This is a genomic window from Methanothermobacter tenebrarum (genome assembly GCF_023167465.1).
Lineage (GTDB): Archaea > Methanobacteriota > Methanobacteria > Methanobacteriales > DSM-23052 > Methanothermobacter_A > Methanothermobacter_A tenebrarum.
Map to the genome: position 1 here is coordinate 1285127 of NZ_AP025698.1, position 56988 is coordinate 1342114.

Genomic DNA, 56988 nt, shown 5'->3' on the forward strand with positions numbered 1-56988 from the left:
AATTGTTTTCAGCAGCTTCATCAAAGGTGTACCGGTAATGGCCGTTTTTGCATGCGAAGAACATGTTATTTTCTTCGAATGCCAGTAGTTCCCTCAGGTTTTCCACGATCTCCTGGTTTCTTTTCTTTATTATCTCCTCAACCTTCTCTGATTCGAATTTCCACGTGTAAGTGTACCATTGAGTCTCAGGGTCCTTGCTCCTCTTGTAACTTGCTATACCTGCATCATAGAGTTTATATAATATCCTGCGGACCGTGTTCAATTTTAAGTGGGTTTTCTCGGCTATCTCCTCATCGGTTATACTCCCCCTCATCAAGCACTCAACTACTGGCACACCCTCCTCCTCATTGACTATTTCATGGATCAACTCTTGTATTAGTGTATTGTTAATCAATTAAACTCCCCCTGGCACTTGAAAACAACCTATTGAAAAACTTGCGCTGCTATTTTTCCCGTAATCTGACAGTACCACTTTTAGATTTTTGTATGTAATCTTATGAAACTAATATTATATAAATTTATATATAAAAGAGAAATGGAAGTTTTTAAATATTGGTACCCCCTCTCGAGGTTCAACATAAACCCACCCGTAAACCCCACCCATACCAGCTAATTAACCTACACAAGGAGTTTCCACTCCTATTCCCATATCCTATGATGGGGGTTAAAGTTCCCTGATTATAAGTGCGGGCACATGTTCAATTGATTCAAGACTCCTAATAGTTATATTATCCTTTTCTTCTTTAAAGATCTTCTCCATATCATAGACTGTTTCAATATGATCTCCACGACTCTTATGATAATCCTCTGCAATCTTCGCTATCCTAAGCATATCCTCCAAGTCAATCTTCTCTGAAGCTGCAAGTGGCGTTGGTAACACCGTATCTGAGAATCTTCCAAGAAGATAACCCCAAAATCCAGTATCAGATTTTATACCATCCACAGCACAGGGCAAGGGAGTGAAATAATATCCCCCCAACTTGTAAGTAGCATCAGTATCAATTATAATAACAGTAACATCCTTACCATACCTATCCTGTATACTCTTGGCAACATGCTCTGAAACACCTTCAGGATCCTCGGGTAAAAGAGCTACTAGAGTCCCTGGGAGATTACTCAAATCAACACCAGCCTCGGAACCTGGCTTCAAAGCATGCTTAATACCATAATATCTGAGCACAACCTCCTTATGGGCTCTGGCCTCCCTTGGGAGTCTTCTCAGATTCTTCACCGTCCTCTTTTTCACCCTGAACAAGGGCCCCAGTATATAACCCCAAATATACTTAGACCACACATCCGCAAGTAAAAAAGCTAAAAAAGAAGGTTCATACTCTGATTCATCAACTATACGCCCCTGTGATATGGCCACAGGCGTCTCAGAAATTACAAGATAATCCCCGTCCTCAACCATCGGACCGGCCCTATCTATAAGCTTATCCAAGCCCTCATTAGGTCTTATATAGCCTGTTTTCACTGGGATAATCCTATACTCGCCCATGGGAGATCATCTTCCCAATTTTATAGGTGGAGCCCACACTTTCAAATCAATCCCTTCTATAAGGGCCCTTTCACCCTCCAATTGCACTATCACTCCAGAGTGTACCTTCTGCATCATACAATGATGGGGTATGAAACGGACAGTCTCGCCCACGGAAGGTAACCTCCCCTCTATTATACCCTCAAATCCGCTGACAAGACATATTCCAATCTCCTTGAATTCAAAATCCTTATCAAGCCTGTGACATGGACCCACTATATGAACAGTGATAAGACCATGAACCTCATCTATTATCCTGGCAAAATGTGTTATGGGACAACCAAGGGGCCTGTAACGGATCACCTCCCCCACATCAAGTTCTTCATTCGTGAAGGGATAAAGTATTTCCCGGCAGGAACTCTCACCAGGGAGTGGTTTCAATAGAAAGTCAGCCTCGTAATTATCTAGGAGACCTACTATCACCTTCTCCTCGGGTATTATTTTCTCCTCCTTAAGTAGTCTTTGAAGTTCATCAAGGTTCTCTGCGAAAATCTCCTGGTATAGGAATCTGCAATCTTCGACTTTAGCATATCCCCTTATTAGAGCGCCTGCAAATTCATCACATCTTGCATAACCGCATATACCACAATTAAAACCTGGGAGGAGTGAAATAATCTCTTCCTTAACCGATCTTTTCTCCATCATAGAAACCTCTCACAAAAAAATATATTCTGAAAAGCTTGGAATTAGGAGCGACCCTACTCGCCCTGGTATGTTTGGAAACCATCTATTCTCCGGAGTATTCCCCTATGATATTTCTTGTTAACCCTTGTTTCACCCACACACAACGTACATACCGCAAGTGGGGCTGAGTGCCTGAGTTTTTCACTCCCAAGGGAAACCTCAGGGCTTTTAACCATCTCATCAGCCAATTCCAGGCAACCCTGGCCACTTAAACCATTAGCTTCTATTATCTTAGCATTAGGGTTTACTTCTAATATTCTCTCCCTGAATATTTCACGTTCAGCCTGTGATATCATATCACCCTTCGTTACCACCACAATATCCGCTGTTGAAAGGAACGGACCGACCTTCAATGGCGTGTTAGGCCCGCTTGTAGCGTCTATGACACATACACCCAGGCAGTTTTTTGTATAGGGCGCGCACCTATGACATAATCCAGCAGTTTCTATTATGAGAAAATCTGAATTGTTTTTTCGCGCCCAGTCTATCATATCCTCTATATTGTATATCGCGTAATGGTCTGGGCACATGTCCATTGACAAGCCCGTGAGGGTTGGTACGCCTATCTTCTTAAACTTTTTATCATCGTCAGTGTATAGGCAGTCAATTTTAACAACCGATGCCGTGAAACCATCCCTCATAAGACTCCTTAAAACGTGTACTAAGACCGCTGTCTTACCAGAGCCAGGAGTCCCCGCCACTATAACCATCCTCATCCTTATGCTAACCCCCACTAGCCAGTTAAACCTTTAAGTTGTATATCCTCTATGATCTCCCCATGTCTTACCTTGTCCCTTAAGTTGAGGAGTAAATCGTCTATTTTACTCAGCTCCTTTGAGAGTTCCTTTTCATGGGCTGTTGTTGTAACTATTTTTTGCATGCCACCGTTCTTCATAACGATCCTTTTATCAGTCATCAGGGCAAGGATCGGATCATGCGTAACCACCATAACGATCTTACCATGCCCTGAGAGAACCTCCAGGGCCTCATGCTTCCTTATACCAGCATTCTCTATCTCGTCGATTAACACTATTGGAGAATCGCTTATTATGGCCACGTCAGCTACCATGAGGGCCCTTGATTGTCCCCCGCTTAATATTGTCAGGTCATGGTTCTTTTTTATGGGTTCGCCTGTTAATGTGTTAGCCAATTTTATAACCTTGTTTACGCAGGATTTATGGGCGCCTCTACACTTAGCATGGAGTGTTAAAAATTCGCCCACAGTCATGTCAGCCAAAAAGTTCATGTTCTGTGACAATTGGGCCACCATCTTCTTACGGGGGTTGGTGCGGTCCTCGTATGTTGGTTCTCTATCATTTACGAGTATTTTTCTCCTAGAGAAAGTGTCCCTTTGGGCTAATTGTTCAATATCAGCTATTAGTGAACTTTTTCCACTACCTGTGGGGCCTACCACGCCAAATATTTCACCCCTGTTTATATCAACTCTTCTGACGGGTTCTTTTTCCCCGAACTTGTCATAGCCGCCTAATATTGTCACCCTTTTTATCATTAGAGCTTCACCTTTCCTAGAGTATCCCCTCTAAGCCCTCTTCGCATGCTTTCAAGGGAAATAACATCCTCTGGTGGTATGTTACCAAGGTTGACGTTAGGTCCTATTTTCAGTATGAAGTAGACTTGTTGATTTTTTTGTGGAGCTTCCCATATCAACTTTTCCACTGGCAAATGATCTATGAGATATTCAACTTCATCTTCTTTAACATCACCCTTTTCATCGTATACTCCAATGTTCTGGCCACCTTCTCTGGCTTCCATCAGGACCTTCTCTGCACCCGCCCTAAGATCGTCCTTCACAAGTTCCACTCTTTCACTGAGACCTATTATCCTATCCTTCCTAGGATCCTTTTTACCAACCTCTGAAATCACTTTAAATCCATGATCTATTGCATCCTCTATTATCCTAGTTTTCTCCTCCCTTGACAAGTCTATTGAACCATCCGATATTTCAAGGTATCTGAAGCCGAGTTTTTCCGCTTCACGGAGATACTCTTCAAACCTGCCCTGGATATATGCTATTTCAAAGAGTGTGCCACCAGGGTGCGCCTCAACCCCATAATCCCTGTAAATCCTGATCTTCTCTCTTATAATATCCCTATCACACAAGCCTATAATACCCCATCCAAATTTTACAAAATCTAAATGTTCACCAGCTATTCTAAGGAAATCCTCTACCATACTGGGGCCTAAACCTTTATCCAACATCATAGTAATACCTGTATTATATTGTTCTCTTATCCTAGCTGGTGTTAAAAAATTAAAGGCATACATTATAGTTCACCCTTTCATTCTCATGGCCAGGATGTTATCCTCCTGGCCTAGGTGGATTAAATAATATAACTTGTCTAATATAAAATTATGGTGATTCCTATGATAAAGAGTATATGCTATTTCGAGACCCCGGGCCCGGAAAACACTGACAAACTATTAAAACTCGTTAAAGAGAGATCAGATGAACTCGGCATCGATAATATAATTGTAGCATCCGTTTCTGGTAGAACAGCCCTCAAACTATCAGAAATATTAGGTGATGCTGATATTGTGTGCATCACCCACCATGCAGGTTTCAGAGAAAAAGGAAAATTAGAAATGGACCCTAAAATAAGGGACGAAGTAACAAAAAAGGGTATAAAAGTGTACGCAGGATCCCATGCATTAAGTGGTGTTGGCAGGGGCATCTCCAACCGATTTGGTGGCGTCACACCAGTTGAGATAATGGCAGAAACCCTCCGCATGGTCTCACAAGGATTCAAAGTTTGCGTCGAAATCACCATAATGGCCGCCGATGCAGGGCTCATACCCATGGATAGAGAGATCATAGCAATCGGAGGCACAGCACAGGGAGTTGACACAGCCCTAGTCATCTCACCAGCCCATATGAACAACGTCTTCGACCTTAGAATACATGAAATAATCGCAATACCCCGCCCCTAGACCATTCTCCAACCTCCAAGGGGGATAATATAAACTTTCACCCATGAAAACTCATAAAATAGAGTATAAGTGAGAATTACCGGATCAAATAGAAAAAATGGAATAACGTTAAAGTTATATATACCTACATTAAATAATAGACAATTATAATCAAAATCGGCATTAGTGGTGAACATTATAATATTCAATACAATTCAAGAACCTCCAAAATCGGGCCGAAACCATATCATACCTCTCATCCCGTCTTGGGTGAATGGGCATCCCATGATCAAGACCGGATCTCCAAAAAAACCTTATGTGGGGGTAGCAATTGAAATTTATTAACGAAGCCATAAAAGAAGATACCATAAAAAAGAGAAAGCCTGCACCTACACCATTAGACGAAGACCTCAAAGAGATAATAAAAGAAAGTAGGGCGAAAATATACGTCGTAGGCACCGGCGGGGCGGGGAATAACACTATAACCCGTCTAAACGAGATAGGAATAGAAGGGGCGGAGACCATAGCCATCAACACTGATGCACAAGACCTCTACTATACTCTCTCCTCCCGCAAACTCCTAATCGGGAGGAGCATATGCAATGGCCTCGGAGCCGGTGGCGTCCCAGAAATTGGAGAAGAATGTGCAGAGGAAAGCGAAGACGAGATAAGAAGAGAACTAGAAGGAGCGGACATGGTATTTGTGACCTGCGGCCTCGGTGGGGGTACAGGCACCGGTTCGGCGCCAATAATATGTAAACTATCAAAGAAGATAGGAGCCCTGACAATCGCCGTAGTAACACTACCATTCAGTGCAGAGGGGCTTAAAAGGAGGGAAAACGCGGAGATGGGCTTGGAAAAGTTGCAGAACGCTGCTGACACCGTTATTGTTATCCCCAATGATAAACTCCTAGAAGTCGCACCTAACCTGCCCATCAACAAGGCATTTATGGTGGCTGATGAAATCCTAGGCCGGGCAGTAAAGGGTATAACAGAACTAATCACAAAACCAGCACTTGTCAGCCTAGACCTCTCAGATGTTAAAAGTATAATGAAAGGTTCAGGGATGGCAATAATAGGAATGGGCGAATCAGAATCAGGAGACAGGGCACTGGAATCAGTCCATGAAGCCCTCAACAGTCCACTGCTCGACCTCGACATATCCAATGGTAAAGGCGCCCTTATAAACATAGCAGGGAGTTCAGACCTCACATTACAGGAAGCCGAGAACATAGTCCAAGTAGTCGCCGAAGAATTAGACCCAGACGCAAATATAATCTGGGGAGCCCAAATACAAGATGAACTCCAAAACATGATAAGAACAACCATAATAGTCGCGGGAGTAAAATCCCCATACATTTACGGTTCCCCAACCGATAAAGATATCGCAAGTGAAATGAAAAAAGAGAAGAAATCTGTGGATGATTCGGCACTAGAAGAATTTATAGACGGTGTATTCTAAGCCACTATTTTAGACCGATAACGAAGAATTTATAAGTCCCCGAAAATAATATATTATCCCATAGTATCATAGAATTTTCAATCACTCTTTTTTAACACTTCAGAGAGTAGGGATAATCATGGGCTATAAAGAATCTATTCTAGAGTTTATAGAAAAATCGAGGAGAGTCCTAAAGGTTTCAAAGAAACCCGACAGAGAAGAATACCTTACCGTGGCCAAGGTCACCGGCATAGGCATAATCATAATCGGAGTAATAGGCCTTATAATCACACTCCTGACACAAATCCTAGGTAAATAAAATATATTAGGTTGTGTATCCAATGGAAGATAAAAATGCCATCTACGCCCTAAAAACTTCAGTGGGCCAGGAAAAAAACGTGGCAAGGATGCTAGCAAGAAAAGTCAAAACAAGTGGGATGGAAATAAACGCTATCTTAGCACCAGAATCCCTGAAAGGATACATACTAGTGGAAGTATCAGGTAAAATAGACATTAGAAGCCCAGCCCTGAGAGTACCCCACCTGCGGGGTATAGTAGATGGTGAAAAACCCATAGACTTCGACGAGATAAGAAAATTCCTCAAACCAGAACCTATAATAGCATCCATCAAAAAGGGCAGTATAGTCGAACTCATATCAGGACCCTTCAAAGGAGAAAGAGCAAAGGTTATACGTATAGACGAATCAAGGGAAGAAGTAGTCCTAGAATTGATAGAAGCAGCAGTTCCAATACCCGTAACGGTTAAAGGTGACCAGATACGTATAATACAAAAGGAGGCTGATTAGTTGGCTAAAGAGACAATTGAGATCCTCATAGATGGTGGTAAAGCCACCCCAGGACCGCCATTAGGCCCGGCCCTCGGACCATACGGAGTCAACATGATGCAAATCGTCGACGAAATCAACAAAAAAACAGCAGACTTCGAGGGGATGAAAGTCCCCGTGAAAATCACCATAGACACAGAAACAAAAGAATTCGAAATCAAAGTAGGAACACCACCCACAACAGCCCTAATAATGGCAGAACTAGGCATCGAGAAAGGATCAGAGGACCCCGGCATGGACAAGGTCGCGGACCTGACCATGGAACAAGTCCTGAAAGTGGCTAAGATGAAATTCGACTCACTACTCGCAAAAGACTACAAGGGCGCAGTTAAAGAAATATTAGGGACCTGTGTGAGCATGGGTATAACAGTAGAGGGCAAAGACCCCAGAGAAGTCCAAAAAGAAATCGACAAGGGAGCCTACAATGACATACTAGAAGAAGCCAAACCATAAACATGATATATAATAAAAGATAAAACTTTAATTTTAACTCTATTTTCTCATGGGAGGATAATAAAAATGAAACAAGAGATACTAGAAGCGGTGAAGAAGGCTAAGGAACAATCCAAGCCGCGGAACTTCACACAGTCAATCGACATAGTCATAAACATCAAAGACCTAGATGTGAACAAACCAGAGAACAGATTCGAAGAAGAAGTCTCACTACCACACGGCCGCGGCAAAGAAGTTAAAATAGCAGTCATCGCAGATGGAGAATTAGCCCTACAAGCGAAAAAAGCCGGCGCAGACCTCGTGATAACGAGAGACGACCTAGAAGAGCTTGGAAAAAACCGTAAAAAGGCGAAAAGGCTAGCCAACGAATACGAATTCTTCATAGCACAAGCAGACCTAATGCCACTCGTAGGCCGATTCCTAGGACCAGTACTAGGACCCAGAAAAAAGATGCCTAAACCAATACCAGCAACAGCAAACCCAGCACCCCTCATAAAAAAGCTCAGAGACACCGTCAGAGTCAGAGTAAAAGACCAACCACTAATACACACAACCGTGGGGACAGAGAAAATGGACGAAGAAAAAATAACAGAGAACATTGAATCCATCCTCGACGTGCTTGACCGTAACCTCGAAAAAGGCAGAAAACAGGTAAAATCCATGTACATAAAGACAACCATGGGACCGGCAGTAAAGGTGATCTAAAATGGCTCATGTAGCTGAATGGAAAAAGGAAGAAGTTAAAGACCTTGCAGAGATGATAAAAGGTCATGAGGTTATAGGCATAGTCGACCTATCAGATATCCCAGCAAAACAGTTACAAAAAATGAGACAGAACCTCCGTGAAAAAGCAAAAATTAGGATGTCAAGGAAAACCCTAATCTCCCTAGCACTAGACAGAGCAGCCCAGGAAAAGAAAAACATAACAGAGTTGAACAATATCATGGAAGGCCAGCCAGCCCTCATAGTCAGCAACATGAACCCCTTCAAATTATTCAAAATACTCGAAAAAAGTAAAACCCCATCCCCTGCAAAACCAGGGGCTATAGCACCCCAAGATGTTATAATACCCAAAGGGGACACCGGCTTCGCCCCTGGGCCCATCCTCGGAGAATTACAACAACTAGGCATACCCGCGAGGATAGAGAAGGGCAAAATAGTTATAACAGAAGATCACACCATATTAAAAGCCGGGGATGAAATATCCCCAAAGGTTGCTGAAATCTTAAACCGCCTAGATATACAACCATTAGAGGTTGGTATAGACCTTAAAGGCGCATATGAAAACGAAACAATCTATACATCCGATATTTTAAGAATTGATGAAAACAAGACAATAGCTGATATCAAAAGGGCATTTTCACAAGCCTTCAACTTGTCAATTAACGCACTAATCTACACCAGGGAAACAATACCATACATCATACAAAACGCAGCTTCAAAAGCCTTCAACCTAGCCTATAACGCTGCAATACTCACACCAGAAACAGCAGAACCACTACTATCCAGAGCCTATGCACAGATGCTTTCATTAGCAGCGAAAATCGCCCAAAATAACAAAGAAGCCCTTGATGAAGAATTACTAGAAAAGATAACAACCAAAACCAAACCAAAAACCAAAAAAGAAGAAAAAGAAGAGAAAGAAGAGAAAGAAGAGGAAGAAGAAGAGGAAGAAGAAGAGGCAGCCGCTGGTCTAGGCGCACTCTTCGGCTAAAATTTACAATAAAAAAATAATTCTGAGGTGATCATATGGAATATATATACGCAGCAATGCTATTACACGCTACAGGCAAAGAAATAAACGAAGAGAACGTGAAAAAAGTGCTAGAGGCAGCTGGAGCAGAAGTCGATGACGCCAGGGTAAAAGCTTTGATAGCAGCACTAGAAGAAGTTGACATTGAAGAAGCAATGGAAACAGCAGCTGTAGCCCCAGCAGCAGGAGCACCAACAGCTGAAGCTGCAGAAGAAAAAGAAGAGGAAGAAGAAGAGGAAGAAGAGGAGGAAGAAGAGGAAGAGGAAGAGGAGGCAGCCGCTGGTCTAGGCGCACTCTTCGGCTAAAAAAAGGGATTCTTCTTCCCCCCCAAAACCTTTTTTTATACCATACTACTTTTTTTAAGGTGAAAAAGACACTAAAGATTACCATGTCCCACCAACTAAAAAAACTTGGATATGAAAAAAACAAATGCAAATCATGTGGAGAATATTTTTGGTCCATAGAAGAGCGTGAAACATGTGGAGACGCTCCATGCGACCCCTACACTTTCATCGGAGATCCTCCAACAAAGAAAAAATACGACCTTTACAAGATCCAGAATACCTTCATCGAATTCTTCAAAGAAAGAGGACACGAACCCATAAAAAGATACCCAGTACTCGCAAAACGCTGGAGAGACGACGTATTCCTCGTAGGAGCATCCATCTACAACTTCCAACCATGGGTAACATCAGGGATGGTTAAACCACCAGCAAACCCACTAGTAGTCGCCCAACCCTCAATAAGATTAAACGACATAGACAACGTAGGAAGAACAGGAAGACACCTAACCTGCTTCACCATGGGAGGCCACCACGCATTCAACTCCCCAGAAAACCAAATCTACTGGGAAGATGAAACAATAAAATACTGCCACGACTTCCTAGAACACATTGGCATAAACCCCAAAGAGGCAACATTCATAGAATCATGGTGGGAAGGCGGAGGAAACGCAGGACCCTGCTATGAAGTCTGCGTAAGGGGTGTTGAACTCGCAACCCTCGTATTCATACAATACGAGATCCTCCCAGACTCTACTAAAAAGGAAATCCCATTAAAGATTGTTGACACAGGCTACGGACTCGAAAGATTCGCATGGATATCACAGGGAACCCCAACAGCATATGACGCATCATTCGGCCCAGTAATCGAAAGACTAAAAGAACTAGCATCAATCGAAGTCGACGAAGACATACTAAAAGAAAACGCCCAAGTCGCGGGTATGATGGACATACAAACATACGCAGACCTTAAAACCCTCAGAAGAAGAGTAGCAGATAAACTAGGCATCCCAGTCAAGGAACTTGAAGCATCAGCAAAGCCAATGGAATCCATATATGCAATAGCAGACCATACAAGGTGCCTAGCATTCATGCTAGCAGATGGTATAATCCCATCAAATGTAAAGGAAGGATACCTCGCACGTTTAATAATAAGACGCACCATCAGACTACTAAAAGAATTACACCTAAAAGAATCATTAAAAGACATAATGCAAATCCAAATAGACTTCCTAGAACCCCAATACCCCGAAATAAGAGAACACCAACAACACATAATAGACATAATAAGATTAGAAGAGAAAAGATACAAAAAGACGATCCAAAAGGGTGAAAGAATAGTTAAAAAGACAATAGACCACTTCAAAAAAGAAGGAAAAAAGGAAATACCAGTCGAAACCCTCATAAGACTCTACGACTCCCACGGCATACCCCCAGAGCTAGTAAAAGAAATATCAAACACCCAAAGTTTCAAAATAAAAATCCCAGACAACTTCTACACACTCGTAGCCGAAAAACATGAAAAAGAAGAAGAGACAGAACCAACCCCAATAGAATTAGACTATCCCAAGACAAGATTATTATTCTACGAAAAACCCACCGAAAAAAAATTCAAAGCCAAAATACTAGGATTGCATGAAAACGGGATAATACTAGACCAAACACTATTCTATCCAGAAGGTGGCGGCCAACCATCAGACAAAGGAATACTAAAAATAGGAAAGACCAAATTAAAGGTCGAATATGCAGAAAAAATCGGGGACATAGTACTCCACAGAACAAACACAGATAAACTTCCAAGAGAACTTATAGGCAAAACCATAGAGGGAACCATCAACTGGGAAAGAAGAACAGCACTAACCAGAAACCATACCGGAACCCACCTTATAGTAGCCGCGGCACGCCAAGTCCTCGGAGACCACATCTGGCAGACAGGAGCCCAAAAGGGGATCAGACGATCAAGGATAGACCTATCACACTACAAGAGGATCAGCATTGATGAAATCGAAAAAATAGAAGAACTAGCCAACAAGTATGTGATGGAGAACATCCCAGTTAAAACCAAATGGATGGAAAGAAACCTAGCCGAGAAAAAATACGGTTTCATACTATACCAGGGTGGAGTAGTACCCGGAGACAGGATAAGAATAGTAAAAATAGGCGAAATTGATGTGCAAGCATGCGGAGGCACACACGTAACCAGCACAGGGAACATAGGACCCATAAAAATCAACCGCACAGAAAGAATACAAGACGGCGTTGAAAGGATCGAATTTTCAGTAGGAGAAGCCGCGATAAAAGAAATACAAAATATCAACCGCCTACTAATAGAAAGCTCAAAGATATTCAAAGTACCAGTGGAACAACTCCCCAGAGTCTCTGAAAGATTCTTCAAAGAATGGAAATCATTCAAAAACGAGATAAAACGCCTAAAAGAGGAGATAGCACTCCTAAAAATAGAAAATCTCACAGACAAAACCCAAAAAATTGACAACCTCCTATTCATAGGAGAAATCGTCGATGCAAAAATGGATGAAATGCAAGAAATGGCACTAAAACTCACAGAAGACAAAATAGACATCGCCATCCTATTAAACAATAACGGGAAAATCGTGGGAGCATCATCCCAAAAAGCCATCAAAAAAGGCATCAAAATAAACAAGATCATAAAAAAACTCGCAGAAATCCTCGGCGGAGGAGGAGGAGGAAGACCCAACCTCGCACAAGGAGCCGGCCCAAAAACCCACAGAATAAACGAAGTCCTAGAAGAAGCCCGAAGGCTAATAAAAGCCGCCCTTGAGGGTTGAACTTGGGAAAAACAATCAAAGGTATAAAAGAGAAAATAGAAAAAGGAGAAGCCCAAATATTCACAGTCCAACAAATAAAGGAAATGCTCCGCAACCAAGAAAGAATATCCATCGACGACGTGGACATCGTAACCACAGCCACCTGCGGGATAATGTCAGGCACCGCCGCCATCATGCACTTTAAAGTCGCAGAACCCGGAAAATTCAAAAAAGCAAAAAAAGTCTACCTAAACGGTGTCCCAGCAACCCCAGGACCATGCCCAAACGAAAACCTAGGCCTAGTCGACATCATATTATATGGGACATCAACAAGCATAGAAAACCCAGACTACGGAGGAGGATTCCTACTAAACGACATCTTAAAAAGAAAAGAAATAGAAGTCATCATAGAATCAACAGACTCAAAAACCATCAAAACCAGCTTAACCCTAGACAAGATCAAAACCGCTAGGATAATCGGCACAAGAATGGCATACAAAAATTATATGGCATTTATAAACCCAAGTGACGAGCCAATACCATCCATATTCAATCCAATACCAATGGAAGGACCATACAAAGGCCTCTCATTTTCAGGATGCGGTGAACTCAACCCCCTCCAAAACGACCCCACGATGGAAACAATAAAAATCGGCTCCCCAATACTATTAAACGGCGCCCCCGGGATGATCATAGGAGAAGGTACAAGGAGCACACCAGAAAAACCCAACCTCATGATAGCCGCCGACCTCCATCACATGAACCCCTACTACATCGGAGGTTTCAGAACAGCCGCCGGCCCGGAAATATTCAACACAATCGCCATCCCAATACCCATACTCAACAAGAAAATACTCGCAAATACCCTAATAACAAATGACAACATCCCACTACCAATAGCCGATATAAGGGACAGGAGAATAATAAACAAAACCAATTATAAGATTGCCTGGATGGGGGATGAAAGACCATCATACCATCCGCAAAGATGTGCTAATTGTGAAAAATGTCTCGTAGCTGAAAGATGCCCAACCCTAGCCTTCAAGAACACACTAGACCTTGAAAAATGCTTTGGATGTGGAATGTGCGCAAATTCTTGTCCAAATAATGTATTCGAGATGAGAACAGGGAAAGTCACACTCCAAACCAATAATAAAAGCATTAAAGTGCCTGTAGTATGCAGACAATCAGATATAAAACGTGCAAAGAAATTAGCTGAAGAATTAAAATACCGGATAGAATCTGGTGAATTCCCCATCAGATAAACCATGGGTGTAACAGATGGACTATGACCTCATACTTGGACGTTACGGGGAAATAGCCCTTAAAAGTCCGCGGGTTAGGAGAAAATTTGAATCACAACTCATCCATAACATAAAAAGCGCATTTAAAACAGAAGCCCACATAAGAGAGGGTAGAATATTCATCCACCCAGCAGATTTCAAAGAAGCCCTAGACAAACTAACCAAAATCTTCGGGATAATATCATTCTCCCCAGTAATCGCTATGAAAACAGACAAAAAAGTGATCTCAACCAAACTCAGAGAATACGTGGAAAAACTAAACTCAGAGGGCCTATTTGATGAAAAAAAATCCTTCGCAATAAGATGTAAAAGGACCGGAGCCCACAACTTCACAAGCCAAGAACTCGCAGCATACGCAGGTTCAATAGTCCAAGATAAGATAGGGGCCCCAGTAGACCTCACAAAACCAGACATAGAAATATTCCTAGAGGTCAGGGGCGGGAAAACATACCTCTTCCATGAAATCATACCAGGCCCCGGGGGTCTTCCAATCGGCACAAGTGGAAAAGTAGTATCACTACTCTCAGGTGGTATAGATTCTGCCGTTGCAACCTATCTCATAATGAAAAGAGGATGTAAGATACTAGCACTACACTTTGACACACACCCATACACAAGCAAAAAAACTAGGATAAAAATCAAAAAGCTAGCAGATAAACTAAAAGAATACTCCCCAGGTGTGGAATTTGAACTATTAACAATAGAATATGGTGAATACCTCGACTATTGCATATCAAAGGCTCCAAGAAACCTCACCTGCATACTATGCAAATTCGGAATGTATCATATCGCAGAGAAAATAGCCAATGAAAAAAAAGCCCTAGCTATTGTAGATGGTAACAGCATCGGACAAGTAGCATCCCAAACCCTCCATAATATCCTCGCAACACGCTACAGTGTAAAAATCCCCATTCTAAGCCCCCTAATAGGCTTCGACAAGATAGAAATAGAAAACCTTGCAAAAAGAATAGGAACCTACAAAATCTCCACATCCCCAAATGGGGCATGTACCGCAGCCCCACCACATCCAGCGACGAAAATAAGCCCACAAAAACTATTAAAGATAAAGCAGAGCCTAGACTTAGATCCAAAATTAGAAAAGATCATGGAAACAAAAACAAAATACTAATTATAATAGACCCCCATATTCTACTAGTGTTCATAATTGTATATTTTAGCCTGGAGGTGTACCCATAATGAAAACAACAATTAGTGTGATTAAAGCTGACGTCGGGAGCTTAGCAGGTCACGTGCTCGCTCACGAGGCCCTAAAAAAGAAATGCGATGATATACTCTCGGAGGCCAAGGATACAGGGATCCTAGAAGACTATTATATAACCAATTGTGGAGATGACATCGACCTTATAATGACACACCACAGAGGCGAAGAAGACGAAGAAGTGCACGAAACAGCATGGAACGCCTTTAAAGAAGCAACAAACCTTGCAAGGGAAATGAAACTATACGGTGCAGGCCAAGACCTGCTCTCAGACACGTTCTCAGGTAACATAAAGGGTATGGGTCCCGGTTGTGCTGAGATGGAGTTCAAAGAAAGACCAAGCGACCCAGTTATCATATTCTGCTGCGACAAGACAGAACCAGGAGCCTTCAACCTCCCACTCTTCAGAATATTCGCAGACCCATTCAACACAGCAGGACTCGTAATAGACCCCAGCCTACATAACGGCTACAAATTCGAAATCTTCGACGTCATAGAGCACAAGAAAGTCATAATGTCATGTCCAGAGGAAATGTATGACTTACTAGCCCTCCTAGGTGCTATCGGCCGCTATGTGATCAAAAAAATATATAGGAAAGACGATGACGAAATAGCCGCCTCTGTAAGCACAGAAAGACTAAATATCATGGCCGGGAAATATATCGGAAAGGACGACCCAGTAGCTATAGTAAGATCCCAATCAGGCTTCCCAGCAGCTGGGGAAGTGCTAGAACCGTTCTCACTCCCACACCTCGTAGGTGGGTGGATGAGAGGTTCGCACAACGGCCCACTAATGCCGGTACCCCAAAAGGATGCTACACCAGTCCGATTCGACGGTCCACCCAGGGTCATCGGCCTAGGCTTCCAAGTTGCTAACTGCAAATTAATCGGACCAATAGATCTCTTTGACGATCCATCCTTCGACCGTTCAAGGGTACTAGCATCTGAAATAGCAGAATACATGCGAAGGCACGGGCCATTCGAACCACACAGACTCCCAAGTGATGAAATGGAATACACAACATTACCAGAGATCCTTAAAAAATTAAAAGGGAGATTCGAGGACATAGAATAAAAACCCTATCCCCCTTTTTATTCTTTTTTAGCCTCCTCCTGGTCGCCGATTAAATATTTCCATATAAAGAATGGAATGTCAAACACCCTTTCGGCCCTATCTATAATGGCACTGTCACTTGTAGCAACAACAAAATCCTCAGATTCCCTTTTAATATTATAATCAACATTTGGGGACAATTCCACCTCACCAGGGATCCCATAATCCTTTAATAGTCTTCTTACAATGGATGCTAATTCCCCGCTAAAACTTACATTTTTATCAAAATAAAATTTCACAAAACCCACTTTCAAAACCTTTAATGCCTTAAAAACGAGCTCGAGGGCCTTAAGGGTTTCATCATTCAACTTGTATTTTCCGAAAACCCCCCTAGAATCCCTTAAAAACCCATCCTGGGCTATGAAAAAATTCCCTTGAAGGACGCTCTCAACTGTTATGAGAACGTTATAACCATCTAAGATTATCCCAGATCCTCTCAAGGATTCTGGACTTGCTATTTTCTTTTTTCTGTCTCTTATTGTGGACTCTGAAAAAACATACCTTGCAAGGTAATTTCTATCCCTTCTCTTCAACATATAATGGTTCGCGACAAAATCGAGCGCAACCCTCTTCTTATACCCCCTGTCTAGAAGATAGCGAAGATCCTCCACGGCCTTTTTGAGGGTCATCAACCCCTCCTCTTAGCAGCTATAATAAGCACACGATCTGACGCATCCTCGGCCCTGTCTGCTATATTCCCAAGGTGTACTGTAACCTCCTTCATCCCCAGGAGTTTAACCACGCCAATCTCCTCATCCCTATAGGACTTGTAAAGCTTAGTTAATATCCTTCTTTCAATTTCGTCCGCCTTCTCTTCAAGTTTCTCGATCTCATGAGCTTTCCGGATAGCCTCTGTAAGATCCTCTTCTAGGAAGTTTATACAATCATCTAGCGCTTTTACGATCTGTCCTATAACCTCCATGAATGCTTCAAAATCCTTTTGAAAATCGGCTGGGAATTCAACTTTACTCAAGGATATTGTGAACGCTGTTGATTCGATCGTGTCAGCCACCTTATCAACCTTTTCAGTTAACATTATCCTATCTTCCCTGTCAAATGGTAAAAATGCCCCCTCATAGAATCCCATCTCCATCTTCCGGCGTATTTCATCCGCCTCATGTTCTAGGGCGGATATTTTCCTTGTTAGAATATCCACCTTCTCATAATCCCCATTATAAAAGTGGGGCATCAGCTTCTCAAATTCCCTGTAACACTCATAAACTTTCTTCACATGCTCTTTAGCATACAATTCAACTTTGCTCTCTTTTAGGAAAAATTTTCTCATTATTTAACCCCTATCCCATGTAGAATACGTAAAGAGTCGATTAAACCATGTGCATAATTTATACAACCAAAAGATGTTATATAATCACCCTTCTCTAGATAATATATGGAGTCTTCTTTATAATTTTCAGCCCTCTGGATAATATCCTTCTCCTCCCTACTAAAATCTAGATGTAACATTTCCCTTATATTTTTCTCTAGAAGTTCAATATCCTTTTTGATCCTTTCAACTGCCAAGGCCAATCACCCACAAAACATCATCTTCCAAGAATAATAGATCCTCTGGACCACGGTAAAATATCCAAGGACAATAACCAGGATAACAGCAATCTCCATGATAAAACCTCCAAGAACCGAACCCAAAAACGCCCCCAACATTAATATTAATAGTCTTTCAGCCCTTTCAGCAACCCCAACACTACAAGGTACGCCTTCACCCTCTGCACGGGCCCTAACATAACTCACACTTAAAGAAGCATGAAGTGCCAACATCCCAGTTAACCAGCCTATAAAACCGCCATAGGTTATACCTACCAGTATAAACGCGTCCGAGAACCTGTCTAGAGTTGAATCCAAGAATCCTCCAAATTTCGTCGCCTTAGAATTTCCCCTTGCAATAGCCCCATCAATAATATCCATAAAACCACTCAAGGCTATTAACAACCCCCCGAGAAACAAGTTCTTCACCGCAAAAGTGTAAGCGGCCACCAAAGCGATTATAAAACCGGCTAGGGTAACATAATTTGGGTTTACCTTAATCCTTGATGCTATGGGGTCTGTTATCCTCCCAAGGTAGGGTCTGAGATTATTTAACATAGAATATTCTTATAAAATTCAATTTATATATATCCATGGGGGGCATAGAATCCGAAAGCAGATCCAAAATGAAGATCATAAAAACAGATAAAAATTTAAAGGACCATTTAAAGGCGGCTAGAACCATCCTAGAGGGTGGTGGCATCGTATTATATCCCACAGACACACTATACGGCCTTGGCGTCAACGCCTTTAATGAAGAGGCTGTAAAAAGACTCTACAGATTAAAGAGAAGACCTCTTAATAAACCAATATCTATATGCTTACATGACACAAAATGGATAAGAAAAGTCGCCCACATCAACCCCAAAATTGAAAGATTAATCACCAAACTTCTACCAGGACCATTCACAATCATACTCAAAAAAAAGAACACAGTCCCCCAGATTTTAACAGGAGGCACCGAAAAAATTGGTATAAGAATCCCAGATAATATCATCTCCAGGGAACTTTCAAAGGAATTCCCAATAACAAGTACAAGTGCAAATATATCCGGGATGAAAACCCATAATAACATCAGGGACATAATCCAACAAATAGGTGAAGTCGACCTAGCCATAGATGCAGGCCCCCTTAAAGGGGGAGCATCCACCGTAATAGATCTTACAACCGATCCTCCGAAAATTTTAAGAAAAGGAGCGGATATTGAAAAAATCAAAAAAATCATAGAAGGCGTAAGGGCATGAAACTCCTCTCAAACTTTAAAAAACCAGCCAAGATACCTACAGGTTGTTCCCTGGACAAAATACTTGGAGGGGGCGTGGAAAAAAGGAACCTCACACAGTTCTATGGACCCCCAGGATCTGGGAAGACGAACATAGCCATCAAACTAGCCGTTGAAACAGCGAAAAACCATGGAAAAGTAATATTCATAGACACAGAAGGTGGAATGTCAATCGAAAGGATAAGACAAGTGGCTGGTAAAGACTTCGACAAGATAGCTAAAAAGATAATATTATTTGAACCAGGAACATTCCATGAACAAGGCGAAACAATAAGAAAAATATGGTCACTCCTACAAAGACACCCACAAGAATTCGATCTCATAATCCTAGACTCGGCCGTGGCATTATACAGATTAAAGGATGGGAGCTCCCCAAGGATACACAGTGAACTAGGCAACCAAATGGCCCTACTTCTAAGGATGGCGAAAAAGTATGATCTTGCAGTTGTAATCACAAACCAAATATATTCTCTATTTGACGCAGAGGGTAGAAACGCCATTGAACCCGTAGGGGGCACCATACTCAAATATTGGAGTAAAATAATCATCGAACTACAAAAAGGAGATGTGGTCGGTGAACGCCGGGCAATTTTAAAAAGACACAAAAACAAACAGGAAGGACTTGAAACAACATTTAGGATAGTTGAAAACGGCCTTGAAGGATAATCCACATAAGCTCATACTAGGTAAAAACTTTTATTTATAATAATCTAAAAAAATCATGACAGATTTACTGTTGGTGAAAAGAACACCACAATCATAAACTGTAGTGATATGCATGATTTCCCCCAAAAAATATTACAAAACCGTTAAAATACCACCAAATGGTTTTAAAAGTGTTAATGAATTCTTTAATCATGTCTTCAAGGACAAAGAGATGATATGGATGGGCCAAAATACAAACCATCTTAATGATCATCATGAAATAAAAGAAGCAATGATAGAATTCATAAAAAGTAACGAATACTGTAAATACCCCCCACCAGAAGGATTCCCAGAACTCCAAGAATTAATACTAAAAGACCTGGGATTAAAAAACGGCTTCGAATCCCTCATAACCGCCGGGGGGACAGAATCCCTCTACCTATGCATGCACAGCTACATAGAACCAGGTGACAGGATCATAACATCAGACCCAGGATACCTAATAATCGAAAACTTCGCCAAGAGATTCGGGGCAAAAGTAACAAGCGTACACATATACAACAAAAAATGTTCATACAAACTCACCCCAAAACTCGCAAGAGATAACATAGACGAGAAAACAAAGATAATATCACTCATAGACCCCCTCAACCCCCTAGGATCATCCTATACAAAAGATGAAATAAAAGAATTCGCCGAAATATCCGAGGAAAAAGACCTATACCTACTACATGACATAACATACAGAGACTTCGCGAAAAAACACCACCTAGCAGCAAAATACGCCCCAGAAAGGACCTTAACAATCTACAGTTTCTCAAAAATCTGTGGAATGGCCGGTCTCAGAATAGGGGGTGTTATAACAGCACCAGAGATGATGGAACCCCTCAAAGCAGCTATCATAAACGACCTTGGGACAAACGCCCTATCACAAATCGGCGCCATAAAAGCCCTAAAAACCAAGAAAAAATGGATAAAAAGAGTGCGTGAACGCACATACAAAAACCAGAAGATCATAAAAAAAGCCGTTGATGAAGTTGAAGACGCATTCATACCAGTATACCCATCAAACGCTAACATGATGGCCATAGACATATACAAGACAGGAGTATCCCCAGATGATCTAACAGAATCCCTCTTAAAGAGAAAAATCTTTGTAAGACAGGGATCATACACCAGCAGATTCTATGGTAACAGATACATCCGCCTAAGCTTCTCAATCCCAAAAGAACAAGTTAAAATATTCGCAGAAAACTTCACAGACCTAATGGGATTCCTAAGAAACTAAAAAAAGGAAACTCATCCACCTTAAGGATCATCCAAACAATCATTTAAGCAGGAAGCCCCTCCCATCAGAGAAGGGTAGTTCAACGAACAGATAATAGGAGGTGATGATTCAATGGATAAACTGACAATCCTCCTTCTAATAGTTATAATAGCAGCTATAGGGGCTGCAGTTGGTTACCAATATTATGGAGGGGAAGGACTAAAATTACAAAACCAGACCCAATTGAAAATCCAAAACCAGACACAATACATGAACCAAACCCAAAATCAAACACGATACAGGAACCAAACCCAAAATTGTTCCGCATACGAACAGATGACTAAAAACATTAATCCACTCCAATATCAGGACCAGAACATGTTCCACGGAGAATTAATACAGCATCAAGAACAAAACAGAAACCGGATCCAGAACAAGCCATGAAAAATTATTCATTCCCCAGATACAGAAATGAATAGCATCATATATGAACATCCCCAAAAAAAAGTATTTATTTTTCCTGTACTACCTCGTATCCCACTTTTTTTTTTAACCATACAAGCAAACCTTCCATCCCCCAACGGGCCAAACTTGGTATTCCCTTCTCACAAACCTACTGTCCACTAAATTACAGCCAAAGCCTTGTAAGAGTATTTCAATCGCTTTTAATGTAATAATATTCTCCGATTTCTTTCTGCTTACGGTCAAGGAAACTATTGAGTTTGTTTACCCTGGGCCTTTTTGTCTCTTTATCTCTTCTGAATGTTATCCCCACCTGGGAGAGGAAACTGTTCATCGCCTTTCGAAGTTCTGTTGGACTTGTCGCATACCCTTCTATACTAGGTGTACCATGGAATACCATGGCTCTGTCTGATACATAATCGAGGAATATGATATCATGGTCTATTATAATCGCAGAAGAGTCTCTGCCCTCTATTATCTTCCTCATGGCTTTAGCCGCCATCAGCCTCTGTTCAACGTCTAGGAAGGCTGTGGGTTCATCGAAAACGTAAAGATCCGCCTCCATGGATAAGGTTGTGGCGATAGCTAATCTCTGGAGTTCTCCTCCACTTAGCTCTTCAACCCTTTTATCCTCTAACTCCTCAAGGGAGAAAGGCCTTGCAACTTCGCTTTTAAATAGTTTGGTACCGTATCCTTGCGCGTTTAATTGCAGAAATTCTCTAACAGTGCCCTTAAAATCTGATTTTAGGTATTGTGGCTTATAGGCCACCTTAAGTTTCTTTTTAATTTTACCTTTATCTGGTTTTTCAACCCCTGCTAGGATCTTGGCAAAGGTTGTTTTACCTATGCCATTGGGTCCGAAGGCTGTTACAATCTCTTTCAAGTATATTTTACCCTCTTCAACATTCAATTGGAAACTATTATATTTTTTGGTTAAATTTGAGTATTCGGTGAGTGTTTCACCTTCTTCTTCTGGTGTGGGTGGTTTGATTTTAAATTGGATTTCACTTTTCCTGAATCTAACGTTCTCTTCTCTTAGGAACCCCTTTATGTAGGCGTTTATACCAACCCTCACACCCCTCCTCTTTGATACAACACCATAGGCTCCAGGTTTCCCATAGAGTACATGAACATAATCTGAGAGGGCGTCAAGGGCTGCGAGATCATGTTCTATCACCATAACGGCTTTACCCTCTTCTTGGAGGGATCTTATCACCTTAACCGCGTTTAGCCTCTGTCTAACATCTAACCAGGATGTTGGCTCGTCAAAATAATAAAAGTCAGCATCTCTAAGGGCGGCTGCGGCTATAGCTATGGTCTGGAGTTCTCCTCCACTCAACTTTTTTATATCCCGTTTTAATATAGGTTCAAGTTCAAGAGTTTCAATAATAAAATCTAGTTTACCACGCTCATCAGCCCTTGTTAAGAGCTCATCCACTCTACCCTTCACATATTCTGGAATAAGGTCTATCAACTGTGGTTTATGAACAGTCCTTAACTTACCCGTGGAAAGTTTCTTAAAATATTCCTGCAATTGGGATCCCCTGAAGAAGCGTATTATCTCATCCCACCCTGAGGGGTTTTCATAATCCCCAAGGTTGGGTTTCAATTCACCTGAAAGTATACGGCTTATAGTTGACTTACCAATCCCATTAGGTCCTATAAGTCCAACCACATCCCCTTGGCTGATAACTGGCAATCCGAAAAGTTCGAACATGTTCTCCCCATAACGGTGAACAGGATCCTCAAGGGCCTCCGGCAAGTTTATTATACTTACAGCATTAAATGGGCACCTGTTAGTACATATACCGCAACCAGAACATAATTCCTCTGATATAATGGGCTTTTTAGTTTTTTCATTGATTATTATTGTGTCTTCACCCATCCTGACACCAGGACAGTAATCGATACACAGATAATTACACTTTTTCGGCTGGCACCGATCATGATCCAAAATGGCGATCCTAGTCACTCACATCACCATAGAAAAAAATACTCATTCACCCTATTATACTATAACCTAATAAGTAAAACAGTTATTATCAAAGTTTCCCCCTTGAATTTCCCCTAAAAATTTCATCTACTTTAAAAATAAAGGGAGAAATAAAATTAGAAAAACTAGTACAATTTTTTAAACGCCAAATCTATGTCCTCTGCCTTAACGGTTTTTCTACCAGCATGTTTTGCGAGTTTAACAGCTGCTGCCGCCACCTCTTCGCCTATTTCCTCCAGGGCCTTTGCTAGTGCCTCCCTCGCATCATCACTTATTCTCTGCGCACCGGCATTCTTTATAATTCTCCCAACTGGTGCTATTGGCAATTCACCCATAATATCACCTCAATTTTATCCTGAACTACCACACCCTATCGGGTGGAGTTTCCTGCTTCAACGATAAGACTCACCGGCATACTCCACCAGTAGAGGTCTCATCTCCACAGGCACAAAGGACCGTCCCAGCCCCGTATAGCCATAATCTATTTTCACATAGCTTATATATTTTTCGGCTTTCACCCCCCCATAGGGGGGCTTCCCCGCGGATAAAGTTAAATTTATCCTCCCTTCAGCCATCTTTGTGACTAACATCCCAGAAATTTGAAAAAAATTTACCCCTATAATCCCATGAAGATTTCACACAAAAAAATATCATACACACCATCATATAATATAACAAAAAAATTAGGGAGAGTGAAAATCTTAGATGAAACAAGTCATTATAATCCGCACAGACCTTAAAATGGGGAAAGGTAAAATCGCGGCTCAAGCCTGCCACGCATCCATAGAATCATACAAGAGAACAACCCCAGAAAAAGTGAAAAAATGGGAAAATGAAGGTTCAAAGAAGATAATCTTGAAAGTGGAAAACCTAGAAGAGCTCATGGAAATATACGAGGCGCTGAAAAAAACAAAAATCCCCCACTACCTCGTACGGGACGCAGGACACACACAACTACCCCCAGGTACAATAACAGCCCTTGGCATAGGCCCAGACGACGATGAAAAAATAGATAAGATAACAAAGCACCTAAAACTATTATAAGCCCACGAAAAAACAAGAGAATAACCACTAGACCCCTAATTTTTTCATCACAACATAAATACCATGGAGGACAGACAATGAAATGGATCGTGAAAATAGGGGGAAGCCTATTTCCCCACAATGCGAGAAAACTATTAAAAAATCTCCTAGGCGAAAACATCATCATCATAGCAGGGGGCGGGGAACTCGCAGATAAAATAAGAGAATACGATCATGAGCTCGGATTTTCAGACATCGCAAGCCATGAAGCCGCCATACTATCCATGGACATAATGGGCATACTCCTCGCAGACCTTGTAAAAGGAGCCAAGACAACCCACACCATAAAAGGGGCTAAAAAAATAATAAAAGATGGTAAAATACCAGTACTCCTACCATCAAGGATCCTACATTATCTAGATCCCCTCAAACATTCATGGAAAGTAACATCAGACTCCATCGCATTTTATATATCAAAGCTCATACATGCAAACCTATTAATAGCAACAAACGTAGATGGTATATATACAACACACCCCACTAAAAGTGAAGCTAAACTTATAAATGAAATAAGCGCTAAAAAGTTACTAACTTTTGGCGAAACCGCAGTGGATGAAGAACTACCAAAACTCCTACTAAAATACAAATCTGATTGTTACGTAGCAAATGGAAAACATCCCCAGAGGATCCTTTCCATCATAAAATCCACTGAAACAACATATACAAGGATAAGAGGTGACCAAACTTGGCAAAGATAAGATGCACATCTTGCAGACAAGAAATACCCCTAGTTGAAAGTTATGTGAAATTCGAATGCCCATTCTGCGAAGAAACCATATACAGATGCGAAAAATGCCGAACCTTCGGCCACCCATACAAATGTAAATGCGGATTCGAAGGCCCATAAAAATCCTCCTACTTTCTCCCCCTAATCCTTATAAGAGATTCTAAAATATTCCAGTACCCTAGGGTGACTCCTAGGTCACCCCCCAGGGGATCTAGCGCATGGAAAATCCAAGAAAAAAATCTACCCTCCCACATTCCAGGAGGGTGGCCCTGCAACCAACATATAAATAATAATAATGGATCAAATATTATTAAAATCGGAGGGAGATAATAATGGGAGAAGTTCTCGCTACCATAAAACTAATGCCAGAAAGTCCCGATGTGGACATGTCAAAACTAAAGGCTAAAATTCAATCATCAATACCAAAAGACGCTGAATTATATAAGATAGAAGAGGAACCCGTCGCATTCGGTCTCATAGCCCTCAATGTGATGGTTATCGTAGATGATGCGGCTGGGGGGACAGAGAAGGTTGAAAAAAAATTATCAGAAATTGAAGGTATAAGTAACATAGAAGTAACCGACCTGCGACGTTTAATTTAAACAAAGGGTGGTTGAGATTCTTGATCTCATCCTCACCTGTATTCTAGGGATACTATGCGGCACCATAACAGGTATCATACCAGGCATCCATGTTAACACTATAGGCGCCCTCACCTTCACCGCCACACCCATACTCCTCAAATTTTTTCCCCCAGAATCCTTAGCCGTTTTCCTCCTCTCAATGTCCATAACCCACGCACTCCTAGAATTCATACCATCCATGCTAGTGGGCGTCCCAGACGAAGCAACAGCATTATCCATACTACCAGGCCATAGGATGGTCCTGGAGGGATGGGGTAAAAAGGCTATAAGATTAACAACCATCGGCGGCCTTGGGGGTATAATATTTACAGTATTATCCATACCACTATTCCTAGTTCTCTTCCCCCCAGCAAATGAACTCCTAAAGCCATATATAGGACTATTACTCCTCATAATGTCAATCTATCTTATAATAAGTTTGAACAGGAACCTAGAGACCATCACATGGTCCCTGATAATATTCATCCTATCCGGGATTATGGGATGGATCATGCTAAACACTCCACTCTCACCCAACATTTCACTCTTGTGTACTTTCAGCGGCCTTTTTGGTGTCAGCACACTACTTCACAGTCTAGGTGAAAATTCAATCCTACCCAGTAAATGAAATAAAAATCAACACAAGACACCTGAGGGGAGTTTTCGGGGGTGGGATCGCCGGAGCCCTACTAGGGTTTCTCCCAGGTTTTGGACCGGCACAAGGCAGCATATTAGCCCAGGAGATCAGCGGCGGGGACGATGATCGGGTGGAGAATCTTTTAACATCCCTAAGCGCCTTGAACACATCAGATACTCTCTTTTCCCTCATGACCATTTACCTTATAGGAAATGCCCGCAGTGGAATAGCAGTATACATCTCAAAGATAATAGAAAATTTCAATTTAAACCATCTCATATTCTTCAGCTTCACAGGTATAGTATCAGCAACCATATCATTTATCCTATGCATAAAAATAGGGGATCACCTGATCGATCATCTCCAATACGTGGACTATAATAAGCTCACAAAATTCTTAATATACTTTATAAGCCTCCTCGTGATAACATTTTCACTGTTAGAAAATGCACCATTACATTTCATTTTACTAGCCTATGTAACTTCCATAGCCCTTGGCCTCATACCCCACCATGTAGGCGTTAGTAAATCCCATCTCATGGGGGTTTTCATAATACCGGCCCTAGCCATCTACCTCTAACGGATAAGAATTACCTCCCTGGCAAGTCTCCTAGAAGCTTCAACAAAAGGAGAAACATTAACACCCGGGAACGGATCAACAATACAAAGATCATATTCTTCATCAATGAGCCCTGGCAGATCCCTTATATCCTCATTATATACCTCGAAATCCTCCTGCTTACCCCCTTTAAGCCAGTTCACTTCCAAGTTTATAAGGGTCATTTCCAGGCCATCACTCCATATATCATTAAATATTACTTTACTGGCTCCTGCAAAGAGCGCGAACAATCCTAGGGTCCCCGGTCCACATGTCGCATCTATAACCTTAAATGAACCCTTAAATTTCTTCAGGATATTATAGAGGCTCATCAACTTCAAATACGAAGACCCTGGAGATTCTATGTGTATTCTACTCTGTCTCTTATAAATACACAAGGCTCCTATCCGGGTTTTTATAATATCACAGCGCATATCGCATCCAGCTAATCTCTCATATACGACAGGTTCATGTTCTGAATCGAGGATACCCACTGTCATCCTAGGATCCCCCTTTATAACCCCTTTAACTTCTGGTACCTCCCTGATTATGCGTTTAGCGGTTCTCTTATCCAACCTCTCTGATAATAATATTAGAGACTTGGGTAATAAGAATGGTGGTCTTGAAAGAGGATAACCTATGCTCATAAGTGGCGTGCCAACACTTCTCAAAGTTGATCCTTTATCTAATAGACCCTCCTCGACCATTATAACCAGTATATGCCCCATTGTAGTGTCAAGGTGCCTTTTACCACACCCACATTTACCCCAGTCCCTATCAACAGCCTCTAGGTCTACCTGATCCTCGAGGGGGATCCTCTTGTCCAAATGGAAGTCATAACAATCCTTACATCCATTATAAAAACCCTTGATCTTTTCTAACAAAGATCTCCTATCTAGTATGCACTCCCCCCCACATTCACACTTTAACCCCATATAAAATTTAAATATGATACTCATCATATTAAAAAGTGATTCTCATGAAAGATAAAAGGAAGGAGATCTTAAGAGAAATCCTGGGAGAATTCGCTGATGACAGCTTCGAAGCAGAAAATGGAAATGTTAAATCAGAAAAGGAGAGCACCCTCGACATCGATAAAATAATCCAGAGAAAACTTTCAAAACCTAAAAGAGCAGATGTTAAAGAAGTCGAAATCATAGAAGAAGAACTAATCCCCCTCTACAAGGTTTCCCTCCCAGAATTCTCCGAAAAAGAAAGGGAACTTATAAATGAAATAAGGGCAAAGGTCGTGGAAGCTGCTGTAACCGCCGGCGGCGAGTTCCAAATCGACAAAAAAACCCTCATGAAAGAGATTAAAGACTTCCTCAGGGTGAAGGGGATTCGAAACATTGACAGACTCGCCAAGCAAATCGTCCAAGAAATGCTAGGTTATGGCGAAATAGACCCCCTAATAAGAGACGATAACCTTGAAGAGATAATGATAATCGGCGTGAAAAAGCCCGTTTTCGTCTACCACAGAGACAAGGGCATGATGATAACAAACCTCATCTTCGATGATGCCGAGGATATTAAAGCCCTAATTGACCTAATCGCAAGACAAGTAGGCCGACGCATAGACCAACAAACACCAATCCTAGATGCAAGATTACCCGACGGTTCAAGAGTCAATGCAACCATACCCTCAGTATCACCAGATGGACCAACCCTAACCGTACGTAAATTCAGAAAAGACCCCTACACCATCATAGACCTCATCAACTTCAAAACATTATCATCATATCTCGCAGCATTCCTCTGGGTATGTACCGATGGCCTTGGAGTCAAACCATGCAATGCAATAATCGCAGGGGGAACAAGTTCAGGTAAAACAACAACCCTGAATACAATAGCGGCCTTCATACCACCCCGTGAGAGGGTCATCACTATCGAGGACACCCTAGAACTCCAACTCCCACACCCCCACATCCTAAGACTGGAAACAAGACCGCCAAACATAGAAGGAAAAGGCGAAATCGACATGGACACCCTCGTCAAAAACTCCCTCCGACAAAGACCAGACAGGATAATAGTAGGAGAAGTAAGGGGCCCCGAAGCCATAACATTATTCACAGCCTTAAACACCGGCCATTCAGGGTTCGGAACATTACACTCAAACACTGCGCAAGAAACCATCACCAGACTCGCAAACAGGCCCATGAACGTCCCAAGTATTATGATACCCGCATTGGACTTCATAATAATGCAGAATAGAATGTACAGTTCATCTGGTCGCTCAATAAGGCGCATAACCGAAGTGGCCGAGGTCGTGGGGATGGAAGAGGATAGAGTCCAATTAAACAGGATATTCGAATGGGATAACGTCACAGACAAGGTCGAATACGTGGGCATAGCAAGCCAAACCCTGAGAGAAATAGCAGAACTACGAGGCATGAGCATAACTGAAATAGAAGAAGAAATCGAAAGAAGAAGACTAGTCCTAGAATACATGGCTGAAGAGAATATAAGATCCATAGATGAAGTGGCCAAATATATACACGGATATTATAAGGATCCTGAAAAGATCCTAGAGAAAGTACTCTAAGGAGAAACCCCACACAATCGGGGGCGTCTAAAATGGTTTTAAAAAAAATTTTTGAAAAACTCGGCAGCATAACAATAGACACGAGCAAAAAAGTGGAAGAGGGAGTTAAGGCCCCAGCAGCGAAACTAGCCAGCATCAGACCACTATTCACAGGTAGACGCGATTTCAGGGAGACCATAAAACGTAGAAGCACCTCAATGATAATGGAACGGATGAGGATGACCCCCGAAGAAGTGGAAGTATTTAAAGAACTTATAGAAGCCGACAAACGCCGAGAAGAGGAGAAAAAAGAAAGCGAAAAAAAGTATACGGAAGCTTCACTCGAAGAATTATTAAAAGAAGAGGAAAAGAAGTTCGACCCCAAGATACTGCTAATGCTTGGAACCGTTTCAGGCCTCATATTACTACTGATAACAATCACACTAGGCCTCGGCCTAGATATCGGTCTAATACTAATGTTCGCAGTAACTTCCCTATCAGTAATTCTAACAGTCGCACCAAAATTGCAAAAGGGTAGAAAATCCAGTGAAGCATCACGCCAACTACCATTCGCTTTAAGGCAGATGGCAACAGAACTTAGAGCAGGACTAGGACTCCACGACACCATGCGCTCAGTGGCGCTTTCAGGGTATGGAGCGTTATCTGAAGAATTCGCAAGGACACTTGAAGAGATAAAGTATGGTGAAAGTACTGAGAATGCCCTACGGGAAATGTGTAACCGGGTGGACTCTGAAGGCCTGGATAGGGCTGTCTATCAGATTACAAGGACGCTTGAAAGTGGAGGTGACCTAGCCAAGACCCTTAATATTATAGCAGAGGATATAGCCTATGAGATGAGAATGAAACTCAGAGATTATTCCCAGAAGCTTAACTCATTCACCATGATATACATGTTCATCGCCATCCTCGGACCGGTAATATTCCTCGTAATGTTACTTGCAGCCGCCACAATCATGGAAGGGTCAGTTTTACCCCCAATCGCAATATTATTATTATACCTGTTATTATTCCCAATGATAGTAGGATTCATGGCCTTCATGGTAAAAAGACTCGAACCAAAATTATAATATCCCCTAATAGGATTCTACTCCCCCCATATGATGAAAAGGCACCCATATACTCTAAAATATGGGGACACTTCAGCTAATAATATTTAAAACTTTCGATTACCTTTAAATCATAAATTATTTCTATTTTGCAAATAAACTCATATATTAGTTGCTGCACATTTCCCCAATATCTGGGGGGAGTAGCAGGAGAGGTGGGTGGGGAAAAGCAGAAAAAATCTGGGAGTATAAACTCCCAAAAAGTTGCTAAGGGATGAATAACATCCCTAACTATCTGCTATATCAGGAAGGGAAACAAAAAAACCCACAAAGGGGATGGGAAAATCCCCCAAATGCAATAACCCCAAAGGTGATATCTATGAAATTTGGTATCGAAATCGTCCCAAGCATGCCAATAGACGAGGTAGTTGAAGTCGTTAAATTGGCAGAGGATGTCGGCTTTCAATACGCTTGGATAACAGACCACTACAACAACAGATATGTATATCAGGTCCTCGCCTTACTTGCTAAAGAAACCGAGACCATCAGAATAGGTCCAGGTATAACAAACCCCTATGTTAGGAACCCAGCAATAACAGCCTCAGCCATAGCAACCCTAGATGAAATCTCAAATGGAAGAGCAAACCTCGGTATCGGACCCGGTGACAAGGCCACATTCGACAAATTAGGCATCGCATGGGAAAAACCAATATCAAGAATAAAAGAGGCAATATCCATAGTAAGAACCCTAACAGCCGGAGAAGCACTTGACACAGGCGCAAAATTAGATTACAAGCCCGTGCAGGAGAAAATCCCAGTATATATGGGTGCCCAGGGTCCAATGATGCTCAAAACCGCCGGTGAAGTGGCAGATGGTGTGCTAATTAATGCTTCAAACCCAAAAGACTTCGAAGCAGCTGTTCCAAACATAAAAGAAGGGGCAGAAGCCGCAGGCAGAAGCATTGATGAAATCGACGTCGCCGCATACACCTGCACCTCAGTAGATGAAGACCCTGAAAAAGCAGCAAACGCCGCTAAGATAGTGGTCGCATTCATAGCCGCAGGATCACCACCATTCGTACTCGAAAGACATGGCCTACCAGCTGACACACAACAGAAATTCGGCGACCTCATAGCCAAAGGAGACTTTGGCGGTGCAATAGCAGCAGTAGACGACGCATTAATGGAAGCATTCGCAATTGTAGGCACACCCGATGACCTCGTGCCTAAAATAGAAGCCCTCGGTGAAATGGGCGTAACACAATATGTTGTCGGTTCACCAATAGGACCAGACATGAAAAAATCCATAAAACTCGTAGGGGACATCATAGAAAGCTTCTAAAAAAAAGCTAAAATTCACCACCAAAATTTTTTATACTCTCTCTATTTTTTTTTTTTTTTTTTTTTTTTTTTTTTTTTTTTTTTTACTTTCCTTTTTCCAATAGAATATTAAATAATAAAAGAACATACCCAATAATAACCTTTCTTTTTCTAGGAATAAATATGATGAGAGAGTTAGCGCTGAAAACAAGGAAAAAAGCCATTAAAAGGATTAGAAGAAAAACACCAGAAGAATTAGCAACTAGCTGGTGCCAAGAAGATCTGCTCTACTCTGGAAAAGGCAAAGCCATCTTCATGATACTCCCAACCAGGGGATGCTCATGGGCACTATCCAAAAGTGGCGGTTGCACCATGTGCAGCTACCTTTCAGATTCACTCCTCGAAGACATCAAAGCCGAAAAATTAAACAAGATATTCAAAGATCTAATATCCCAGTATAGGATAAAAGAGAAAACCGCAGTCAAAATATTCATCTCAGGCAGCTTCCTAAACCCAGAAGAATTCCCAGAAGAATCAAGGAAATTCATACTAGAATACCTCAATAAGATAGACAAAATAGAAGAGATAATAACAGAATCCCGGCCAGAATACGTAAACAAGAAGATACTCATTGAATGTTGCAAACAAGCACCAAACAAAATACTAGAAGTCAGCATAGGACTTGAAACAGCAGACGATTACACACGCAAATACAAGATAAACAAGGGCTTCACGAAAGAAGACTTCAAAAGAGCCATAAGATGCATAAAAAGCTTGAAAGGGGATTTCAATATAAAATCAAAGGCTTATATCTTTATAAAACCCATTTTAACAAGTGAAAAAGAAGCTATCCAAGATGCCATAGACTCCGCAGTCTACGCGGAAAAGGTAGGCGTCGACAGAATATCATTCTGCCCATCAACCATACACAAAGGCACAGTAATGGAAGAACTTTGGAAAAGAAGCTCATACAAACCCCCATGGATATGGAGCCTCATCGAAATCATAAACAACACACGAAAAAACCTTAAAATACCAACAATAATGGACACTTCAGGAGTCGGCACACCAAGAGGCCCCTACAGCTGCAAAAAATGTAACCTGAAACTTAAAAAATTAATCATAGAATCCAACCTAACCCAAAAAACCATACCACCAATAAAATGCAACTGCTACAATAGATGGGTTGCCGAAAAAGAACTCGGAGACTTCACAAGATCAACAAATAACATCAAATACCAAACCTATGGATAATCAACCCCCCACACACTAAAAGAAAAATCACAAAAAGTCAACAAACTAGCCCATCCTATCGTATAAGGCTTCCAACCTCCAGAACAAGATTTTTATACCCGTTCCCCCCACCAGCACCCCACACAGGACATGAACCATCTTGAAAATCAAGGGCACAACCCAAATTCCAATGCTATAATCTTCCCTACCCGTTAGTCAAACCCCCCCATCCTACCAGGGAAGATCCCCCCAAATTGGGGGGTCTTCTTGCCCGCTCCTAGATAAAAAAATTAGAAAGTCACACAGGATACCTCCCAAAAAAACGTGGACAGATGAACAATTTTAGCAATAAAGACCATAGGATGGGGTGCTTAACCTCCAGAGCCAGCGGCTAAAATTAAAAGGTAAAACCTATTCCAGGCGCCGGGAAGCACCCCCCCACTTAGGGGGTGTGCTAATTCACAAGGGGGAGATCCTATGATCGGAATAAGCGCAGACTTCGACCCACTACATAAAGGACACATGAAACTTATAGAAAAAGGACGCGAAATAGCGGAAAAAACTGGAAGCAAGCTCGTCATATACCTTAACAAGGATTATAGCGCCAACCACGCCCCATTCTTCGCGTCATATGAAGCTCGTGAAAAAATGGCCCTTGAAGCAGGAGCCGATAAAGTTATACCAATTGAAGGCCTGCACTACAGGCTAACACTAGCATACACCGTACCTATAAGGATAGCTATGATGATAGAAGACGGTGTTACAGATTACGTGGATGCTGCTAACGTACTCCCAAAAATCATAAAAAAGGAAGCAGAATATTTCGTCAAAAGAGGCATATTCAGTGGAATACCAAGAAAACTTCCGAATAGGAACGTTATCAGATGGTTCGCAGTCAACGAATTCTTCCAGAAAAAATACAACCGGAAAATGAAATTTCACATAATCCCAGAACTTACAGAAAACGGTTCAAAAATTTCAGGAAGAGAAATAAGGAAAAAAATAATAGAAAATAACCTGAAAATAACCGAAGACGTGGCCAAACTTCTACCAGAAACCACTATAAAAATCCTCGAAAAAGAACTGAAAGATAAGAAAGCCCCAGGCAAAAGGAACTTTAATTTAATAAAGGATAAGATGAACAAGCTTTCACGGGCAGACCTCCAATATATAGCCTATCTTAACGCCGACCTCATAAACTCCATCATCAAATGGAGACCATACAATACAGAAAACCAGATATGGGCAACCTTCAGAAGGGCCGGGTATGGTCCAGTACTTACAAGACTAGCTTTAAGTTCAATGGAAATGAATGTAACAAGGAGAGAGGTCTATAATCTCATAGGATACTATGAGAAAAAAGGATGGATACCACCAGATCAAAAAAGGGAGAGGATAATCCAAAGGGCCTGGTTCATATCAAAGAGCGTGAAAAAAGGTTACACTTCAAGAGAAGCCCATGAAAAGTTCCTAGAACGCCCCAGGCCCCTGAATGGGCCCTTAAAATCCTTCAAGGCTGGGATAAGTTTAAAAAGGTCTGAAATCGGAAAATTAAAAGAAGGAACAGAAGCCAAAATATATGTAAAGGAGAATGACATTATCTCCTGCCAGATAAAGGATGGGATGAAAATTAAAAGTCCATTAATCCTCCCAGGTGAGATGGCAACCTATCTCCGGTTAATCATAGATTCACATTTCATACCATTCAATGGTAAGCTCATCAAAGAAAATGAGAGCTTCAGGGTCAAAATAAGTATCGGATGAGCTATTTCTTTCCTCTGTGCTCTACTATAGGACACGTCCAAGATTTACAAAATGTCATGACAAAACTGCCATCATCAGTATCCAGGTGGATCCTCCAGCACTCATCATCATAAAATTTGAATTCAACATCAAGGATCCTTTTACCAATGAGTTTTTTAAGATTCTCCCTACAATCATCTATAATATCTTCTCCCAACTAAATCACCTTACTACTATTTTATTCCATCAACAATTATAAACCTTTTACATGATCAAAAATCCTACCATAATCTTCAAATACCATCCCAATATCATCCAATCCCCTGATTATCCTTTTAAAGGTTTTAGACGTGCACTTTAACATTATAGGGGTTATATTTTCAGATAAAAATGATTCAACATCCTTCATCTCCTCATATCTCCTCTGTGAATGATAAGCCGAACTTATAACCCTTGAAATTGCACGCTCCCTAAAACCCGCACCCTCCGTCTCCTCAAGTATTTCCAACAAATCCCCATCAAGGCCCATCCGATACGCTGCTAAGAGAGTCTCCCATAAAAGTGCTGAGACACCCTTCGTATAAGAACTCCTCAACATTTTAAGTGCAGAAGCATCACCAACCTCCACACCCCTAACCTCTATATTAAACCCATAATCATTTAACCTGGCAAATTCATGGGCATAATCCCCTGATGCTAAAATTTTAACCCCCAAATCCCTACTTATACGTCCCATGATAGCAGCATCAACCACCTTACCATTCATTATATAACTGAGGGCTTTTTTCACAGTAGAAGGCGCAATATTATTTACATCAACATAAACCCCCCTAACATGATCACCAACTTCCCTGGCGACCTTCACAGCCACCCCAGGGGTGACCGCAGAGATCACCATATCAGATCTTCTAGAAACATCCACAATATCATCACATTCAGTAACCCCCAGATCATGTGCCAATCTCCTCGTACGTTCACTCCTCCCCCTTGTAGCGGTTAAAACTTCAACTCCCCCATCTAAAAGTTTCAAGGCCATGGTAGATGCCACTTCCCCAAAACCTATAAAACCCACCTTAATAATATCAAACCTCCCACAAGCCCCCCAACAACATGGGGGGTGGTTACTAATTAATTTTTATCATCACATTAGATCCTACCCTAACTCCAATATCCTTCGCTATGGCCGTGCACTTGGCATTTAATAGGCAAAATACTGGTTTTTTGTCAAGTGGAGCTTCTGTTAGGCCCTCATAATTGCCAAGGCCCTTGGCTATTATAACTTGGGAATTGTCAAATATTTTCCTGAATTCATCTGAAAATTCATGGTAGATTACACCCACTGAATCTGTTCCAGTTGTAACAATATCCGCGATTTTATTGAGTCCCGCTTCTAAAGCATCCTCTACGCAAGCATCATTGAGAATAGGCTCATCTTTAACAGCGACTGTAACACTCACATCATAATCCAAGAGTTTCTCTATGAGTAACTTGTCGAATATGATCTCACCAGTATTATCCGCGAGATAGAGTACCCTACTGGATTTTTTCAGATCCTCTTCGAGGATTCTAGTATGGTTCACCTCCAAGGGGGAGTTGAGGGATTCTACAACCACTTTTTCATGGTCGAATTCGAGTCCAAGGGCTCCGAAGTCTATTATGTTACCTGTTATCGCCACCTTCACGAAATCTTCAAGGTTTTCATTATCTTCTAGGAACTTCCTGGCAATTGGCAGAAAATCCTGAGCGATCTTGTTACATCTTCTCTTTTCACTAGCATAAGGGTCCCTGTTCCCCGTCATCTTTTTGATGAGTCTATGGATACTAGTGCCTATCTCATTGGATACCGCCCCTTCCTTAAACGTGGAATCGAGTAAACTTATTATCCTTTTCATTATTTTGAATTTTAGTTTCTCATCATCTGTCGCAAGATCCAATGCTTCTCTTGCTTGTCTGAGAAAACATGGAGCACATTCATAGTATACTCTCATGATACTATCCACCATATATTACCCTGATAACCTCTATAATATCGCCATCATCCACCTGTTCCTCTTCAACTACTATTTCACCATTCTTTTTAACCACAACAGCTTCTAGGGGGATGTCGAAATCTTTAAGAACATCCTTAATGGTTAATTTTTCCTTGATCTTCATTGCCTTTTTCTCATCATCTATTATGAGAGTGAATTTCATCTTGTAACCTCCCTATCTCCCCAAGGAGAGTGCAAGCCCTGCATAAGTCTCTAGTGGATGGCTGACCACACCTCACACACTCTCTTAATATGGACTCCTCCTTAAGCTCTTTTTCCAAAGCCTTTCTGATTTTTTCATGACCCCTCAAAGTAGAATATAAGATGGTGGGATGATCCTTTCTTAATCCTGTTAGGATTGTGCCTATTTTTTTCCTGAAGGAAGTTTTCCGGTATGGACATTCCTCCAGGTGGACGTTCAGGCCCTTCGCCATTACATATGCTGTAACTTCTTCTTCTGGGATTTCTCTGAGTGGTTTGATCTTGGTTACAAATTTTTGTGAATAGGTTGCGGGGCCTATCCTTGTGAGGTTTTCTATGTTCCCTTCTAGGTAATTCATTACTATTGCCTGGACTTCATCGTCAAGGTTGTGTCCGGTTGCTATCTTATCTGCTCCGAGTTTTTTGGCTTCCTTGTTGAGTATCCATCTTCTGAGCACTCCACAGTATGTGCATGCTTTCCTTGAGGGGTTTAATGCCATTATCTCGTCTATTGTTATCTTGAAGTGTTTTTTGAATGAGAATATGTGTTGTGGTATTCCAAGTTCTCTACAAGTTTTTGACGCGTATTCTATCCCCTTTTCTCGGTAGTCTCCTATGCCTTCGTTGACTGTTATTGCCTCGAGTTCTATTATGTTCCTCTCTGAAAGGATTGATAGTATATCTAGTACTGTTGTACTGTCCTTTCCACCTGAAAGGGCGACTAGTACTCTATCGTCTTTTTTTATTAGTTTGTATTTTTTTATGTCCTTGAGGACTTTCCTTTGGAGTGTTTTAATGAAGCATTCTTTGCATAGGTGTTGTCCCGAGTATTTTCTGTGGATGATAACATTTTCTGAGCCACATTTTGTACATAACATTATTCTGCTCCCTAGAATAGTTATAGTTTGAATGGTTTCCGGAAGAGTTCAAGGTCCTGTCTGTAGTCTTTTCCTGTGACGAGTGCTATTTCGGCTTTTTGTAATTCGGCTCCGAGGTATGCGGCATGTTCTAGGCGGGTTACAAGGTTCTTTTTTATGATCTCCTCGTAAAGTTTCTTGGCATTATCTGATACTAGGGCAATCTGTGGTTCCATGTTTTTGTAGTGTATCACTTTTATTTTATCATCTTCTACTAGTATCTTGAAACTTCCTGCCTTGTCTTGTATGAATTCGATCCCGCCTTGTGCTTCGATGATGGGGACTTCTATTTTTTCTTTTACCTTTTCATGCTTTCTCTTGTCCTTGAAGAGTATGAGGTCTATGCCTAGGTTTTTGGGGATTGATTTTCTATTTTTTGCAAGGAACATCATGCGTGATGCTACTGCGAGTTCATATGCGCTGCCCTTGTTTTTACCGCTTACTTCTGGCGTGAAGAGGATGCCCGCGCCTAATTCCATGCCCATGCCTGCTAGCAGGGCGTTCACCCCTGTTGAGTCTACATCTATGAGTTCCGCGACATTTCCCGCGCCAAAAAATATTGGCTCCGGGTTTCTTGATGTGTATTCTCTGCAGGCTTTTATTGAATCTACAATACTTTTACTGTTGACAGGATCCAAGATGGGATCCGGGATAACATCTATACTCTTACATTTTCTCTTTAGGGATTCTAGGGATTTTACCTTTTCCTCGGCCGTTTCAGGTATCCAACCTCGGTTATAATCTGTTGGTAGTATAACTGCTGGTATGTTTTTTTCTTCTAGCAGGGGTAATACTTCCTTGTAGTTTCCATGATCGAGACTTAGAACCAGATCTGCGCCGGCTTTAACAGCTACTTCTATCTCATCAGGGTTTAGAGTGTCGATACTCACTGGTAGGTTACCAGCCACCCTTTTCACTGTTCTTATTATTTCTGGTATCTGTTTTGATAAGTCTTCGCCTGGTATTGTCCTGATGTCTATTATGTCGGCTCCGCTTTTCATGAGGTAGTTGACCTGTTTTACTAATTGTTCTTTTTTTAGGAATGGTGCCTTTGCAACTTCTGCCAGGACTCTCATGGGGAAGTCTCTTCCAACTGGGAGTTCTCCTACAAGGATGTTTTCCTCTTTTTTTAATAGTTTTTCACGTTTTTTTTCATCCTCTTCAAAATCCTTTATAAACTTAAGGGCCCTTTTCCGCTGTTCTTCTTCTATTAGTCTGTCAGCGGCTTTCTTGGGTGATAGTTTCAGCCTATCTAATAGATCAAGTACTATTGGGAGATCTGCCGCGTCTGTGGGTCCCTTATAGGCTGGGATTCCTGTCTCTTTTGTTATTATACTAGCATCCCTGGGTATTAGGCCTGGTATAAGTATGAGGTCTAGGTCTGAGATGATGGAATCATCTAGTTTTTTTATTTCATTTATTATCCGGCGGGGGGTTAGAAAGGCTGCTATGAGTATGTCCGCGATATGGACATGTACATCATGTTTTTTAGTGGATGAGGCTTTTATTACGAGTTCTCCTGCGAGTTTTCCTGTGATTATAAGTACTTTCATTTTATCCCCCTCTGATTTAAATTTGACCATCATGTATATATACTAAAATTTTATAATGATTAACAATGAAAAATTGGAGGTAGACCATGATCGAAATCCGATTTCATGGACGCGGCGGACAAGGTGCCGTCACAGCAGCAGAAATCCTCGCAAAAGCCGCGTTCGAGGATGGAAAGTACTCACAGGCCTTTCCATTCTTTGGCGTGGAAAGAAGAGGCGCCCCCGTCATGGCCTTCACAAGACTAGATGAAAAACCCATACGAAGAAGACATCAAATTTACAACCCTGATTATGTTGTTGTACTAGATGACGGCCTCCTAGAAGTCGTTGACGTATTCGCAGGACTAAAAACCAATGGCGCAGTCATAATAAACACAAGGGAACAACCCCAAACACCTCCAGGAGCCAAAAAGTATACAATAGACGCTACAGGCATAGCATTAGAAATCCTGGGCCGACCAATTGTAAACACGACAATGCTCGGAGCATTCGCAGGTGCAACAGGAGAAGTGACAATAGACGCCATCATAAAAATAATCAAGGAAACATTCCCCGGCAAAATCGGGGAAAAGAACGCAGAGGCTGCTAAAAAAGCCTATGAGAAGTTGAAAGGGTGAATGTAAATGGAAATAGGAGCCACCGTAAAAGAACCCGGAAGCACCCGCAGAAACAAAACAGGCAGCTGGAGAACCTTCAAACCAATCCTAGACAAGGAAAAGTGTATAGAATGCGACAACTGCATACTATTCTGTCCAGACGCATGCATAAACCCCGAATATGAGATAGATTACGATTACTGTAAAGGATGCGGGATATGCGCAGAAGAATGCCCCGTAAAAGCGATAAAAATGGAAAGGGAAAGATAAAAAGACTGGAGTGGGAAAAATGACACTAAAGATAATATCAACAAATCGGGCAGTCGCAGAAGCCGTGAAACTCGCCAAACCACAAGTAATACCAGTCTATCCAATAACGCCACAAACATCCATATCAGAGTACCTGGCACAATTCGTAGCCAACGGCGAACTAGAAGCAGAATACATACGAGTAGAATCAGAACACAGCGCCATGAGCGCATGCATAGGAGCATCAGCAACAGGTGTAAGAGTATTCACAGCAACATCATCCCAAGGACTAGCACTAATGCACGAAATGCTCTTCGCAGCAGCAGGCCTCAGAAACCCCATCGTAATGGCCAACGCCAACAGATCACTATCAGCCCCCCTAAGCATATGGAACGACCACCAAGACTCCATAGCAGAAAGAGACTCAGGCTGGATACAAGTATACGTTGAAAGCGCGCAAGAAGCCTTCGATTCCATGCTCATATCCTATAAAGTGTCAGAAAACAAAAAAGTACTCCTACCCAGCATGGTCTGCCTAGACGGGTTCATACTAACACACACAGTAGAACCAGTTGAAATACTCCCAGAAGAAGAAGTAGACAACTTCCTACCAGAATATAAACCAGAACATGCCATACTAGACCCAGAAAATCCAATGTCCCTCGGAACATTCACAGACCCAAACTACTACATGGAAGCAAGATACCAAATCGAAGAAGCCACACAAAACTCCAAAAAAATCATAGAAAAAGTCAACAAAGAATTCAATGAAACATTCAACCGCAAATACAACTTCGTTGAAGAATACAAATGCGAAGATGCTGAAATCGTGCTCGTGGCAATGGGATCACTCTGCAGCACCCTAAAAGAACTAGTCGATGAATTCAGAAAAGAAGGTAAAAAAGTCGGCCTACTCAAAGTAAGAGTATACAGGCCATTCCCAGATAAAGAAATCTACAATGCAATAAAAGACGCTGACAAAATAGCAGTCCTTGATAAAAACATCACATTTAGCATGGGGGGAGCCCTCTACACAGATATGATGGCGAAAATACACGACAAAGAAATCTACAACTTCATCCTAGGATTAGGAGGACGCGACATAACACCCCAAAATATCAAAGAGATTGTAGAAAAAACAGAAAAACCAGAAAAGGACATCACATGGATCGGATTAAAGGAGGAATCCTAGATGGAAATCCCTAAAGAAGAACTCCTCGCCCCAGGCCACCGTGGCTGCGCAGGCTGCGGCGCAACCCTAGGCGTAAGATTAGCACTAAAAGTCCTAGGCAAAAATACAATAGCAGTTTCAGCAACCGGCTGCCTAGAAGTTATCACAACACCCTACCCCGAGACAGCATGGGAAATACCCTGGATACACGTAGCATTTGAAAATGCGGCTGCAGTTGCCTCAGGCATAGAAAGAGCCCTGAAAGCCAAGGGCAAAAAGGACATAAACGTGGTAGCATTCGCAGGTGACGGTGGAACAGCAGACATAGGCATGCAAGCCCTCTCAGGGGCCATGGAAAGGGGGCATAACATCATCTACATCTGTTACGATAACGAAGCATACATGAACACAGGAATACAAAGAAGCGGAGCAACACCCTACGGCGCATCAACCACAACATCACCCCCCGGTAAAAAGAGCTTCGGCGAAGACAGGCCAAAAAAGAACATGCCATTCATCATGGCAGCCCATGGAGTACCCTACGTGGCAACAGCATCAATATCATACCCCGAAGATTTCATGAAAAAAGTTAAAAAAGCCAAGGAAACAGAAGGACCAGCATACATACACCTACACCAACCATGCACAACAGGATGGGGATTCGACCCATCAAAGACAATAGAAATAGGGAGACTAGCAGTAGAAACAGGCGCCTGGCTATTATACGAGATAGAAGAGGGAGAATTCAAGATCACATATAGGCCAATCCAACGGAAGCCAGTCACAGAATACCTAGAGGTCCAGAGAAGATTCAAACACTTAAAAGAGAAAGAAAAAGCCAAAATACAAGAGTATATAGACAAGATATGTGCAGAGCTCAGAATATAATTTGGAGGATAAAAAGTTGAAGAAAATCCTAAGCCAACCAGAACTATGTGACGGTTGCAGAGACTGCGAAGAAGCCTGCGAAAAACTCTATGGAGCGCCTAGGATAATGATACGTGAAATAAACGGCACATACTATCCCATCATATGTCAACAATGCGAAGATGCGCCCTGCAAGGCAATCTGCCCCACCGAAGCAATCAATGAAACCATAGACCCAGAAAGGTGTATAGGCTGCGGACTCTGCATGATAGTATGCCCATTCGGGGCCATAGTACTATCAGAGAGAAAAGCCCAAAAATGCAACCAATGCCCCAAAATAGACACACCAGCTTGCATAAAAGCCTGCTCCAAGAGAGCTCTTTCCATAGTAGACGCTGAAAAACTAAAACTCGAAAAACAGGAAAAACACATAGCAAAGATGGCAGGAACCGCGAAACCAAAACTCGACATCATAAATCTAGTCTCAAAAACCAAAAAAGCTGAGGAGAAACTAAAATAGGGGGGCTACAATTGCGAGAGTTGATCTTAAGCCCAGAATTATGTGATGAATGCGTAAAATGTGAAAGAATATGTCCAAGGAATGCCATACGCCTATTAAATGGCATGCCAATCTTTTGCATGCACTGCGCCCCAGAAAAAGCCCCCTGCCTTAACATCTGCCCAGAGGATGCTATAACAGAAAAAGAAGGAGCCATCATAATCGATGAAGAAAAATGTGTAGGCTGCGGTTTATGCCGTGACGCCTGCCCCATAGGCGCAATTTACATAGACGAACATGGAACCCCACACAAATGCGACCTATGCATAGACTATGATAAACCACTCTGTATCTCAGCCTGCCCCACAGGAGCTCTAATAGAAAGTTCAGAGGATCTAGTATCCACTAAAAGGGATAAACTAGCAACCGAACTTAAAAAGATCAAGGACCTAATCCAATTATAGGCGCTGGGAGGATCCCATGATCAGCCAAAAAAAGATCGAGGAAACAGTATGCCAACTTTTCAAAAAAGCCACTACAAGATTACCATCGGATGTTGAATCAGCCCTCAAAAAAGCCCTCCAAGAAGAAGAAGATGAAATAGCACTATTAAACTTAAATGCCATCCTAGAGAATATCAAAATAGCCAAAGAAAAAAAGATACCAATATGCCAAGATACAGGACTTCCCATAGTATTCGTGAAAATGGGTAATGTTAAAGTTGAAAAACTCTATGAGGGGATCAGAGAAGGGATTAGAAAGGCAACCTCCCAAGTCCCATTAAGGCCCAATGTCGTGGACCCCATCTCAAGGGAGAATACCGGGGATAACACCGGCAAAATGATCCCACAGATAGACCTGGAATTAGCAGATACTGATTTTCTTGAAATAACAGTCATGCCAAAGGGTTTTGGTTCAGAGAATAATAACAGGCTAAGAATGGGACTCCCCAGTGAAGGCCTTGAAGGAGTTAAGGATTTCGTGATCGAAACCGTGATCAGGGCGGGTGGTAAACCATGTCCACCCATAATAGTAGGAGTGGGCGTGGGCGGATCTTCAGATCTCGCATTAAAACTTGCCAAAAAAGCTTTACTTAAAAAAATTGGAGAACGAAACAAAAACAAGAAAATAGCAGAACTAGAAGAGAGCATACTCCAAGAAATAAATAGGACTGGTATAGGTCCAATGGGACTTGGTGGTAAAACAACCGCATTAGACGTTAAGATAGAAACTGCCCACACCCATACTGCAGGACTACCCATCGGAGTCTGCATACAATGTTGGGCTTCAAGACATGCCACCGCCATCCTAAAATGAAAGGAGGGAAGCTAATAGCCTCCCCCAACACTGGGACTTTCACAATTTTATGGTTTTTCACAGGTTATCATGAATATTGTCCTGTCAGCTATGCTCACAGCCCTGTCAGCCACTCTCTCAAGGAATCTTGCTATGAATAATAGGTTTACAAGATAATTTATTGCTTCTTTATCTTTGAACATGCTAACGGTCACATGTTCTAGTGTCTGGTCAAATAGGTCATCCACTTTATCATCATCGTGCCTGAGTTCCTTTGCCATTTCTATGTTTTGATCAAGGAATGAATATATTCCCTTAGAGAGCATCATCTGGACAAAATCTGCCATGTGCATGAGATCTTCTAATGGTTTTTTGGGTATCTCCTCATCTTTTATATTCTCGGAATATTCTGCTATATCAGCTGCAAGGTATCCTATTCTTTTAAGGTGGCTTCCAACTTTTATACAAGCTTCTATAAACCTCAGATCCTTCGCAACTGGCTGTTCAGCGGCTATTAAACTTATGCATTTCCTTTCAAGGTTGAAGACCATGTCATCTATCTCTTTACTGGCTGATACCACCTCTTCCTTCCTCTTTTCGTCGAAATCAAATAAAAGGTTTGTAGACTTTTTATGTGTTTCAAGGGTTTTCTGGGCTATCTTTTCCACATCTTTTCTCAAATCTTTTAACCTTTTCCTGAAGAGTATTCTTGGATATTTTTTCTCCATAATATTCCTCCTAGAAACCCGAAAATAATTATCCGAACCTGCCAGTTATGTATTCCTCCGTCCTCTTATCTTGCGGTTCCACGAATATCTTCTCTGTCAAGCCACTTTCAACTATTTCACCATTTAAAAAGAATGCAGTATACTTTGAGACTCGTGTAGCCTGTTGCATATTGTGCGTCACTATTATTATGGTGAATCTGCGCTTCAATTTGTGTATAAGGTCCTCAATTTTAGTGGTTGAAATAGGATCAAGTGCAGAACATGGCTCATCCATTAATATCACTTCAGGTTCTATTGCTATCGTCCTCGCAATACATAGGCGCTGTTGCTGTCCCCCTGAAAGGCTGAGAGCCGTTTGATCTAACTTATCCTTAACTTCATCCCAGAGCGCAGCCGCCTTTAAACTTTCCACCACCCTACTCTCTATCACATCCTTATCAGTGATGCCATGAACACGAAGACCATAAGCAACATTCTCAAATACAGACTTTGGGAATGGATTCGGCTTTTGGAAGACCATACCAACCTTTTTCCTTAACTCAACCACATCCACGTCAGGATCATAAATATCCTTCCCATCCAAGTAAACATGACCCTCATGACGGAAACCGGGTATAACATCATTCATCCTATTAAGGGTCCTTATGAAAGTCGATTTACCACAACCAGATGGGCCTATGAGCGCCGTCACAGTATTCTTAGGTATCTTCAAATTCACATCCTTTAAAATGTGGTCTTCACCAAAATAAACGTTCAAATCTTCAACTTCAATCCTGTACATGGTCATCGCCCCATCATCTTCCTCCGGTACCTTTCAACAAGAGTATTAGTCGCGACTGTAATGATAAGAACCATTATCACTAGGACAGCCGCAGTCCCATAAGCATTTTTAAGGGAAAGCCCCTCTGTAGCAAGCACATACAAATGTAATGGAAGCGGCCTTCCAGGGTCGAAGATGGAAATCGGCATTGAAAGCGCGGATCCAACAACAAACATCACAGCCGCCGCCTCTGATATGGCCCTGGCCATCCCTAGTATGACCCCCGTGACTATCCCAGGCATTGCCGCGGGTATCACAACCCTATAGATTGTCTCCCAGTTAGTAGCGCCTAGCGCCCAACTCGCTTCCCTGTAGGATCGTGGCACGCTCTCAATAGATACTACAGCCACCTGGAATATTGTGGGTAAAGCCATGAGCGCGAGTACAAGACCCCCAGAAAGGAGGGACCATCCAAGTCCAAGGAATATAACAAAGAATGACAATCCAAATAATCCGAATACTATAGATGGTATTGATGCTAGTGTCTCAGCCCCGAATTTTATGAGTTTAACTATTTGCCTCTCACCAGCATATTCTGCCATGTAAACTGCAGCCCCAACACCAAGGGGTGTTGCGATTAAAACCGCTAATAGTGTCACATAGATGCTTGATACTATCATTGGGGCGATACCACCAGCTCTACCAGAATTTATCGGCTCTGTCAACAAAAATTCAAGGTTAACTGCTGGCAAACCCCTAAAAAGTATGTAGCCTATGATCACTATGAGTATTATTATTGTGAATATCCCAGAGGCCCATAACACTCCATTCATTATCTTCTGGGCGACTTTAGGTGAAATAAGTCTGAATGGCATTTTAATCACCCTATAGGTAGCCTCCTCCGACTACGATCTTTTTCTTGTAGTGGAAGTAGTTGGCGATCACCAGCAATATCATGATGAGTATAAATAATATTACAGCTGTCCCGAAGAGTGCGCTGTAATGTAATCCTGTTGCGTATCCCATCTCAAGGGCTATGTTTGATGTTAACGCCCTCACAGGGTCTAATATTGAACTTGGGATCTGTGCCACGTTACCCGCCACCATGATAACCGCCAATGTTTCACCGATGGCCCTTCCCATCGCAAGTATAATGGACGTGATTATACCCGGTACTGCGGCTGGGACTATCACATGCCTTATTGTCTGCCAATGGGTTGCTCCTAGGGCAAGTGACGCCTCCTTGTATTCAAGTGGGACCGATCTGATGGCATCCTCTGATACGCTTATTATTGTGGGCATTATCATGACAGCGAGTATTAATGAGGCCGTGAGTATGCCGAAGCCCGTGCCCCCTACATGTGTCCTCACAAGGGGTACTAAAACTATGAGTCCGAAGAATCCGTATACGACAGATGGTATGGCCGCCAGTGTTTCAATGACTGGTTTGAGTATTCTCCTCATGAACTGGGGTGCCAATTCTGCCATGAAAATTGCGCATAAAAAAGAAAAGGGAACTGCAATGGCGAGCGCAAGGAAAGTGATGCACAAGGATCCTACTATCATTGTAAATACGCCATACTCCCCCTCTGAGGGAGCCCATTCCCATCCGAATATGAAATGTATAAAACCATAATCTTGGAATACGGGTATGGCTTCCCTAAAGATGAAAGCCACTATTAATAATATGATTATTATCGAGAATATAGCAGTTAAGAAAAGTCCCTTTTCAATTAACATTTCCCTTCCCCTACTTATCATGGGATAACCCCCCAATGCTAGTCGTCATCTGAAACATTTGCTATTGCAGGCACAACCTTTTCGCTCCTTATTATCTCTTGTCCTTCTGGTGAAAAAACCCATTTTATGAAATCTTTTACCACCCCGGTTGGTTCGCCCTTTGTTAGGAAGATGAAAGGGACAACAAGTGGATATGATCCACTAGCAACAGTCCTCTCAGATGGTTCAACACCATCAACCTTGAGGGCTTTTACATCCTCACTCATATGAGACATTGAAACAAAACCTATAGCATAAGGGTCCTGTTTAACGGCCTGTTTAACCGCTTCTGTAGATCCCTGGACTATCGCATCAGAACGTATTTTAACATCCCCCATTACCAGGCTCTGGAATGAACTTCTAGTCCCCGATCCTTCTTCCCGGACTATGACATGTATCGGAGCATCTGGGCCTCCCACTTCCTTCCAGTTTCGTATTTTTCCACTGAATATGTCTCTGAGTTGTTCTTTTGTCAAGTCATCTATGGGGTTTTCCTTGTTCACTGCTATCACTATACCATCCTTTCCGATAACATATTCTCTTAGACCATCCTTTTCTTCAGGTTTAAGGGCTTTTGAACTTGTACCTATATCTACAACACCCTGCTGGACTGTTCGGATGCCCATACCAGATCCTCCGCCTTGTACGTTTATTTTGACGTCCGGGTGTCTTTTCATGTACTCGTTTGCAAGTTTTTCAGCTACTGGTTGTACAGATGTTGAACCTGCTATCTCAATTCTTTCATAATGGACACCTGGTCTGAATAATAGGTAAATTAGGATGATAAATATGAGTATGATTCCCCCTTTCCATTTAATCTCCAAACCCATCACCTTGGGATTATCTCTTTGAAGATAAATTTTTCGTTAATATAATATATTGTTATGGGTCTTAAAAAAAGGTAAAGTGGGGGATTTTATTGTTTGACTGGTACTACTTTCTCGGATTTGACTATTGCTTGTCCTTCTGGGCTTAGGACCCAGTCTATGAAGTCTTTTACCACGCCAGTTGGTTCGCCCTTTGTTAGGAACAGGAATGGTCTTTGGAGTTTGTATGATCCGTCAGCCACTGTTTCTTCTGATGGTATAACTCCATCGATTTCAAGTGCTTTAACGGTGTCATCGAGGTTGGTTAGTGATATGAATCCGATTGCGTTTGGATCCTGTTTAACCGCCTGTTTAACCGCTTCTGTGGAACTTTCTACAATGGCATCCTTTCTTATTTTAGCATCTTTCATTACGATTTCTTCAAATGCTTTACGGGTTCCTGAACCTTCTTCCCTTGTTATAACTGTTATCGGGGCATCTGGACCTCCCACTTCCTTCCAGTTTCGTATTTTTCCACTGAATATGTCCTTGATTTGGTCTGTTGTGAGGCCTTGGATGTTATTTTGTTTGTTCACGATTACTACTATCCCATCTCTGCCTATGAGGTATGTTTTAAGGCCTTTCTTTTCATCTTCTTTTAGTTCCTTGGATGATGTGCCTATGTCTGCAGTTCCTTGTTGTGCTTGTGTGATGCCCACGCTTGATCCTCCACCCTGTACTGTTATCTTTACATCTGGGTGTTTTTTCATGTACTCGTTTGCAAGTTTTTCAGCTACTGGTTGTACAGATGTTGAACCAACTATGTCGATTCTTTTTTCTTCACCTTGGCCGCCTAGGACTATTATAGCCCCTATTATTATAATTATGGCGACTATTATCCCTACAATTGTTTTGGTGTCCATTTTTTATCACCGGTTTTTAGGTTGGCATTAAACTATTTAAATTTTACTATTAGTGAACTATATTTCACATTATATGAACAAAAATAGTCTGGTGCCTAGATCTTGTTCATATTAAGTGAATAGAATGACACTAAAAGTATAAATATTATGGGATGTGAGCTTGAAATGGTGAACAACCATGATAACAGAAAAATCCCTAAAAGAAATCTTCAAAATTAATACTTACCGGTGGAAAACCACAATAACCCTCATAGAAAAAAACCATATCAGAACACGCGGTTATCCACTAGAAGAACTAATTGGAAATATCTCATTTTCCGATATAATCTTCCTGCTACTAATGGGTGAGTTACCCCCCAAGGACCAATCCAAGATGCTTGACGCCATACTCGTATCCTTCTGCGACCATGGACTCACACCACCTAGCACACAAGTCGCCCGCCTCACCACATCAACAGGCACGCCCCTAAACGCTTCTATAGCCGCTGGTCTATTAGCCTTCGGTGAAAACCACGCCGGCGCCATAGAAAAAGCCATGAAACTATTCCAAGAAACCATAAACCTATGCAAATCACCAGAAGAAATACCAATATTAGCAGAAAAACTCGTGGAAGAACACCTAAAAAATGGGAAAAAAATACCCGGCTACGGTCACAGATACCACCACAGAGACCCCAGAGCAACAAGAATAATAAAAGTAGCAGAGAAACTAAAATGCACAGGACTACACACACAACTAGCAAAAGAAATAGAAAAAACACTACACAAAACCAAAAAAATACACTTAAATATCGACGGAGCCAACGCGGCAATATTATCCGACCTAGGATTCCACTGGAACACGGGAACCGGAATCTTCATGATAGGGAGACTACCAGGACTAATAGCCCACATAAACGAAGAAAAACTAGAAAAACCATTCAGAAAAACTTTAAAGCTTGAAGAAATACAATACATGGAAAACCAGAAAAATAGAATCAAATCCTCCTAAACCTCTCAGGAGTAGTCGTACGTGGAATATTCATATAAAATTCACCCGCAGTATCCACGATCTCAACAGAAATATCCCCTATCCTCTCAAAAGTCTTAACAATCCTCGAAAGAGAAATATAATATGTCGAACGCTCCTTCTCCTCAAAAGACGTTTCAGCCATCTGAGTCGCGATACAATTAAGCGCCCTTCTCTGTATTCTATGCATTTCCTCCTCAAGTTCCATAACATCATCTCTAAGTTCCAACCTTTCCTTAAGGAAAGCACTCATAGCCTTTCTAACCATACTAATACCAGTTTCATACATCCTACGAAGATAATCCATAATCACAGGATCTACAGGATAAGCCTCCTTAACCGTGAAATTAGCTATTATACCAGAATGGTCACCTATACGTTCAAGATCATAAGCAATCTCAGTGAAAACCACAGCCCTTCCAAACTCAGAATAAGGGTTCATGGCAATCGCAGTATCCACCGAAGACCTAATCTTCTCATGCATATGATTAGTAACATAATCCATCCTAAGAGCTTCATCTGCAAGCTCCTTATCATATGCTTCAAGGGCCCTGAATGATTTTTCAAGCTGCTTACACACATGCTCCGCCATATCCTTCAAAAGCTCCTTGATGAAAAAACTCCCAGCATACTCCCTCGAAGTTAATTCCTCTCCAAAAACATCCGCAAACTCCCCAAACTTTTGAAGATCAACCATATAAGCCCTCTTAACAACACCCTTCCTTATAAGGGGTCTAAGTAACTTGGTAACATAACGTCTTGTAATCCCCAACTTTTTAGCGATCTCATCCTGTGTAGAAGGATTCTCATATAATATCACGTCAATTATAGCCTTTAGGGTAGCGTTTCTACGGGGCATTTCCACCACATTCACAACTGCTTATCACCAGTTATTATAACTATGGACTCATTAAGTATAACAGCTATCACATAAAGTAGGATTGTAATGATGATCACCGAAATCAGAGCATCAAACTGATAAAATAATAGAATATACAGTCTTACAATGGACGAATTCACATCCACAAAACCCCTCAAAAGGAGCAATAGACCAGCGAATATAAGCAAGTATCCATGGGTTCTCTTTATCTCATCCGATCTGAAAAGGGGATATAACCCCATTATGAGAAGGCCAAGCCCCATTGACCTGAAAAGATTCCAATGGATCACACCTTCCAATAGATAGATTATATTCTCAGATCTCCAATAAAAATTAGCTAAAAAGTTTATAACCTCTATTATGAGTATGATTATAAGTGGGATTGTGAAGACTATCTTATCCTCTACTATTTGCGTTTTAACATTCCCCAGCGGCTCTCTAAGGTAATGTGATAACAACTGGTAAAGCATTGAACCTAAAACTGCGCCTAGTGCTGTTCCACCAACCCCAAGTTTTTGGGTGGTGAATGCCACTATCCCTGATATCACTCCCGCCATTATTATATCAAATGCCTTAGACAATTCCATCACCAAAATATCCTATAAAAAGATCCCATTAGAAGAAATCATCCCACAAAGCCTTAGGGGGGATTTGAACCCCCGACCTCTGCCTTACCAAGGCAGCGCTCTACCACTGAGCTACTAAGGCCAGAATAAAAAGGGTCTAATGCAGGGGAAGGGATTTGAACCCTCGAAGGCCTGCGCCAGAGGATCTTAAGTCCTCCCCCTTTGACCACTCGGGCACCCCTGCATGGTAATTAATAAATAGGAAAAAACTGGTATATTAAGTTAACGGTTAAGTAAAGGATTAAAGGTGATTAAAAAACCCACCCCCCCATTTAAGAAAAGATCCCCCCCTACAAGTAACCAAGAGCACATATGATCCCCCAAAATGTAAAATCTTCACCATGCCACCTCCAGAAAGGACAAGAAAAAAGGGTGATTAATTGAGGTTACTAGATAAGTGCAGGTGTTGTGGTGCTTGTGTAAATGTATGCCCATACGACATTCTAGAATTGGAAAAGATCGTCATAATAAATGGAGAATGTAAAGAATGCGGCACCTGCAGCATAGTATGTCCAGTGAACGCCATCCAAAGAGGGGGTGCAGACCATAAAATATGACCTAATAGTAGTCGGGGGTAGAGTAGCAGGGTCCATATCCTCCTTTTACGCGTCAAAGGAAGGTCTCGATGTTCTCATGCTAGAAAAAAACCCTGAGATAGGCACGCCAGTACAATGTGCCGGGGGTGTTAGCGAAACCTTCTTTAAATCCATGAAAATAAAACCATCACCACAGTTCACCTGTTCCAGGATCATGGGGGCCCGCATCCATGCACCCTCAGGTGCAAGTTTCCTAACCAGAGACCCTATAATAAAAGGTTATATCGTTGAAAGGAAAATCTTTGACAAACACCTTGCCATCCTAGCAGCTGAACAAGGAACCGAAATAATGCTCAATACAATAGCAAAAGATCTTATAATCAAAAATGGGAAAGTTAAAGGCGTGATAGTTAAAAAAGATGGTCAAAGATTTGATATCCGCTCAGAGATTGTTATAGCCGCAGATGGGATCCAATCAAAAATCGCCAGAAAAGCCGGCCTCAATACAAGGTTCAAGGTGGATGAAATCTGCTCATGCGCCCAATCAGAGATGGTAGGCGTTAACGTTAAAAAAGAGATAATAGAATTCTATCTCGGAGACAGAATAGCACCTGGAGGTTACCTCTGGATATTCCCAAAGGGCGATGAAAGGGCGAACATTGGCGTGGGAATACGTAGAAGAAAATGGAACACCAAAAGCGCCCAATATTATCTTAAAAAATTCACATCAAGATTGGACGCAACTGAAATAGAATTCAATATAGGGGCCGTGCCCATTGGAGGACCCGTTAAAAGAACCTATACTGATGGTCTAATGGTCGTGGGTGATGCCGCGGGACAGGTAGACCCATTAACCGGAGGGGGCATACACATAGCCGCAGAATGCGCGAAGATAGCGGGTGAAACCGCATCAGAGGCCATAGAAGAGGATCGGACCGATGCAGAGTTCCTGAAAAGGTATGAGAAAAGATGGTACAAGAGCGTGGGATCCAATATCAAAAGATCCCATAAATATCGGAAAATACTTAACCAACTAAACGACGAAGATCTTAATAACCTGGTAGAATCATTAAAAGGAAAAGAATTAAACCTATCTAAACTCTCCCTCCTTAAACTTGTGAAGGACTACCCCAAAATCCTCAAAACCCTCAAAGAGATACTATAGGTGATAAAATTTGCCAAAAAACAAACCCCTTATATTAGTATGTATCCTAGCCTTTATCATAAGACTCATACCCAATAGGAATCTTGCATTCCCTGGCAACGATGCATACATCCACCATGACATTGTAATGAGACTAGCCACAGAAGGCCTAGGTATACTTTCAAAGGATCCCACATCCCTACTAGGACTTAAACCATATGCTTATCCACCATTCTATCATATACTAGGACTCCTCTTGTATAAGATCTTTAACAGTCAACTTGTATTCTTTCTTCTACCACCCATTCTTGGAGTATTAACCGTCCTTGTATTCTATAAAATTTCATGGGAGATCTTCGAGAATAAGAGAGAAGCACTTTTCTCTGCCTTTTTATTCTCATTAGTACCATCATTCGTGACCAGAACATCAGTTTTCATACCAGAATCCTTAGGGATCCTATTATTCACAATAATACTTTACCTGCTCATAAAATATGCTAAGAGCATGCCAGGATACTCTAATATTGATAATTTCAGCCTAGGAGGATTCTTCAAGATATTTAAAGGAAACCATAAGTATCTTATAATAGCCCTCCTAATATTATCCATATACTTCTTCACCCACAGAGGATGGTTATTCCTCGCCATAACCATCCTAATATTCATTTTAACCTTCATGATACCATCATTTAAAAAAAAGCCGATAGAAGTTTCCATCTTATTCCTCCTAGTAGCCGCTGCTATTCTAGAATTCGTATTATTCACAGCCCGTTTACAAACACAACCAGTCACAGTACTCGGATTCCCAAAATGGATGGGCTTAATCCAGATAATATTCGGATTATATGGTGCATTATTTTTCATAAGATCAAAAAACCCCCTTTATAAGTTCATCCTTTTATGGTTCATCCTATTTGCGATAATAGGAACATACTCCTTCAGATTCAGGGACCCCTATGCAGCGATACCACTATCCTTGATGGCCGGTTATGGGCTCTCACAGGCCATTATAAGATTGGATAAGATGAAAATACCAGATTACAGGATACTTAAGAAAAATCTCACACCATATATGAGATTATTTGTTATTTCACTCTTTTTAATCATCCCAATCACACAGGGGGGTGTGATAGCCTACCTAAATGTTATAAACCCCACAACAGAGCAAATAGAAGCCTTCAACTGGATAAATGAGAACACACCCCCAGATTCCGTGTTCTTAGCCACACTGGACGACGCCTACCTTCTCATAGGCAACACACACCGAAAAGACATCCTATTATGGAAGACAATCTACCAGGGCATGATGGGAAACCCACCCACCCTAAAAGAGAAAGAGATGAGCGAAATAGAAGTAAAAACAATATTCACCACCTCACAGCCCAGCGAAGCATACTACCTCCTAGAAAAAAACAACATAACATACATTTACATTAGAAAAAACATGCACCAGCAAGGCCTGGGCTTATACCTCCCCACAGACACCCACTTCAAAACCCTTATCGTCACAGGAGACGCCGCAGTATACCAGTACATTCCAAACCCCCCCATAGAAGGGAAAACGGCCAAAATAAACTTTACAGGAGACCCCGAATACGAAAAGATAGCCGATTTCATAGAAAAATTCTGGAATGGATACTCCTACTCAGAGAGTGGTGGATACACTCCAATGGAATATGATCCAGCCAAGGACCTAGAATTCGGGAGCGCATTCAAAGGCTGCTACGATGCAAATGCCATGATAGCAGTCCTCTATGACATATTATCCTCAAAAACAGGGAACACAGAATTTAAAGAACGATCCAACTATCTAATTGAATGGTTGAAATATAAACAGATGGAAAACGGGTCATTCCCAGGGGGCATGCCACCAGCAGAATACACCCTAACAACAGCACAGACAATCTATCCCCTAAAAGACCTGAAAACGAGTGAAACTGAAAAAATAACAAATAAGGGGTTACAATTTATCCAAAAACAGACAAATAATGGAGATATCAAAATAGCAGCCAACAAAGAATCATCACAACTCATAGGAACAGACTACTTGAAACTAAAAACAGAATCCCAGGTAAGTGGTATGAACCCAAATAAAGAAATCATCTATAATGTAATTGAAAAACAAAAAGGAGACGGATCCTGGACCCCCAAAGCATATGAAAATATCGAAATACTCAAAGGACTGGCCCTATACCACCTAGCCACAAATGATACAAAAACCCTCAAAGCAATCCAAGAAGGCTCAAAATGGCTTAAAGCCAACCAAGATGGCAATGGCAAATTTAAAGGTGACGGAGACCCTGAAATATACTCCATAGGACATTACGCCGATGCAATACTAGTATATTATGTGGCGGGGGACCAAAAGGCCATGGAAAAAACCCTAAACCACACCCTAAAAAGGAACATTGAAAATGACCCAACACCACTAAAATCCTACCTAACACTATTCTGGGACCTTAAAATAATATACAACGAAGACATAGCCCTAAAACTATCATCCCAAATACTATAACCATACCCTAATTTTTTTCGCATCCCAAAAAAATGGGAGATAACAAAAATCCATAAAACATTCATATTCTGGGGCAAAACAAAACATATTTATATGTTCTAGGAGAAGAATTAAGGTGAAGTATAAAGGGATAACGCGGGTATGAGGTGCAAAAAATGCTTAATATACTATCATCCACACTCCAAGATTTTTTGAAAAAACCATTAAACACCTAAACACCCCCACAGATTTCATAACCCCACAAAGCCTCCTAGGCCTACACATGGAATCTAAGGGTAAATATGACCATATAAGCTGCGACAATAATATTATTTTTAGGGAATCACCTCGGAGTGGATATTTTTGAATGAAATAATAGCAATCCCAATAGCCGCAACCTTGGCATGGCTAAACTTCGTTATAATAGACATATGGATGGGCCTACCCGAAGCCCCAGGTGTCAGAGGCGCCAAGGCAATCGGCAAATCCATAGAGAAAAGAGGAGGAGACCTAGGCGGGGGCTATTTTTCAGGTAATATTGTATGCTCCCCAGACGCCTCAGCCGGCACGCTACTAGCATCTTGCAGCTACTACGGATTCGGGGGCCCGGAGGGTGGTCTGATCGCCGCGTTATTCGTCTACCTTGGGAATAGAATGTGCGCAGACCCCGGATACGCGGGGACAACAGGAGCCCTAACCATCACCTTCATAATATGGATCGCATCACATTTTGGTATCACAGCAAATTACTTTATAGTAGGTATAGTAATCGCCATACTAACAATCCAAGGCCTATACCATCCACTATCCTCCAAGCTTATCGGTAAAATGGCCGG

General features: G+C 41.7%; 66 protein-coding genes and 2 tRNA genes (2 of these 68 only partly in view). 39 read left to right on the forward strand and 29 right to left on the reverse strand.

What is annotated here, in order from left to right; genetic code table 11:
- The 6 genes from tfe to comA form a co-directional block, all read right to left on the reverse strand.
- Positions 1 to 394, reverse strand: partial view of a transcription factor E gene (tfe, locus tag MTTB_RS07230; protein ID WP_248564334.1) — the 5' portion only. 134 nt of this gene lie to the left of the window's left edge; the window shows 394 of its 528 coding nt (coding positions 1–394); it begins with the start codon at positions 392 to 394; the stop codon falls past the left edge of the window.
- A gap of 270 nt (positions 395 to 664) precedes the next feature.
- Complete coding sequence (locus MTTB_RS07235) at positions 665 to 1498, reverse strand: coenzyme F420-0:L-glutamate ligase (RefSeq protein ID WP_248564335.1); 834 nt, start codon at positions 1496 to 1498, stop codon at positions 665 to 667.
- Positions 1499 to 1504: 6 nt separating this feature from the next.
- Complete coding sequence (locus MTTB_RS07240; protein WP_248564336.1) at positions 1505 to 2182, reverse strand: (Fe-S)-binding protein; 678 nt, start codon at positions 2180 to 2182, stop codon at positions 1505 to 1507.
- A gap of 53 nt (positions 2183 to 2235) precedes the next feature.
- Positions 2236 to 2937, reverse strand: coding sequence for a GTP-binding protein (locus tag MTTB_RS07245; RefSeq protein WP_248564337.1), 702 nt, complete (start codon positions 2935 to 2937; stop codon positions 2236 to 2238).
- A 17-nt stretch (positions 2938 to 2954) separates the two neighbouring features.
- The gene (locus MTTB_RS07250) at positions 2955 to 3731 is read right to left on the reverse strand and encodes an ATP-binding cassette domain-containing protein (RefSeq protein ID WP_248564338.1); all 777 of its coding nucleotides are present in this window, start codon (positions 3729 to 3731) and stop codon (positions 2955 to 2957) included.
- A complete protein-coding gene (comA, locus tag MTTB_RS07255) occupies positions 3731 to 4507 on the reverse strand; it encodes a phosphosulfolactate synthase (protein WP_248564339.1) in 777 nt (258 codons plus the stop codon). Before comA ends, MTTB_RS07250 begins: the two co-directional genes overlap by 1 nt.
- Positions 4508 to 4606: 99 nt before the next feature.
- On the opposite strand from comA, the gene MTTB_RS07260 reads away from it, so the two are divergent.
- The 12 genes from MTTB_RS07260 to fbp all read left to right on the forward strand — a co-directional run bounded on the left by MTTB_RS07260 (position 4607) and on the right by fbp (position 16306).
- Positions 4607 to 5170 (forward strand): pyruvate kinase alpha/beta domain-containing protein, encoded by a 564-nt coding sequence (locus tag MTTB_RS07260; RefSeq protein ID WP_248564340.1) that lies wholly within the window; start codon positions 4607 to 4609, stop codon positions 5168 to 5170.
- 310 nt (positions 5171 to 5480) lie between these two features.
- The gene (gene ftsZ / locus MTTB_RS07265; RefSeq protein ID WP_248564341.1) at positions 5481 to 6611 is read left to right on the forward strand and encodes a cell division protein FtsZ; all 1131 of its coding nucleotides are present in this window, start codon (positions 5481 to 5483) and stop codon (positions 6609 to 6611) included.
- A 118-nt stretch (positions 6612 to 6729) separates the two neighbouring features.
- Positions 6730 to 6909 carry a protein translocase SEC61 complex subunit gamma gene (locus MTTB_RS07270; protein WP_248564342.1) on the forward strand — a complete coding sequence of 60 codons (180 nt, stop codon included), beginning with the start codon at positions 6730 to 6732 and terminating at the stop codon, positions 6907 to 6909.
- A gap of 22 nt (positions 6910 to 6931) precedes the next feature.
- Entirely contained in the window at positions 6932 to 7396 is a 465-nt protein-coding gene (locus tag MTTB_RS07275; protein ID WP_248564343.1) for a transcription elongation factor Spt5, read from the forward strand.
- The gene (locus MTTB_RS07280; protein ID WP_248564344.1) at positions 7397 to 7888 is read left to right on the forward strand and encodes a 50S ribosomal protein L11; all 492 of its coding nucleotides are present in this window, start codon (positions 7397 to 7399) and stop codon (positions 7886 to 7888) included.
- A gap of 66 nt (positions 7889 to 7954) precedes the next feature.
- The gene (locus MTTB_RS07285) at positions 7955 to 8593 is read left to right on the forward strand and encodes a 50S ribosomal protein L1 (protein ID WP_248564345.1); all 639 of its coding nucleotides are present in this window, start codon (positions 7955 to 7957) and stop codon (positions 8591 to 8593) included.
- Position 8594: 1 nt separating this feature from the next.
- Positions 8595 to 9602 (forward strand): 50S ribosomal protein L10, encoded by a 1008-nt coding sequence (locus MTTB_RS07290; RefSeq protein WP_248564346.1) that lies wholly within the window; start codon positions 8595 to 8597, stop codon positions 9600 to 9602.
- Positions 9603 to 9637: 35 nt separating this feature from the next.
- Complete coding sequence (gene rpl12p / locus MTTB_RS07295) at positions 9638 to 9946, forward strand: 50S ribosomal protein P1 (RefSeq protein ID WP_248564347.1); 309 nt, start codon at positions 9638 to 9640, stop codon at positions 9944 to 9946.
- An 83-nt stretch (positions 9947 to 10029) separates the two neighbouring features.
- On the forward strand, positions 10030 to 12729 hold the full coding sequence (gene alaS, locus MTTB_RS07300; RefSeq protein WP_248564348.1) for an alanine--tRNA ligase: 2700 nt from the start codon (positions 10030 to 10032) through the stop codon (positions 12727 to 12729).
- Positions 12730 to 12731: 2 nt separating this feature from the next.
- Positions 12732 to 13973 carry a methanogenesis marker 16 metalloprotein gene (locus tag MTTB_RS07305; protein WP_248564349.1) on the forward strand — a complete coding sequence of 414 codons (1242 nt, stop codon included), beginning with the start codon at positions 12732 to 12734 and terminating at the stop codon, positions 13971 to 13973.
- Between the two features lie 16 nt (positions 13974 to 13989).
- The gene (gene thiI, locus MTTB_RS07310; RefSeq protein WP_248564350.1) at positions 13990 to 15141 is read left to right on the forward strand and encodes a tRNA uracil 4-sulfurtransferase ThiI; all 1152 of its coding nucleotides are present in this window, start codon (positions 13990 to 13992) and stop codon (positions 15139 to 15141) included.
- Positions 15142 to 15208: 67 nt separating this feature from the next.
- Positions 15209 to 16306, forward strand: a complete 1098-nt coding sequence (gene fbp / locus MTTB_RS07315) for a fructose-1,6-bisphosphate aldolase/phosphatase (RefSeq protein ID WP_248564351.1) — start codon at positions 15209 to 15211, stop codon at positions 16304 to 16306.
- A 17-nt stretch (positions 16307 to 16323) separates the two neighbouring features.
- On the opposite strand, the gene MTTB_RS07320 is transcribed toward fbp, so the two are convergent.
- From MTTB_RS07320 to pgsA, 4 genes are read right to left on the reverse strand one after another with little or no spacing between them, the layout of a single operon-like run.
- The gene (locus MTTB_RS07320; protein ID WP_248564352.1) at positions 16324 to 16974 is read right to left on the reverse strand and encodes a DUF434 domain-containing protein; all 651 of its coding nucleotides are present in this window, start codon (positions 16972 to 16974) and stop codon (positions 16324 to 16326) included.
- Positions 16974 to 17630, reverse strand: coding sequence for a TIGR00153 family protein (locus MTTB_RS07325; protein ID WP_248564353.1), 657 nt, complete (start codon positions 17628 to 17630; stop codon positions 16974 to 16976). Before MTTB_RS07325 ends, MTTB_RS07320 begins: the two co-directional genes overlap by 1 nt.
- Positions 17630 to 17866: a DUF357 domain-containing protein gene (locus MTTB_RS07330; protein ID WP_248564354.1), complete on the reverse strand. Its 237-nt coding sequence runs from the start codon at positions 17864 to 17866 to the stop codon at positions 17630 to 17632. The genes MTTB_RS07325 and MTTB_RS07330 overlap by 1 nt, the downstream gene beginning before the upstream one ends.
- 6 nt (positions 17867 to 17872) lie before the next feature.
- Complete coding sequence (pgsA, locus tag MTTB_RS07335) at positions 17873 to 18445, reverse strand: archaetidylinositol phosphate synthase (protein ID WP_248564355.1); 573 nt, start codon at positions 18443 to 18445, stop codon at positions 17873 to 17875.
- Positions 18446 to 18513: 68 nt separating this feature from the next.
- Between pgsA and MTTB_RS07340 the strand changes: the two genes are divergently transcribed.
- From MTTB_RS07340 to MTTB_RS07355, 4 genes are all read left to right on the forward strand, one after another.
- Positions 18514 to 19131, forward strand: a complete 618-nt coding sequence (locus tag MTTB_RS07340; RefSeq protein ID WP_248564356.1) for an L-threonylcarbamoyladenylate synthase — start codon at positions 18514 to 18516, stop codon at positions 19129 to 19131.
- Complete coding sequence (gene radB / locus MTTB_RS07345; RefSeq protein WP_248564357.1) at positions 19128 to 19835, forward strand: DNA repair and recombination protein RadB; 708 nt, start codon at positions 19128 to 19130, stop codon at positions 19833 to 19835. Before MTTB_RS07340 ends, radB begins: the two co-directional genes overlap by 4 nt.
- A 112-nt stretch (positions 19836 to 19947) precedes the next feature.
- On the forward strand, positions 19948 to 21102 hold the full coding sequence (locus tag MTTB_RS07350) for a pyridoxal phosphate-dependent aminotransferase (protein WP_248564358.1): 1155 nt from the start codon (positions 19948 to 19950) through the stop codon (positions 21100 to 21102).
- Positions 21103 to 21213: 111 nt separating this feature from the next.
- Complete coding sequence (locus MTTB_RS07355; protein WP_248564359.1) at positions 21214 to 21525, forward strand: hypothetical protein; 312 nt, start codon at positions 21214 to 21216, stop codon at positions 21523 to 21525.
- Between the two features lie 211 nt (positions 21526 to 21736).
- Here the strand turns inward: MTTB_RS07355 and MTTB_RS07360 are convergent, their stop codons facing one another.
- Together MTTB_RS07360 and MTTB_RS07365 are read right to left on the reverse strand one after the other, a co-directional pair.
- A complete protein-coding gene (locus MTTB_RS07360) occupies positions 21737 to 23515 on the reverse strand; it encodes a ribosome biogenesis/translation initiation ATPase RLI (RefSeq protein WP_248564360.1) in 1779 nt (592 codons plus the stop codon).
- 146 nt (positions 23516 to 23661) lie between these two features.
- The gene (locus MTTB_RS07365) at positions 23662 to 23871 is read right to left on the reverse strand and encodes a histone family protein (protein WP_112093830.1); all 210 of its coding nucleotides are present in this window, start codon (positions 23869 to 23871) and stop codon (positions 23662 to 23664) included.
- A 370-nt stretch (positions 23872 to 24241) separates the two neighbouring features.
- Here MTTB_RS07365 and pth2 point away from each other — a divergent pair, with 370 nt between their 5' ends.
- The 6 genes from pth2 to MTTB_RS08385 all read left to right on the forward strand — a co-directional run bounded on the left by pth2 (position 24242) and on the right by MTTB_RS08385 (position 27186).
- A complete protein-coding gene (pth2, locus tag MTTB_RS07370) occupies positions 24242 to 24580 on the forward strand; it encodes an aminoacyl-tRNA hydrolase (RefSeq protein ID WP_248564361.1) in 339 nt (112 codons plus the stop codon).
- Positions 24581 to 24657: 77 nt separating this feature from the next.
- Positions 24658 to 25317 (forward strand): amino acid kinase family protein, encoded by a 660-nt coding sequence (locus MTTB_RS07375; RefSeq protein WP_248564362.1) that lies wholly within the window; start codon positions 24658 to 24660, stop codon positions 25315 to 25317.
- Entirely contained in the window at positions 25305 to 25466 is a 162-nt protein-coding gene (locus MTTB_RS07380) for a zinc finger domain-containing protein (protein WP_248564363.1), read from the forward strand. The genes MTTB_RS07375 and MTTB_RS07380 overlap by 13 nt, the downstream gene beginning before the upstream one ends.
- 212 nt (positions 25467 to 25678) lie before the next feature.
- On the forward strand, positions 25679 to 25948 hold the full coding sequence (locus MTTB_RS07385) for an elongation factor 1-beta (protein ID WP_248564364.1): 270 nt from the start codon (positions 25679 to 25681) through the stop codon (positions 25946 to 25948).
- Between the two features lie 7 nt (positions 25949 to 25955).
- Positions 25956 to 26597: a tripartite tricarboxylate transporter permease gene (locus tag MTTB_RS08380; RefSeq protein WP_282570350.1), complete on the forward strand. Its 642-nt coding sequence runs from the start codon at positions 25956 to 25958 to the stop codon at positions 26595 to 26597.
- Positions 26569 to 27186, forward strand: coding sequence for a tripartite tricarboxylate transporter permease (locus tag MTTB_RS08385; RefSeq protein WP_282570351.1), 618 nt, complete (start codon positions 26569 to 26571; stop codon positions 27184 to 27186). The genes MTTB_RS08380 and MTTB_RS08385 overlap by 29 nt, the downstream gene beginning before the upstream one ends.
- On the opposite strand, the gene MTTB_RS07395 is transcribed toward MTTB_RS08385, so the two are convergent.
- Positions 27183 to 28031 (reverse strand): hypothetical protein, encoded by an 849-nt coding sequence (locus MTTB_RS07395; protein ID WP_248564365.1) that lies wholly within the window; start codon positions 28029 to 28031, stop codon positions 27183 to 27185. The genes MTTB_RS08385 and MTTB_RS07395 overlap by 4 nt on opposite strands.
- 152 nt (positions 28032 to 28183) lie before the next feature.
- Between MTTB_RS07395 and MTTB_RS07400 the strand changes: the two genes are divergently transcribed.
- The 5 genes from MTTB_RS07400 to MTTB_RS07420 all read left to right on the forward strand — a co-directional run bounded on the left by MTTB_RS07400 (position 28184) and on the right by MTTB_RS07420 (position 35109).
- Complete coding sequence (locus MTTB_RS07400; protein WP_248564366.1) at positions 28184 to 29746, forward strand: TadA family conjugal transfer-associated ATPase; 1563 nt, start codon at positions 28184 to 28186, stop codon at positions 29744 to 29746.
- Between the two features lie 32 nt (positions 29747 to 29778).
- Positions 29779 to 30813: a type II secretion system F family protein gene (locus MTTB_RS07405; protein ID WP_248564367.1), complete on the forward strand. Its 1035-nt coding sequence runs from the start codon at positions 29779 to 29781 to the stop codon at positions 30811 to 30813.
- 358 nt (positions 30814 to 31171) lie between these two features.
- Entirely contained in the window at positions 31172 to 32134 is a 963-nt protein-coding gene (gene mer, locus MTTB_RS07410; protein WP_248564368.1) for a 5,10-methylenetetrahydromethanopterin reductase, read from the forward strand.
- 161 nt (positions 32135 to 32295) lie between these two features.
- Positions 32296 to 33366: an archaeosine biosynthesis radical SAM protein RaSEA gene (locus tag MTTB_RS07415; RefSeq protein WP_248564369.1), complete on the forward strand. Its 1071-nt coding sequence runs from the start codon at positions 32296 to 32298 to the stop codon at positions 33364 to 33366.
- Between the two features lie 456 nt (positions 33367 to 33822).
- On the forward strand, positions 33823 to 35109 hold the full coding sequence (locus tag MTTB_RS07420) for an adenylyltransferase/cytidyltransferase family protein (RefSeq protein WP_248564370.1): 1287 nt from the start codon (positions 33823 to 33825) through the stop codon (positions 35107 to 35109).
- Position 35110: 1 nt separating this feature from the next.
- Here MTTB_RS07420 and MTTB_RS07425 read toward each other — a convergent pair whose 3' ends face one another.
- From MTTB_RS07425 to MTTB_RS07450, 6 genes are read right to left on the reverse strand one after another with little or no spacing between them, the layout of a single operon-like run.
- Complete coding sequence (locus tag MTTB_RS07425) at positions 35111 to 35305, reverse strand: hypothetical protein (protein ID WP_248564371.1); 195 nt, start codon at positions 35303 to 35305, stop codon at positions 35111 to 35113.
- Positions 35306 to 35341: 36 nt separating this feature from the next.
- A complete protein-coding gene (locus MTTB_RS07430) occupies positions 35342 to 36160 on the reverse strand; it encodes a DUF1932 domain-containing protein (RefSeq protein ID WP_282570352.1) in 819 nt (272 codons plus the stop codon).
- 52 nt (positions 36161 to 36212) lie between these two features.
- Positions 36213 to 37076 carry a damage-control phosphatase ARMT1 family protein gene (locus tag MTTB_RS07435; RefSeq protein ID WP_248564373.1) on the reverse strand — a complete coding sequence of 288 codons (864 nt, stop codon included), beginning with the start codon at positions 37074 to 37076 and terminating at the stop codon, positions 36213 to 36215.
- Between the two features lie 4 nt (positions 37077 to 37080).
- The gene (locus MTTB_RS07440; protein ID WP_248564374.1) at positions 37081 to 37281 is read right to left on the reverse strand and encodes a MoaD/ThiS family protein; all 201 of its coding nucleotides are present in this window, start codon (positions 37279 to 37281) and stop codon (positions 37081 to 37083) included.
- The gene (locus MTTB_RS07445; RefSeq protein WP_248564375.1) at positions 37256 to 38197 is read right to left on the reverse strand and encodes a TIGR00269 family protein; all 942 of its coding nucleotides are present in this window, start codon (positions 38195 to 38197) and stop codon (positions 37256 to 37258) included. The genes MTTB_RS07440 and MTTB_RS07445 overlap by 26 nt, the downstream gene beginning before the upstream one ends.
- 20 nt (positions 38198 to 38217) lie before the next feature.
- The gene (locus MTTB_RS07450; protein ID WP_248564376.1) at positions 38218 to 39789 is read right to left on the reverse strand and encodes a dihydropteroate synthase-like protein; all 1572 of its coding nucleotides are present in this window, start codon (positions 39787 to 39789) and stop codon (positions 38218 to 38220) included.
- Positions 39790 to 39875: 86 nt separating this feature from the next.
- Between MTTB_RS07450 and porC the strand changes: the two genes are divergently transcribed.
- Genes porC through MTTB_RS07485 form a run of 7 tightly spaced genes read left to right on the forward strand, consistent with a single transcriptional unit; the run spans position 39876 to position 44488 of the window.
- Positions 39876 to 40406 (forward strand): pyruvate synthase subunit PorC, encoded by a 531-nt coding sequence (porC, locus tag MTTB_RS07455; RefSeq protein WP_248564377.1) that lies wholly within the window; start codon positions 39876 to 39878, stop codon positions 40404 to 40406.
- 6 nt (positions 40407 to 40412) lie between these two features.
- Positions 40413 to 40655 carry a pyruvate synthase subunit PorD gene (gene porD / locus MTTB_RS07460; RefSeq protein WP_248564378.1) on the forward strand — a complete coding sequence of 81 codons (243 nt, stop codon included), beginning with the start codon at positions 40413 to 40415 and terminating at the stop codon, positions 40653 to 40655.
- A gap of 19 nt (positions 40656 to 40674) precedes the next feature.
- Positions 40675 to 41826: a pyruvate synthase subunit PorA gene (gene porA, locus MTTB_RS07465; protein WP_248564379.1), complete on the forward strand. Its 1152-nt coding sequence runs from the start codon at positions 40675 to 40677 to the stop codon at positions 41824 to 41826.
- Positions 41827 to 42693 (forward strand): pyruvate synthase subunit PorB, encoded by an 867-nt coding sequence (gene porB / locus MTTB_RS07470; RefSeq protein ID WP_248564380.1) that lies wholly within the window; start codon positions 41827 to 41829, stop codon positions 42691 to 42693.
- A gap of 16 nt (positions 42694 to 42709) precedes the next feature.
- Positions 42710 to 43192, forward strand: a complete 483-nt coding sequence (locus tag MTTB_RS07475; RefSeq protein ID WP_248564381.1) for a 4Fe-4S dicluster domain-containing protein — start codon at positions 42710 to 42712, stop codon at positions 43190 to 43192.
- Between the two features lie 11 nt (positions 43193 to 43203).
- Positions 43204 to 43635, forward strand: a complete 432-nt coding sequence (locus MTTB_RS07480; RefSeq protein WP_248564382.1) for a 4Fe-4S dicluster domain-containing protein — start codon at positions 43204 to 43206, stop codon at positions 43633 to 43635.
- A 16-nt stretch (positions 43636 to 43651) separates the two neighbouring features.
- The gene (locus MTTB_RS07485; RefSeq protein ID WP_248564383.1) at positions 43652 to 44488 is read left to right on the forward strand and encodes a fumarate hydratase; all 837 of its coding nucleotides are present in this window, start codon (positions 43652 to 43654) and stop codon (positions 44486 to 44488) included.
- A 47-nt stretch (positions 44489 to 44535) separates the two neighbouring features.
- Here the strand turns inward: MTTB_RS07485 and phoU are convergent, their stop codons facing one another.
- The 6 genes from phoU to MTTB_RS07515 all read right to left on the reverse strand — a co-directional run bounded on the left by phoU (position 44536) and on the right by MTTB_RS07515 (position 49463).
- Complete coding sequence (gene phoU, locus MTTB_RS07490; protein WP_248564384.1) at positions 44536 to 45195, reverse strand: phosphate signaling complex protein PhoU; 660 nt, start codon at positions 45193 to 45195, stop codon at positions 44536 to 44538.
- Positions 45196 to 45223: 28 nt separating this feature from the next.
- A complete protein-coding gene (pstB, locus tag MTTB_RS07495; RefSeq protein ID WP_248564385.1) occupies positions 45224 to 45976 on the reverse strand; it encodes a phosphate ABC transporter ATP-binding protein PstB in 753 nt (250 codons plus the stop codon).
- A 2-nt stretch (positions 45977 to 45978) separates the two neighbouring features.
- The gene (pstA, locus tag MTTB_RS07500; protein ID WP_248564386.1) at positions 45979 to 46830 is read right to left on the reverse strand and encodes a phosphate ABC transporter permease PstA; all 852 of its coding nucleotides are present in this window, start codon (positions 46828 to 46830) and stop codon (positions 45979 to 45981) included.
- A 10-nt stretch (positions 46831 to 46840) separates the two neighbouring features.
- A complete protein-coding gene (gene pstC / locus MTTB_RS07505) occupies positions 46841 to 47716 on the reverse strand; it encodes a phosphate ABC transporter permease subunit PstC (RefSeq protein WP_248564387.1) in 876 nt (291 codons plus the stop codon).
- A gap of 17 nt (positions 47717 to 47733) precedes the next feature.
- On the reverse strand, positions 47734 to 48564 hold the full coding sequence (locus MTTB_RS07510; RefSeq protein ID WP_248564388.1) for a phosphate ABC transporter substrate-binding protein: 831 nt from the start codon (positions 48562 to 48564) through the stop codon (positions 47734 to 47736).
- 86 nt (positions 48565 to 48650) lie between these two features.
- Positions 48651 to 49463, reverse strand: coding sequence for a phosphate ABC transporter substrate-binding protein (locus MTTB_RS07515; protein ID WP_248564389.1), 813 nt, complete (start codon positions 49461 to 49463; stop codon positions 48651 to 48653).
- 178 nt (positions 49464 to 49641) lie between these two features.
- On the opposite strand from MTTB_RS07515, the gene MTTB_RS07520 reads away from it, so the two are divergent.
- Complete coding sequence (locus MTTB_RS07520; RefSeq protein WP_248564390.1) at positions 49642 to 50454, forward strand: citryl-CoA lyase; 813 nt, start codon at positions 49642 to 49644, stop codon at positions 50452 to 50454.
- Here the strand turns inward: MTTB_RS07520 and MTTB_RS07525 are convergent.
- The 4 genes from MTTB_RS07525 to MTTB_RS07540 all read right to left on the reverse strand — a co-directional run bounded on the left by MTTB_RS07525 (position 50441) and on the right by MTTB_RS07540 (position 52162).
- On the reverse strand, positions 50441 to 51331 hold the full coding sequence (locus tag MTTB_RS07525; protein WP_248565314.1) for a phosphate signaling complex PhoU family protein: 891 nt from the start codon (positions 51329 to 51331) through the stop codon (positions 50441 to 50443). The genes MTTB_RS07520 and MTTB_RS07525 overlap by 14 nt on opposite strands.
- A gap of 11 nt (positions 51332 to 51342) precedes the next feature.
- On the reverse strand, positions 51343 to 51939 hold the full coding sequence (locus MTTB_RS07530; protein ID WP_248565315.1) for a hypothetical protein: 597 nt from the start codon (positions 51937 to 51939) through the stop codon (positions 51343 to 51345).
- Positions 51940 to 51988: 49 nt separating this feature from the next.
- Positions 51989 to 52060, reverse strand: a tRNA-Thr gene (locus MTTB_RS07535).
- 19 nt (positions 52061 to 52079) lie between these two features.
- Positions 52080 to 52162, reverse strand: a tRNA-Leu gene (locus tag MTTB_RS07540).
- Between the two features lie 196 nt (positions 52163 to 52358).
- On the opposite strand from MTTB_RS07540, the gene MTTB_RS07545 reads away from it, so the two are divergent.
- From MTTB_RS07545 to ehaB, 4 genes are all read left to right on the forward strand, one after another.
- A complete protein-coding gene (locus tag MTTB_RS07545; RefSeq protein ID WP_248564391.1) occupies positions 52359 to 52535 on the forward strand; it encodes a 4Fe-4S binding protein in 177 nt (58 codons plus the stop codon).
- Positions 52516 to 53679: a geranylgeranyl reductase family protein gene (locus MTTB_RS07550; protein ID WP_248564392.1), complete on the forward strand. Its 1164-nt coding sequence runs from the start codon at positions 52516 to 52518 to the stop codon at positions 53677 to 53679. The genes MTTB_RS07545 and MTTB_RS07550 overlap by 20 nt, the downstream gene beginning before the upstream one ends.
- 10 nt (positions 53680 to 53689) lie before the next feature.
- Positions 53690 to 56173, forward strand: coding sequence for an STT3 domain-containing protein (locus tag MTTB_RS07555; protein WP_248564393.1), 2484 nt, complete (start codon positions 53690 to 53692; stop codon positions 56171 to 56173).
- Positions 56174 to 56515: 342 nt separating this feature from the next.
- Positions 56516 to 56988: the 5' portion of a [NiFe]-hydrogenase-3-type subunit EhaB gene (gene ehaB, locus MTTB_RS07560; RefSeq protein ID WP_248564394.1), read on the forward strand. 28 nt of this gene lie beyond the right edge of the window; 473 of the gene's 501 nt are visible here — the first part of the coding sequence; its start codon is at positions 56516 to 56518; its stop codon lies beyond the right edge, outside the window.

What these genes read in the sequence shown, in the direction of transcription:
- MTTB_RS07445 (WP_248564375.1), bottom strand. Translation starts at nt 38,197, where the DNA reads ATGTTATGTACAAAATGTGGCTCAGAAAATGTTATCATCCACAGAAAA.
- MTTB_RS07485 (WP_248564383.1), top strand. Translation starts at nt 43,652, where the DNA reads ATGATCAGCCAAAAAAAGATCGAGGAAACAGTATGCCAACTTTTCAAA.
- MTTB_RS07350 (WP_248564358.1), top strand. Translation starts at nt 19,948, where the DNA reads ATGATTTCCCCCAAAAAATATTACAAAACCGTTAAAATACCACCAAAT.
- MTTB_RS07375 (WP_248564362.1), top strand. Translation starts at nt 24,658, where the DNA reads ATGAAATGGATCGTGAAAATAGGGGGAAGCCTATTTCCCCACAATGCG.
- MTTB_RS07235 (WP_248564335.1), bottom strand. Translation starts at nt 1,498, where the DNA reads ATGGGCGAGTATAGGATTATCCCAGTGAAAACAGGCTATATAAGACCT.
- MTTB_RS07250 (WP_248564338.1), bottom strand. Translation starts at nt 3,731, where the DNA reads ATGATAAAAAGGGTGACAATATTAGGCGGCTATGACAAGTTCGGGGAA.
- porC (WP_248564377.1), top strand. Translation starts at nt 39,876, where the DNA reads ATGATCGAAATCCGATTTCATGGACGCGGCGGACAAGGTGCCGTCACA.
- MTTB_RS07450 (WP_248564376.1), bottom strand. Translation starts at nt 39,789, where the DNA reads ATGAAAGTACTTATAATCACAGGAAAACTCGCAGGAGAACTCGTAATA.
- MTTB_RS07435 (WP_248564373.1), bottom strand. Translation starts at nt 37,076, where the DNA reads ATGAGAGTATACTATGAATGTGCTCCATGTTTTCTCAGACAAGCAAGA.
- MTTB_RS07525 (WP_248565314.1), bottom strand. Translation starts at nt 51,331, where the DNA reads ATGCCCCGTAGAAACGCTACCCTAAAGGCTATAATTGACGTGATATTA.
- MTTB_RS07270 (WP_248564342.1), top strand. Translation starts at nt 6,730, where the DNA reads ATGGGCTATAAAGAATCTATTCTAGAGTTTATAGAAAAATCGAGGAGA.
- pgsA (WP_248564355.1), bottom strand. Translation starts at nt 18,445, where the DNA reads ATGTTAAATAATCTCAGACCCTACCTTGGGAGGATAACAGACCCCATA.
- MTTB_RS07515 (WP_248564389.1), bottom strand. Translation starts at nt 49,463, where the DNA reads ATGGACACCAAAACAATTGTAGGGATAATAGTCGCCATAATTATAATA.
- rpl12p (WP_248564347.1), top strand. Translation starts at nt 9,638, where the DNA reads ATGGAATATATATACGCAGCAATGCTATTACACGCTACAGGCAAAGAA.
- porA (WP_248564379.1), top strand. Translation starts at nt 40,675, where the DNA reads ATGACACTAAAGATAATATCAACAAATCGGGCAGTCGCAGAAGCCGTG.
- MTTB_RS07260 (WP_248564340.1), top strand. Translation starts at nt 4,607, where the DNA reads ATGATAAAGAGTATATGCTATTTCGAGACCCCGGGCCCGGAAAACACT.
- MTTB_RS07530 (WP_248565315.1), bottom strand. Translation starts at nt 51,939, where the DNA reads ATGGAATTGTCTAAGGCATTTGATATAATAATGGCGGGAGTGATATCA.
- MTTB_RS07385 (WP_248564364.1), top strand. Translation starts at nt 25,679, where the DNA reads ATGGGAGAAGTTCTCGCTACCATAAAACTAATGCCAGAAAGTCCCGAT.
- MTTB_RS07405 (WP_248564367.1), top strand. Translation starts at nt 29,779, where the DNA reads ATGGTTTTAAAAAAAATTTTTGAAAAACTCGGCAGCATAACAATAGAC.
- MTTB_RS07420 (WP_248564370.1), top strand. Translation starts at nt 33,823, where the DNA reads ATGATCGGAATAAGCGCAGACTTCGACCCACTACATAAAGGACACATG.
- MTTB_RS07320 (WP_248564352.1), bottom strand. Translation starts at nt 16,974, where the DNA reads ATGACCCTCAAAAAGGCCGTGGAGGATCTTCGCTATCTTCTAGACAGG.
- pstB (WP_248564385.1), bottom strand. Translation starts at nt 45,976, where the DNA reads ATGTACAGGATTGAAGTTGAAGATTTGAACGTTTATTTTGGTGAAGAC.
- MTTB_RS07245 (WP_248564337.1), bottom strand. Translation starts at nt 2,937, where the DNA reads ATGAGGATGGTTATAGTGGCGGGGACTCCTGGCTCTGGTAAGACAGCG.
- phoU (WP_248564384.1), bottom strand. Translation starts at nt 45,195, where the DNA reads ATGGAGAAAAAATATCCAAGAATACTCTTCAGGAAAAGGTTAAAAGAT.
- porD (WP_248564378.1), top strand. Translation starts at nt 40,413, where the DNA reads ATGGAAATAGGAGCCACCGTAAAAGAACCCGGAAGCACCCGCAGAAAC.
- comA (WP_248564339.1), bottom strand. Translation starts at nt 4,507, where the DNA reads ATGTATGCCTTTAATTTTTTAACACCAGCTAGGATAAGAGAACAATAT.
- MTTB_RS07510 (WP_248564388.1), bottom strand. Translation starts at nt 48,564, where the DNA reads ATGGGTTTGGAGATTAAATGGAAAGGGGGAATCATACTCATATTTATC.
- MTTB_RS07290 (WP_248564346.1), top strand. Translation starts at nt 8,595, where the DNA reads ATGGCTCATGTAGCTGAATGGAAAAAGGAAGAAGTTAAAGACCTTGCA.
- pth2 (WP_248564361.1), top strand. Translation starts at nt 24,242, where the DNA reads ATGAAACAAGTCATTATAATCCGCACAGACCTTAAAATGGGGAAAGGT.
- MTTB_RS07275 (WP_248564343.1), top strand. Translation starts at nt 6,932, where the DNA reads ATGGAAGATAAAAATGCCATCTACGCCCTAAAAACTTCAGTGGGCCAG.
- mer (WP_248564368.1), top strand. Translation starts at nt 31,172, where the DNA reads ATGAAATTTGGTATCGAAATCGTCCCAAGCATGCCAATAGACGAGGTA.
- pstC (WP_248564387.1), bottom strand. Translation starts at nt 47,716, where the DNA reads ATGATAAGTAGGGGAAGGGAAATGTTAATTGAAAAGGGACTTTTCTTA.
- thiI (WP_248564350.1), top strand. Translation starts at nt 13,990, where the DNA reads ATGGACTATGACCTCATACTTGGACGTTACGGGGAAATAGCCCTTAAA.
- MTTB_RS07240 (WP_248564336.1), bottom strand. Translation starts at nt 2,182, where the DNA reads ATGATGGAGAAAAGATCGGTTAAGGAAGAGATTATTTCACTCCTCCCA.
- MTTB_RS07400 (WP_248564366.1), top strand. Translation starts at nt 28,184, where the DNA reads ATGAAAGATAAAAGGAAGGAGATCTTAAGAGAAATCCTGGGAGAATTC.
- fbp (WP_248564351.1), top strand. Translation starts at nt 15,209, where the DNA reads ATGAAAACAACAATTAGTGTGATTAAAGCTGACGTCGGGAGCTTAGCA.
- pstA (WP_248564386.1), bottom strand. Translation starts at nt 46,830, where the DNA reads ATGCCATTCAGACTTATTTCACCTAAAGTCGCCCAGAAGATAATGAAT.
- MTTB_RS07325 (WP_248564353.1), bottom strand. Translation starts at nt 17,630, where the DNA reads ATGAGAAAATTTTTCCTAAAAGAGAGCAAAGTTGAATTGTATGCTAAA.
- radB (WP_248564357.1), top strand. Translation starts at nt 19,128, where the DNA reads ATGAAACTCCTCTCAAACTTTAAAAAACCAGCCAAGATACCTACAGGT.
- porB (WP_248564380.1), top strand. Translation starts at nt 41,827, where the DNA reads ATGGAAATCCCTAAAGAAGAACTCCTCGCCCCAGGCCACCGTGGCTGC.
- MTTB_RS07340 (WP_248564356.1), top strand. Translation starts at nt 18,514, where the DNA reads ATGAAGATCATAAAAACAGATAAAAATTTAAAGGACCATTTAAAGGCG.
- MTTB_RS07365 (WP_112093830.1), bottom strand. Translation starts at nt 23,871, where the DNA reads ATGGGTGAATTGCCAATAGCACCAGTTGGGAGAATTATAAAGAATGCC.
- MTTB_RS07415 (WP_248564369.1), top strand. Translation starts at nt 32,296, where the DNA reads ATGATGAGAGAGTTAGCGCTGAAAACAAGGAAAAAAGCCATTAAAAGG.
- MTTB_RS07285 (WP_248564345.1), top strand. Translation starts at nt 7,955, where the DNA reads ATGAAACAAGAGATACTAGAAGCGGTGAAGAAGGCTAAGGAACAATCC.
- MTTB_RS07440 (WP_248564374.1), bottom strand. Translation starts at nt 37,281, where the DNA reads ATGAAATTCACTCTCATAATAGATGATGAGAAAAAGGCAATGAAGATC.
- alaS (WP_248564348.1), top strand. Translation starts at nt 10,030, where the DNA reads ATGTCCCACCAACTAAAAAAACTTGGATATGAAAAAAACAAATGCAAA.
- MTTB_RS07520 (WP_248564390.1), top strand. Translation starts at nt 49,642, where the DNA reads ATGATAACAGAAAAATCCCTAAAAGAAATCTTCAAAATTAATACTTAC.
- MTTB_RS07355 (WP_248564359.1), top strand. Translation starts at nt 21,214, where the DNA reads ATGGATAAACTGACAATCCTCCTTCTAATAGTTATAATAGCAGCTATA.